This is a genomic window from Sutcliffiella halmapala (genome assembly GCF_050107295.1).
Classification (GTDB): Bacteria; Bacillota; Bacilli; order Bacillales; family Bacillaceae_I; genus Sutcliffiella_A; species Sutcliffiella_A halmapala_A.
The window spans coordinates 57,088-114,758 of sequence record NZ_JBNIKR010000006.1 but is presented as its reverse complement, the minus strand read 5'-3'; the positions used below and the strand labels follow the sequence as shown (position 1 = coordinate 114,758).

The 57,671-nt window shown below is 42.5% G+C and carries 48 protein-coding genes (2 of these 48 only partly in view); all 48 read right to left on the bottom strand.

Translation table 11 applies throughout. The features are described 5' to 3' along the window. Positions 1 to 1,508 carry the 5' portion of a DNA mismatch repair endonuclease MutL gene (gene mutL / locus ACQCT5_RS11610; protein WP_499642006.1) on the bottom strand. The gene continues 382 nt to the left of window position 1, outside the view, so 1,508 of the gene's 1,890 nt are visible here — the first part of the coding sequence; its start codon is at positions 1,506 to 1,508; its stop codon lies off the left edge, out of view. A 16-nt stretch (positions 1,509 to 1,524) separates the two neighbouring features. Beyond that, on the bottom strand, positions 1,525 to 4,134 hold the full coding sequence (gene mutS / locus ACQCT5_RS11605) for a DNA mismatch repair protein MutS (protein WP_499642366.1): 2,610 nt from the start codon (positions 4,132 to 4,134) through the stop codon (positions 1,525 to 1,527). Positions 4,135 to 4,310: 176 nt separating this feature from the next. Continuing rightward, positions 4,311 to 4,850, bottom strand: coding sequence for an outer spore coat protein CotE (locus ACQCT5_RS11600; protein ID WP_386637371.1), 540 nt, complete (start codon positions 4,848 to 4,850; stop codon positions 4,311 to 4,313). Between the two features lie 323 nt (positions 4,851 to 5,173). Next, the gene (locus ACQCT5_RS11595; RefSeq protein WP_499642004.1) at positions 5,174 to 5,605 is read right to left on the bottom strand and encodes a YlbF/YmcA family competence regulator; all 432 of its coding nucleotides are present in this window, start codon (positions 5,603 to 5,605) and stop codon (positions 5,174 to 5,176) included. A 5-nt stretch (positions 5,606 to 5,610) separates the two neighbouring features. Beyond that, on the bottom strand, positions 5,611 to 7,146 hold the full coding sequence (gene miaB / locus ACQCT5_RS11590; protein WP_499642002.1) for a tRNA (N6-isopentenyl adenosine(37)-C2)-methylthiotransferase MiaB: 1,536 nt from the start codon (positions 7,144 to 7,146) through the stop codon (positions 5,611 to 5,613). Positions 7,147 to 7,586: 440 nt separating this feature from the next. After that, positions 7,587 to 8,765 carry a glycine C-acetyltransferase gene (locus tag ACQCT5_RS11585; RefSeq protein ID WP_499641999.1) on the bottom strand — a complete coding sequence of 393 codons (1,179 nt, stop codon included), beginning with the start codon at positions 8,763 to 8,765 and terminating at the stop codon, positions 7,587 to 7,589. 44 nt (positions 8,766 to 8,809) lie between these two features. Next, the gene (gene tdh, locus ACQCT5_RS11580) at positions 8,810 to 9,850 is read right to left on the bottom strand and encodes an L-threonine 3-dehydrogenase (RefSeq protein WP_499641996.1); all 1,041 of its coding nucleotides are present in this window, start codon (positions 9,848 to 9,850) and stop codon (positions 8,810 to 8,812) included. Positions 9,851 to 10,320: 470 nt separating this feature from the next. Beyond that, positions 10,321 to 11,187: a 2-oxoacid:ferredoxin oxidoreductase subunit beta gene (locus ACQCT5_RS11575; RefSeq protein WP_499641994.1), complete on the bottom strand. Its 867-nt coding sequence runs from the start codon at positions 11,185 to 11,187 to the stop codon at positions 10,321 to 10,323. A 1-nt stretch (position 11,188) separates the two neighbouring features. Beyond that, positions 11,189 to 12,925 carry a 2-oxoacid:acceptor oxidoreductase subunit alpha gene (locus ACQCT5_RS11570; RefSeq protein WP_417900501.1) on the bottom strand — a complete coding sequence of 579 codons (1,737 nt, stop codon included), beginning with the start codon at positions 12,923 to 12,925 and terminating at the stop codon, positions 11,189 to 11,191. A gap of 446 nt (positions 12,926 to 13,371) precedes the next feature. After that, positions 13,372 to 14,358: a dipeptidase gene (locus ACQCT5_RS11565; protein WP_499641992.1), complete on the bottom strand. Its 987-nt coding sequence runs from the start codon at positions 14,356 to 14,358 to the stop codon at positions 13,372 to 13,374. Positions 14,359 to 14,402: 44 nt separating this feature from the next. After that, the gene (gene spoVS, locus ACQCT5_RS11560; protein WP_009330666.1) at positions 14,403 to 14,663 is read right to left on the bottom strand and encodes a stage V sporulation protein SpoVS; all 261 of its coding nucleotides are present in this window, start codon (positions 14,661 to 14,663) and stop codon (positions 14,403 to 14,405) included. Between the two features lie 150 nt (positions 14,664 to 14,813). After that, the gene (locus ACQCT5_RS11555) at positions 14,814 to 15,608 is read right to left on the bottom strand and encodes a TIGR00282 family metallophosphoesterase (RefSeq protein ID WP_499641988.1); all 795 of its coding nucleotides are present in this window, start codon (positions 15,606 to 15,608) and stop codon (positions 14,814 to 14,816) included. Between the two features lie 108 nt (positions 15,609 to 15,716). Beyond that, a complete protein-coding gene (gene rny / locus ACQCT5_RS11550; RefSeq protein WP_239582705.1) occupies positions 15,717 to 17,276 on the bottom strand; it encodes a ribonuclease Y in 1,560 nt (519 codons plus the stop codon). Positions 17,277 to 17,648: 372 nt separating this feature from the next. Beyond that, complete coding sequence (recA, locus tag ACQCT5_RS11545; protein WP_499641986.1) at positions 17,649 to 18,689, bottom strand: recombinase RecA; 1,041 nt, start codon at positions 18,687 to 18,689, stop codon at positions 17,649 to 17,651. Between the two features lie 241 nt (positions 18,690 to 18,930). After that, the gene (locus tag ACQCT5_RS11540; RefSeq protein ID WP_499641984.1) at positions 18,931 to 20,184 is read right to left on the bottom strand and encodes a competence/damage-inducible protein A; all 1,254 of its coding nucleotides are present in this window, start codon (positions 20,182 to 20,184) and stop codon (positions 18,931 to 18,933) included. Positions 20,185 to 20,216: 32 nt separating this feature from the next. Continuing rightward, positions 20,217 to 20,801, bottom strand: a complete 585-nt coding sequence (gene pgsA, locus ACQCT5_RS11535; RefSeq protein WP_499641982.1) for a CDP-diacylglycerol--glycerol-3-phosphate 3-phosphatidyltransferase — start codon at positions 20,799 to 20,801, stop codon at positions 20,217 to 20,219. A gap of 103 nt (positions 20,802 to 20,904) precedes the next feature. After that, positions 20,905 to 21,798 carry a helix-turn-helix domain-containing protein gene (locus tag ACQCT5_RS11530; protein ID WP_499641980.1) on the bottom strand — a complete coding sequence of 298 codons (894 nt, stop codon included), beginning with the start codon at positions 21,796 to 21,798 and terminating at the stop codon, positions 20,905 to 20,907. Positions 21,799 to 21,820: 22 nt separating this feature from the next. Further along, complete coding sequence (locus ACQCT5_RS11525; RefSeq protein ID WP_386637398.1) at positions 21,821 to 22,612, bottom strand: DUF3388 domain-containing protein; 792 nt, start codon at positions 22,610 to 22,612, stop codon at positions 21,821 to 21,823. A gap of 333 nt (positions 22,613 to 22,945) precedes the next feature. Continuing rightward, positions 22,946 to 23,203 carry a DUF3243 domain-containing protein gene (locus ACQCT5_RS11520; RefSeq protein WP_386637400.1) on the bottom strand — a complete coding sequence of 86 codons (258 nt, stop codon included), beginning with the start codon at positions 23,201 to 23,203 and terminating at the stop codon, positions 22,946 to 22,948. 68 nt (positions 23,204 to 23,271) lie between these two features. Beyond that, positions 23,272 to 23,988, bottom strand: a complete 717-nt coding sequence (gene ymfI / locus ACQCT5_RS11515) for an elongation factor P 5-aminopentanone reductase (protein ID WP_499641977.1) — start codon at positions 23,986 to 23,988, stop codon at positions 23,272 to 23,274. Positions 23,989 to 24,071: 83 nt separating this feature from the next. After that, complete coding sequence (gene yfmH / locus ACQCT5_RS11510; protein ID WP_499641975.1) at positions 24,072 to 25,355, bottom strand: EF-P 5-aminopentanol modification-associated protein YfmH; 1,284 nt, start codon at positions 25,353 to 25,355, stop codon at positions 24,072 to 24,074. Beyond that, on the bottom strand, positions 25,356 to 26,633 hold the full coding sequence (gene yfmF / locus ACQCT5_RS11505) for an EF-P 5-aminopentanol modification-associated protein YfmF (RefSeq protein ID WP_499642365.1): 1,278 nt from the start codon (positions 26,631 to 26,633) through the stop codon (positions 25,356 to 25,358). 476 nt (positions 26,634 to 27,109) lie between these two features. Beyond that, positions 27,110 to 27,835, bottom strand: a complete 726-nt coding sequence (locus ACQCT5_RS11500) for a GntR family transcriptional regulator (RefSeq protein ID WP_499641972.1) — start codon at positions 27,833 to 27,835, stop codon at positions 27,110 to 27,112. A 330-nt stretch (positions 27,836 to 28,165) separates the two neighbouring features. Continuing rightward, on the bottom strand, positions 28,166 to 30,517 hold the full coding sequence (locus ACQCT5_RS11495; RefSeq protein WP_499641970.1) for an FtsK/SpoIIIE family DNA translocase: 2,352 nt from the start codon (positions 30,515 to 30,517) through the stop codon (positions 28,166 to 28,168). A 139-nt stretch (positions 30,518 to 30,656) separates the two neighbouring features. Next, positions 30,657 to 30,881: a YlzJ-like family protein gene (locus ACQCT5_RS11490; RefSeq protein ID WP_499641968.1), complete on the bottom strand. Its 225-nt coding sequence runs from the start codon at positions 30,879 to 30,881 to the stop codon at positions 30,657 to 30,659. After that, positions 30,878 to 31,630, bottom strand: coding sequence for a ClpP family protease (locus ACQCT5_RS11485; RefSeq protein WP_499641966.1), 753 nt, complete (start codon positions 31,628 to 31,630; stop codon positions 30,878 to 30,880). The genes ACQCT5_RS11490 and ACQCT5_RS11485 overlap by 4 nt, the downstream gene beginning before the upstream one ends. Before the next feature lie 144 nt (positions 31,631 to 31,774). After that, a complete protein-coding gene (locus ACQCT5_RS11480) occupies positions 31,775 to 33,439 on the bottom strand; it encodes a ribonuclease J (RefSeq protein WP_499641964.1) in 1,665 nt (554 codons plus the stop codon). A 243-nt stretch (positions 33,440 to 33,682) separates the two neighbouring features. Continuing rightward, on the bottom strand, positions 33,683 to 34,555 hold the full coding sequence (dapA, locus tag ACQCT5_RS11475; protein ID WP_499641962.1) for a 4-hydroxy-tetrahydrodipicolinate synthase: 873 nt from the start codon (positions 34,553 to 34,555) through the stop codon (positions 33,683 to 33,685). Beyond that, positions 34,548 to 35,819, bottom strand: a complete 1,272-nt coding sequence (dapG, locus tag ACQCT5_RS11470) for an aspartate kinase (RefSeq protein ID WP_499641961.1) — start codon at positions 35,817 to 35,819, stop codon at positions 34,548 to 34,550. The genes dapA and dapG overlap by 8 nt, the downstream gene beginning before the upstream one ends. A gap of 160 nt (positions 35,820 to 35,979) precedes the next feature. Then, positions 35,980 to 37,020, bottom strand: a complete 1,041-nt coding sequence (gene asd, locus ACQCT5_RS11465; RefSeq protein ID WP_499641959.1) for an aspartate-semialdehyde dehydrogenase — start codon at positions 37,018 to 37,020, stop codon at positions 35,980 to 35,982. A gap of 130 nt (positions 37,021 to 37,150) precedes the next feature. Further along, entirely contained in the window at positions 37,151 to 37,750 is a 600-nt protein-coding gene (locus ACQCT5_RS11460) for a dipicolinate synthase subunit B (RefSeq protein WP_386637421.1), read from the bottom strand. 1 nt (position 37,751) lies between these two features. Further along, a complete protein-coding gene (dpaA, locus tag ACQCT5_RS11455) occupies positions 37,752 to 38,648 on the bottom strand; it encodes a dipicolinic acid synthetase subunit A (RefSeq protein ID WP_499641955.1) in 897 nt (298 codons plus the stop codon). A 243-nt stretch (positions 38,649 to 38,891) separates the two neighbouring features. Then, on the bottom strand, positions 38,892 to 39,134 hold the full coding sequence (locus ACQCT5_RS11450; protein ID WP_417900517.1) for a YlmC/YmxH family sporulation protein: 243 nt from the start codon (positions 39,132 to 39,134) through the stop codon (positions 38,892 to 38,894). A 78-nt stretch (positions 39,135 to 39,212) separates the two neighbouring features. Continuing rightward, positions 39,213 to 40,454 carry a M16 family metallopeptidase gene (locus tag ACQCT5_RS11445; RefSeq protein ID WP_499641953.1) on the bottom strand — a complete coding sequence of 414 codons (1,242 nt, stop codon included), beginning with the start codon at positions 40,452 to 40,454 and terminating at the stop codon, positions 39,213 to 39,215. A 30-nt stretch (positions 40,455 to 40,484) separates the two neighbouring features. Further along, complete coding sequence (locus tag ACQCT5_RS11440) at positions 40,485 to 41,450, bottom strand: polysaccharide deacetylase family protein (protein ID WP_499641951.1); 966 nt, start codon at positions 41,448 to 41,450, stop codon at positions 40,485 to 40,487. Between the two features lie 109 nt (positions 41,451 to 41,559). Further along, positions 41,560 to 43,677, bottom strand: coding sequence for a polyribonucleotide nucleotidyltransferase (pnp, locus tag ACQCT5_RS11435; RefSeq protein WP_499641949.1), 2,118 nt, complete (start codon positions 43,675 to 43,677; stop codon positions 41,560 to 41,562). Between the two features lie 362 nt (positions 43,678 to 44,039). After that, the gene (gene rpsO, locus ACQCT5_RS11430; RefSeq protein ID WP_417900521.1) at positions 44,040 to 44,309 is read right to left on the bottom strand and encodes a 30S ribosomal protein S15; all 270 of its coding nucleotides are present in this window, start codon (positions 44,307 to 44,309) and stop codon (positions 44,040 to 44,042) included. A gap of 84 nt (positions 44,310 to 44,393) precedes the next feature. Then, complete coding sequence (gene ribF, locus ACQCT5_RS11425) at positions 44,394 to 45,383, bottom strand: bifunctional riboflavin kinase/FAD synthetase (protein ID WP_499642364.1); 990 nt, start codon at positions 45,381 to 45,383, stop codon at positions 44,394 to 44,396. A gap of 57 nt (positions 45,384 to 45,440) precedes the next feature. Further along, positions 45,441 to 46,361, bottom strand: coding sequence for a tRNA pseudouridine(55) synthase TruB (truB, locus tag ACQCT5_RS11420; RefSeq protein ID WP_499641947.1), 921 nt, complete (start codon positions 46,359 to 46,361; stop codon positions 45,441 to 45,443). Positions 46,362 to 46,462: 101 nt separating this feature from the next. Beyond that, complete coding sequence (gene rbfA, locus ACQCT5_RS11415) at positions 46,463 to 46,822, bottom strand: 30S ribosome-binding factor RbfA (RefSeq protein WP_499641945.1); 360 nt, start codon at positions 46,820 to 46,822, stop codon at positions 46,463 to 46,465. A gap of 13 nt (positions 46,823 to 46,835) precedes the next feature. Then, positions 46,836 to 47,114, bottom strand: a complete 279-nt coding sequence (locus ACQCT5_RS11410) for a DUF503 domain-containing protein (protein ID WP_499641943.1) — start codon at positions 47,112 to 47,114, stop codon at positions 46,836 to 46,838. Next, positions 47,111 to 49,261, bottom strand: coding sequence for a translation initiation factor IF-2 (gene infB, locus ACQCT5_RS11405; protein ID WP_499641942.1), 2,151 nt, complete (start codon positions 49,259 to 49,261; stop codon positions 47,111 to 47,113). Before infB ends, ACQCT5_RS11410 begins: the two co-directional genes overlap by 4 nt. 17 nt (positions 49,262 to 49,278) lie before the next feature. Beyond that, the gene (locus tag ACQCT5_RS11400) at positions 49,279 to 49,578 is read right to left on the bottom strand and encodes a YlxQ family RNA-binding protein (RefSeq protein ID WP_499641940.1); all 300 of its coding nucleotides are present in this window, start codon (positions 49,576 to 49,578) and stop codon (positions 49,279 to 49,281) included. Then, complete coding sequence (rnpM, locus tag ACQCT5_RS11395) at positions 49,575 to 49,859, bottom strand: RNase P modulator RnpM (RefSeq protein ID WP_386637445.1); 285 nt, start codon at positions 49,857 to 49,859, stop codon at positions 49,575 to 49,577. The genes ACQCT5_RS11400 and rnpM overlap by 4 nt, the downstream gene beginning before the upstream one ends. A gap of 21 nt (positions 49,860 to 49,880) precedes the next feature. Next, entirely contained in the window at positions 49,881 to 51,002 is a 1,122-nt protein-coding gene (nusA, locus tag ACQCT5_RS11390; RefSeq protein WP_499641938.1) for a transcription termination factor NusA, read from the bottom strand. Positions 51,003 to 51,080: 78 nt separating this feature from the next. Then, positions 51,081 to 51,551 (bottom strand): ribosome maturation factor RimP, encoded by a 471-nt coding sequence (gene rimP / locus ACQCT5_RS11385; RefSeq protein WP_499641937.1) that lies wholly within the window; start codon positions 51,549 to 51,551, stop codon positions 51,081 to 51,083. Positions 51,552 to 51,859: 308 nt separating this feature from the next. Next, positions 51,860 to 56,170, bottom strand: a complete 4,311-nt coding sequence (locus ACQCT5_RS11380) for a PolC-type DNA polymerase III (RefSeq protein ID WP_499642363.1) — start codon at positions 56,168 to 56,170, stop codon at positions 51,860 to 51,862. A 96-nt stretch (positions 56,171 to 56,266) separates the two neighbouring features. Next, positions 56,267 to 57,671 carry the 3' portion of a proline--tRNA ligase gene (locus tag ACQCT5_RS11375; RefSeq protein WP_499641935.1) on the bottom strand. 299 nt of this gene lie beyond the right edge of the window, so only the last 1,405 of its 1,704 coding nucleotides appear in the window; its start codon lies off the right edge, out of view — the gene reads right to left on this strand; it ends in the stop codon at positions 56,267 to 56,269.

The following is a 57,671-nucleotide window of genomic DNA, read 5'->3' as shown; positions in this document are numbered from 1 at the left end:
TCATCTAGGGAGCATTCAATCGTAAGCGGGACAAGTAGTTCCTGAAGATTCCGCTCCTCCTGCCCAAGCTTCTTATAATAATACTCATAATTGATTCTTTCCTGGGCAGCATGCTGGTCAATCAGATAAAGTCCATTTTCATTCTGCGCCAGAATATAAGTTCCGTGCATTTGACCGATCGGATAAAGAGGAGGAATCCTGGAGGATGATTCCTCTGGACTTGAATCTTGAACAGGCTTTTCATATACTTTTTCCTCAACAATATTCTCTTCCGTATGCCATTCATCATCTGGTTGCACCTCTGGAACATTCCAAGCTGAATCGACACTTTCCTTTAAAAATGATTGATCATCATCTTCTTTTTGTGAGTATGGTGTTTTAGGTTCAGTGAATAATGATCTCTCCACTTTCGGTGCTTCTTCCATTCGCTCCAGTTTATGCTCCAAGGTAAATGCCTGCTGCAAAGGTTTTTCTTCCTTATGAAGGCTTGCCGTTTTCCGTGGTGCATTGGAAGGAATGAGCTGTCTATCCTGAAAAGAAGCTTTTATTCCGTCTGCAATAAGGCGATACAGTTCTTCTTCCTTGCTAAGGCGCACTTCCAATTTTGCAGGATGCACATTGACGTCGACAAGCAATGGGTCCATTTCCACTTTCAGAAAGCATATAGGAAAACGCCCAATCGGCAAAAGGGTATGATACCCCTCCTGAATTGCTCTGATAATGGTATAGTTTTTCACGTTTCTTCCATTAATGATGGTAGAGATATAGTTTTTCGATGCGCGGGTGATTTCCGGCAAACCTATAAAACCTCTCACTTCAAAATCGAGTGAGGAGAAGGATACCGGGATCATTTTCTTGGCGATATTCATTCCATAGATCGCAGCAAGTACCTGCAGACTATCTCCACTTCCTGTTGTGGAAAGCATTCGCTTCCCATTATGACTCAACCTAAAGGAAATGGATGGATGAGCAAGCGCCAACCGGTTCACAAGATCTGAAATATTACCAAGCTCCGTATGAATGGTTTTCATGTATTTCAGTCTCGCAGGCGTATTGAAGAAAAGATGTTGTACGACAATATCAGTCCCTTTGCGGCTGTTCGCCATCTCCTTTGCCTCAAGATGCCCACCTTTGAACTTCAGGCACGTGCCAGGGCTGTCCCCTGTACTTGTTGTAATATCAAATAGGGATACGGAGGCAATACTCGGGAGTGCTTCGCCGCGAAAACCTAGCGTTCTGATCCTAAACAAATCATTTTCATTCTTGATCTTACTTGTCGCATGCCGCTGGAAGGCTGTTATGCAATCCTCATGATCCATCCCATCTCCATTATCAAGGACACGAATCCTCGTCAATCCGGCTTCTTCCAATTCAATTTCGATAATGGTGGAATTTGCATCTATCGCATTCTCCACAAGCTCTTTAACAACGGATGCAGGCCGTTCGACCACTTCCCCTGCAGCAATTTTATTCGCCAGGCTTTCATCGAGCTGGATAATCTTCCCCATCTAGCTCCCTCCTTTCCTATTTTTTCGTTTTTAACAGCTTTTGAATTTCATAAAGTTTATTTAACGCATCAAGAGGTGTCGTATCTAGTAAATCCATCTTCCTTAATTTTTCAATTGCTTGGGTTTCCGCTTTACTCATTTTCTCTGCACCATGCCGCTTTTCGTTCACTTCAAAGAATGATAGCTGTGTAAGCGGATCTGCACTTTCCTTTGCTTTGAGGTATTCCGTTTCTGGAATAGACGATGAACCAGGTACCGCTTCAAGCTGCTCCAGTATTACTTGAGCACGCGCTATCAGCTCTTTTGGCAACTCCGCAAGTTCCGCTACATGAATACCATAGCTCTTATCGGCAGGACCTTCCTTCATCTTATGCAGAAAAACAACTTTTCCGTTTTGCTCCACCACACTGACATGGATATTCTTCAATTTATCCAAATTCTGATCCAGGGTGGTCAATTCATGATAATGCGTAGAGAATAACGTTTTAGCACCGATCTTATCATGGATATATTCAATCAAAGCCTGGGCAAGCGCCATTCCATCATAGGTGGAGGTTCCTCGGCCGATCTCATCAAATAAGATCAAGCTGTTTTGCGTTGCATAGACGATCGCATTTCTCGCTTCGAGCATTTCAACCATAAAGGTGCTCTGGCCCGAAATCAAATCATCCGCTGCACCGATTCTCGTAAAGATCTGGTCAAAGATCGGAAGGGATGCCTCACTTGCAGGCACAAAACAGCCGATTTGAGCAAGAATTGAAGTCAAGGCAACCTGTCGCATATACGTGCTTTTCCCTGACATGTTCGGTCCTGTTATGAGCAGCATCTCGTTTTCCTTATCCATCCAGCAATCGTTCGGCACATATTCATTGGAATCCATAACCTTCTCCACGACAGGATGACGACCATCCTTGATATGGACTCTCCGTTCGTCATTGAATGTCGGCCTCGTATAATGCCGCTCTTCGCTGATTGTCGCAAAGCACTGCAGTACATCCATTTCACTGACCGCTTTAGCCAGCTTTTGAAGTCTTGGAATATAAGCCTTCACTTCTTCTCTCAATTTAAGAAACAGCTCGTATTCCAATGCCACTATCTTTTCTTCCGCTTCAAGAATAAGTGTTTCCTTCTCCTTAAGCTCCTCGGTAATGTAGCGTTCCGCGTTTGCCAGTGTCTGTTTTCTTTCATATCTACCTTCAGGCAATGTTGCGAGATTCGCTTTTGTAATTTCTATATAGTATCCAAAAATCCGATTGTATCCTATTTTCAGTGAACGGATGCCCGTAAGCTCACGCTCCCTTTTCTCAAGCTCCGCAATCCAGGTCTTGCCGTTCTTTCGTGCATCCCGGTACTTGTCCAGTTCCTCATGAAAGCCTTCCTTCAACATATTGCCCTCTTTAACGGAAAGGGCAGGTTGTTCCACGAGACTGCCTTGCAAAAGTCCTGTTAGATCAGCGCACTCATCCATATGTTCCAACACACTTTCAGTGTCAATCGGGAGCGATTGAATCTGCTCTTTTAAGGAAGGAATTTGCAACAATGATTTTCGGAGCTGTACGAGGTCGCGTGCATTCACGTTCCCAAATGCCACACGTCCCGCTAGCCTCTCAAGATCATAAACCTCTTTAAGAAGCTCTCTTATTTCCTGTCTCGTAAAATACTCCTTCATTAACGTTTCAACAAGTTCATGACGGGTTTCTATTTCTTGTTTGTTTATTAAAGGTCTGTCCACCCATTGCTTTAATAGTCGTCCACCCATAGCCGTTACAGTCTGATCCAACAGCCACAGCAAGGAACCTTTTTTACCTTTGGATCGGATGGTTTCCGTCAACTCCAGGTTCCTTTTTGAAAACAGATCTATTTTCATCGTTTGATCCAGCTCATAGAACCCAGCTGGCTGCAAATGGTCAAGACTCCGTTTTTGAGTTCTTTTTAAGTAGTTTAAAAGTCGTCCTACAGTTATAAGCAGCTTTTCCTGCTCCAGCTTTTGTACAATATGGGAAAATTCCGTAGATATTACAGTTGATTGCTCATAGGAGAATGTGACTACCATTCTCTCTTTAAGCATCTGGACAATATGTGGTGGAAACCCCTCTTCTACCACAACTTCCCTCGCTCCAATTGAATAAACCTCATTCAGCAGCTGCTGTTCAGGGCCTGACATAATGGTCGTATGTATTTCCCCGGTCGATAGATCGGCAAATGCCAATCCATAAGTTTCGTCACCAAAGTCAGATAGGGTCGTAAGGAAGTTATTTTGCTTATCTGTTAGACCTTTACCTTCCATAACCGTACCAGGAGTGATAAGCTGGACCACTTCACGTTTCACTACACCCTTGGTAAGCTTCGGATCTTCAACTTGCTCGCAAATCGCCACTTTAAATCCTTTGTTTATTAATTGTTCTATATAGTTAGGAGCCGCATGATATGGAACCCCGCACATCGGAATACGGTCTTTGGAACCGCCATCGCGGCTCGTTAATGTAATCTCAAGTTCCTGAGATGCCTTCACCGCATCCTCAAAGAACATTTCATAAAAATCTCCAAGACGAAAAAATAAAAAGGCATCTTGGTAGTCTGCCTTCACTCTTAAATATTGCTGTATCATAGGCGTATAAGAAGCCACATTATCCCCAACCATTCTCCATTGTTTTTGCTGTTTTATTATATCATATTTCACATGGAGCTTATAGCTATGAGGAATTGGTTATGTTGGATATTGTTGAATGATGTGAGCTTGGGTCACTTTAACATAATGTCAAAACAAAAGAAAACTAGGAAGTGGCCTCCCTAGTAATCTTCTTATTCTTCGTATCCGTCAACAATAAAGTCAGGATTCAGATCTTCGAAATCCTCGTCTTCTACATCCCAGTCCGAATCATCAGTAGAAGTTTCAGGATGTACCTCCACAACCACTTTTGTTTCTCCGATTATTTCAGCAAGGAATTCTCTTTCCACCTGCACTTCCACTTTTCCACCATTCTCGGAAATGCTCGCCTCCAGGCAGTTAGGCTGCTGCAGTACGCGCGCTACTACTTCGTGCTCATCGCCTATACTGTTGTCATCCTTGTAGCGGAGCTTCACCACATCCGTATAGGAGACAGTTTCCGTGACAACCTGCGTTTTCGTGTTGTCACTATGGGAAAACCAACAGTTGATATCATAATGCCCTGCCACTTCTACTGTGTCGTCCACTTTCTTCGCATCATACTTATGGTTAATGACCCAGCATCCTAAAATACTAGTAGGACGATGCGAGGGACTAATCGTATGTTTAGACTGCGTAAACTTTCTACCTTTACCGGTAACTGCTCTTGTGATAATTTCTCTGTATTCAGACATTCGAGCATACACCCTCCTCATGACAATCTTCATTTCATCCTATGCGGGTTAAATGACTATTGTGCTTTAATGGCATTAAAAAACGTAACCTATAATTTCTAACACATTAACGTATAGTTCATTGTATGCAAGCTTTCCGAGATATGTGCCTATTTTTTATGATTTTTTCAAGAGGAGGAGTGCGCTCAAAAGTATGTATATTACGAATCCACTTTACTAGGGCAAAGGAACAGTTGGCTATAACGAATTAAAAACCAAAAAGAAGCAGCAAGGATTAGACTCTTATCCTTACTGCTTCTCTATACGGGTCTGGTGCTCTTCGATTAACTGCAAGAACCGCCGTGGCTGTTTTTTACATAGGAGCCAGTTTCCCCACGTAGAATATCGCCCCCGGTTGAAACGACGATTTCGTCTGTCACCTTATTGGAAATGGCAGATGAAACTAATTGCAATAGGTCGTTCACACTTTGCTGGGAGTTTTTGAATTCTTGAACAATCGGAATCTCATCCAATTCTTTTAACAGATTATCCAGCTTTTCTTCTGTTTTCTTAAGTGCTTCCTGCTTGCCGTAGTGTTGGAAATTCACCGCTTGTTTTTGCAGGCTCTTCACACTTGCAACCATTTCTTTGATTTTTTGGTTTTCATTGATCTGTGCTTCTGCACGTTTGAAGTAATCCACTTCTTCTGTCTCCGCGATCATTTGTGCCAATTCTTTTGCTCTTTCAACGATGTCCGTTTTTGTATACTTAGCCATATTCCTTATACCTCCAGTGCTTCTTCTACCAGTTCACCATCAAGTGTCCAGGTTTTTGCTTTTGTTATCTTCACTTTTATCAACTTTCCGATAACGGATTTTGGTCCTCTGAAGTTAACCAATTTGCTTTTTTCTGTATAGCCGGCCAATACATCAGGGTTCTTCTTGCTTTCCCCTTCTACAAGTACCTCCACCACTTGCCCTTCATACTCTTTCAGCTTTTTCGCCGAGGTTTCATTTACAAGGGCATTCAAGCGCTGAAGACGCTCTTTTTTCACTTCCAACGGAACATTGTCCACCATCTTGGCAGCAGGAGTTCCTTCACGTGGGGAATAAATGAATGTATACGCAGTATCAAATTCCACTTCACGATATAGGGAAAGTGTTTCTTCAAACTGCTCCTCCGTTTCATTTGGAAATCCTACGATAATATCAGTAGTCAGGGAAGCGTTGGGCATTGCTGTTTTGATTTTGGCAACAAGCTCCAGGTAGCGCTCTCTGTCATACTTTCGTGCCATCATCTTCAACACCTCGGAGCTGCCCGATTGTACTGGAAGATGAATATGATCAAGCAGGTTTCCGCCTTTTGCCAGAACCTCAATCAATCTATCGTCGAAATCCCTTGGATGACTGGTTGTAAAGCGGATTCTTGGTATATCTATCTTTCTTATTTCGTCCATTAGATCTCCAAGTCCATAAGTCATATCCTCAAAGTCTTTTCCATACGCATTAACATTTTGACCGAGAAGGGTGATTTCCTGATAGCCTTGTGCTGCAAGATGACGAACTTCCTGAATGATATCCTCAGGGCGGCGGCTGCGTTCTTTCCCGCGAGTGTAAGGCACAATGCAATACGTACAGAATTTATCACAGCCGTACATGATATTTACCCAGGCTTTGATCTCACCTTTACGGACCTTAGGAAGGTTCTCGATCACATCGCCCTCTTTGGACCATACCTCAAGAACCATCTCTTTTGACATGTAAGCCTCTTTAAGTATGTTAGGAAGACGGTGGATGTTATGTGTACCAAAAATCATATCCACCTGATTGTAGGTTTTCAGAATCTTATTAACTACTGATTCCTCTTGGGACATACAGCCGCAAACACCGATCAGGAGGTTTGGACGGTGTTTTTTCAAGGTTTTTAAATGTCCCAATTCACCGAACACCTTATTTTCGGCATTTTCCCTGATTGCACAGGTATTCAATAGGATGACATCCGCATCATTTACTGTATCTGTAGGTGCATAGCCCAAACCGAGAAAAATACCAGCCATTACTTCAGTGTCATGCTCGTTCATTTGACAGCCATATGTGCGAATATAGAATTTCTTACCATTACCCAATCCTTGAAATTCTTCTGAAATATGAAAGTCATTATGATAGTTCACTTCTTCTTTTCCGCGCTTTTTTGCATCCTTCAAGGATGGAGGAACATACACGCTTTCAAAGTACTTGCTGAAATCTTTAGCGGATTTTTTGTCCGATGGATTTCCAGCGACCACTTGCTGTGATTCTACTCTTTGCTTTTCATTCATTAAGATGACTCCTTCCCATAGAGTCTCTAAAACTCTACACATTAACATAGTATATAATTTTATCCAGTTCTAAACAATATAAATACCTAAGCTGTAGGAAAATGTTCATATTCATACATAAAGGAACTTTTCTTAAAGATTATTGTTTAAGAAAAGTTGTCCACATTAAACACCCTGTTGATTTCCGTTCCAGGGGTTCGCTTTCCGCGGGCGGCCTCGGGAGCCTCCTCGGCGCTTAAGCGCCTGCGGGGTCTCCCTTGACACGCTGCTCCCGCAGGAGTCTCACCCCTTGCACTCCAATCAACAGGGGAAACCTAAGGAATTATAAGTCTTACTAAAGTGTAAAATTCACCTTTAAATCTATCTTTTCACCTTTGGAACGTACAGGCTACATAAAAGAAGAGACACTCAGATAGTGGTGTCTCTTCTCTTGTTGTTTTTTATGAAATAATCCCAAGCTCTTTGCCGGCCTTTTCAAAAATATCCAAAGCCTCTTGTAGTTCTTCTTTTGTGTGCTGTGCAGTAACGATGGTACGGACACGCGCCAAACCTTTTGCAACTGTCGGGAATGCGATACCTTGAGCGAAAACGCCGTACTCCAATAGTTTATCGGAAAATTTGTGAGATAACGCTTCATCTCCAACAATCACCGGTGTTACTGGTGTTTGGCTGTTTCCAGTATTGAAGCCCAGCTTAGCTAATCCATCTTTGAAAAACTTCGCATTGTCCCATAGCTTTTCAATCAGTTCCGGTTCTTCCAAAAGAACCTGGATTGCCTCATCACATGCAGCCGTAACTGCAGGCGGATGGGATGTACTGAATAGGAATGGTCTGCCTTTATGGATTAGATAGTCGATCAAAGAACGCGTACTCGCTACATATCCTCCAAGTACACCAACAGCTTTACTCAATGTCCCTACTTGAATATGAACTCTTCCGTCCAAACCGAAATGATTCACTGTGCCGCGGCCATTTTCACCAAGTACTCCGGACGCATGGGCATCATCAACCATGACAAGTGCATCATACTTTTCTGCAAGCTCGACAATTTTATCCAGCGGAGCAATGTTGCCATCCATGGAGAATACGCCATCCGTTACGATGAGGCGTTTACGGAAGTCCGCTGATTCCTTCAGTGCACGCTCCAAGTCTTCCATATCAACATGCTTGTATACTTTACGAGCTGACTTTGTCAGACGGATACCGTCAATGATGGATGCATGGTTCAGTGCATCTGAGATAACAACATCCTCAGGTGACAGAATGGCGGACAAGACGCCCTGGTTGGTTGTAAAACCAGACTGGAATACGAGAGCTGCCTCTGTGTGTTTAAACTTTGCCAGCTTTTCCTCAAGTTCTTCATGCATGGTGAAAGTTCCCGCGATAGTACGGACGGAACCTGTTCCTGCCCCATACTTTTCAACTGCTTCAAGCGCAGCTTTTCTAAGGCGCGGATGAGAGGTAAGTCCCAAGTAGTTGTTGGAAGACAATTGAATAACTTCCTTCCCATTGATTACCACTTTGGATCCTTGATCGGATTCTAGAGGAACAAGTTTTCTAAATGTACCCTGTTCCTTCATTTGATCTAATTCTTCCTGCAGGTATTCAAACCCTTTCATTAAAACCCCTCCTGAAAATAGATGTTCACTTTTTTACATTAATATTAAGGTTGTAACACTACTTTACCACATTGACCTGAAATCATTAAATCAAAGCCTTTTTCAAAGTCCTCGAGTGGGAAATGATGTGTAATCATAGGTTTTACGTCTACTTGACCCGATTTAAGAAGTCTTGAAACCTGCTGCCATGTTGTATACATTTTCCGGCCGGTAATGCCTTGGACCGTCACACCTTTAAACACGATATCATTGGTAATATCAAGCTCCACAGGACGGACTGGTAAGCTAAGAATGGAAACTCGGCCACCGTTTGTGACCATTTTGAATCCTTGGTTCATAGCTATTGGATGACCGGACATTTCACAAATGACATCCACACCATTACCATCAGTCAGTTCCATTACAAGATCAACCGGATTATTCTCTTTTGCATTGATGACAGTTGTTGCTCCCATTTTAGTTGCAAGGTCCAAACGATATTCATTCAGGTCGATTGCGATGACCTGAGAAGCTCCGGCAGCTTTTGCTACTCCCACTGCCATGATTCCGATAGGGCCACATCCGATTACCGCTACCGTTTTCCCTGCGACATCACCGGCAAGGACGGTGTGAACAGCGTTCCCCATCGGCTCCTGAACAGAAGCAACATCGTATGGCATATCTTTCGGATTTTTCCACACATTAACCGCCGGAAGTGCTACATACTCAGCAAAACAGCCATGCGTATCCACCCCGATGATTTTCGTGTTCTTACAAATATGGTAATCCCCAGTTAAACATTGTGGACACTCATAACATACAATATGTGTTTCCGCGGAAACCTGGTCTCCCAATACAACATTTGTCACTTTGCTACCAACCTCTACGATTTCGCCAGCAAATTCATGACCAAATACATATGGAGGATTCACTCGGCTCTCGGACCATTCATCCCATGTATATATATGAACATCTGTCCCGCAGATAGATGTCGCTTTCACTTTTATCAGTACTTCATCTTCTTTGATTTGTGGTATATCAACCATCTGTAGTTCGGCACCATATCCACGATGATGCTTCACGATTGCTTTCATTTTTCCATTCACAGAGAACACTCCCTCAATAAATAAGACTATAATTCTTGATTTCTACTAACAGTGTATCATCTATGAAGTTTTGAGTAAACAGTAGTGTCCACTGGACGTGTACAAGTGATTATGTTGGGAAAAATCATGAGAAATTTTTTAAGTTTTTAGTTAAGCGCTTTCATTTTACTTAAAAAGACAAGACTTGGACAATAGCTCTGAACACCACTGTTGGTTTCCGCTCCAGGGGTTCGCTTTCCGCGGGCGGCCTCGGGAGCCTCCTCGGCGCTTTTGCGCCTGCGGGGTCTCCCTCAACACGCTGCTTCCGCAGGAGTCTCACCCCTTGCGCTCCAACCAACAGGGGGCGAGCAGAATATAAAATTTGCTTCAAATACTTCAATACATTAACAACGAAGAAACATTCATTCTATTTTGCTTTACTATAAAAACAAAAAAGAGCCCGGACGATTGTCCAGGGCCTTTTGATTGTATTACATGAATTCTTTTACTAGCTCATTGAACTGCGCTTCATCAAGTTGAAGATCGGCTTTTGCCAGTGGCTCTTCACTGTAGTTGTGCACCAATTCCTGATAGGATTTCTGCTCTTTGTTCTGATAGATAAGACCTGTAACCAGACCATTGTGCTCCATAAGTGTTTGCATAGCAGTTACTTTACTGTGTGCATCATAGCCTTCGATATCGCTCAGTTTAGTCAGATTCTCTTTGAACCAATCATACGTATTGACCTTGTTATAGGTAACACATGGACTGAATACGTTGATCAGGGAGAATCCTTTATGTTTGATACCCTGTTCGATCAAAGAAGTTAAATCCTTCAGGTCTGTAGAAAAACTTTGGGCAACAAATGTTGCACCGGCAGTCAATGCCATTTCCATTACAGATAAAGAGGACTCGATTGACCCTTGTGGAGTGGATTTCGTTTTGAAACCTACTTCACTTCGAGGGGAAGTTTGACCTTTAGTCAATCCGTAAATTTGGTTGTCCATTACAATGTAAGTAACATCAATATTACGGCGAATTGCATGGATGGTATGTCCAAGTCCGATGGCAAATCCATCTCCATCTCCACCTGATGCGATGACAGTCAAATCTTTGTTGGCCATTTTCACACCTTGTGCAATCGGAAGGGAACGACCATGGATCCCGTGGAAACCATATGAATTGATGTAGCCGGAAATACGACCGGAACAGCCGATACCTGATACTACAGCAAGGTTTTCTGGCTCAAGTCCAACGTTAGCAGCAGCACGTTGGATGGCAGCCTGCACAGAAAAATCTCCACAGCCTGGGCACCAGTTAGGTTTTACATTATTTCGAAAGTCTTTAAACGTTGCCATCTTATAACAGCTCCTTGCATTTTGTGTGGATTTCTTTCGGTAGGAATGGATCTCCATCGTACTTCAAGAGGCTACGGATTTTTTCAGCATGACCTACATTCATTTTCAGGATGCTGGCCAACTGACCTGTAGCGTTGTATTCCACAACAATGACTTTTTTCGCCGCTTTAACCAATGGCATAACTTCCTCTGTCGGGAATGGGTGAATCAGTCGGATTTGCGCATGGTTTGCTTTGATGCCTTCTAATTCAAGACGTTCCATTGCTTCTTCGATTGTCCCTCTGGTAGAGTTGAATCCTACAAGCAATACATCCGGATCTTCATGCTTCGCATTAACATGAACAGGGTTGTTGAACTTCAAGTTGTTCAATTTACGAAGACGCTTGTCCATTTGAGCTTGACGGTTAGCCGCAACCTCTGATGGTTTACCTGTTTCTTCGTGCTCAACACCTGTTACATGGTGAATGCCGTTTTTCATACCAGGGATCACACGTGGAGATACCCCGTCTTCTGTAACTTCATAGCGCTTAAAGTAGCTCTTGTCATCAGTATCCGGAATTTCTGCATTTATATCCAGTTTACCGCGGCGGATTTCTACCTTATCAAATGCAAGAGGCTCAACTGACTGCTTGCCCAATGATAATTGCAGGTCTGTCAATAGAATAACCGGCACTTGATATTCTTCCGCAATATTGAACGCTTCCACTGTGTCGTAGAATGCTTCCTGCACTGTACTTGGAGCCATAACAACCTTAGGGATTTCACCATGTGTGCCATAGATCATGGCCATAAGATCAGATTGCTCGATTTTAGTCGGAAGACCTGTACTTGGTCCACCACGCTGCGTGTCCACGACAACAAGCGGAGTTTCCGTCATACCGGAAAGACCGATCGCTTCCATCATCAAGGACAGACCAGGACCTGCAGAGGCTGTCAACGTACGTACCCCAGCGTAGTTAGCACCTATTGCCATTGTACATGCAGCAATTTCGTCTTCTGTCTGGATAACAGTTCCACCGAACTTAGGGAGCTTTTTAATCAGGTATTCCATAATCTCGGATGCCGGAGTGATAGGATAAGCAGGCATAAAACGTGAACCCGCTGCAACAGCACCCATTGCGATTGCATCATTTCCGATCATGAACAGGCGCTTTTTGCCATCGGCTTTTTCCAACTGCATGGTCTGGACATTTTCTGCTTGTTCCTTCACAAATGCAACACCCGCACGGATTGCTTCCATGTTCTTTTCCACAATGGATTCGCCTTTTCTTCCGAAAATCTCCTGTACCACTTCACGGAAGGACTCTGCATCCAAATCAAGAATGGCGCTTGATGCCCCGACTGCAACCATGTTCTTCATTAAAGAAGTACCAAGTTCTGTAGCGATTTCTGTGAATGGTACAGCATACAATGTTGCTTTTCCATCTTCAGGAATGCTTGGCTTGAATTTCGCATCGGCGATAACCACTCCGCCTTGGCGTAATTCATGGTAGTTCACATCAATTGTTTCTTGGTCAAATGCTACTAATATATCAAGATCATCAGAAATGGAACGAACCTGTGTTGTACTAACGCGGATTTTATTGTTAGTATGTCCACCTTTAATACGAGAAGAGAAATGGCGATAGCCATATAAATAATATCCTAAACGATTTAATGCGATGGAGAAAATTTCACCAGTACTTTCGATACCTTCTCCTTGTTGCCCTCCAACTTTCCATGAAAGTTGATTGATCATGTGCCTTACACCCCTTTAATTACCTTCATTGTCAGAATTTATCATACGTATTCAATTGTAACACTATTCCCATTGCATTACTTAATTAAAAGACTCCGTTAAACACCGCAGTTGATTTCCGCACTAGGCGCAGCGACCCAAGGGGCTTGCGAGAGCCTCCTCGGCTTCGCCTGTGGGGTCTCCACTAAACGGTTCCTCCCGGAGGAGTCTTCGCTTATTGCTCCAATCAACTGCTAGTATCCATAAAATCAACTCTCTAGTTAAACAAAGCCAAATAAGGAAATATGGAATAGAAACTACTATAAAATCAGGTAAAATATGTACTAAACGCTTTCATTGTAGACCTATTTTTTTAAAAATACAAGCGTTTGATTCAATTTCTTTCAAAAAATTTGAAAATTTTATTAGTAAAATATGAAAACGTATACATCGCTGATTATTACTAATCATTTAGGGAATCTTTTAAAGAAATTCCCATAAAGAAAACCTTCCACCTCTGTATTAGAATAGTATTTTAATAACGTATTCACCAGACTTGCGTAATCTTCGTATCTGGATAATCCACTGACTGTTTTGGTGATACCGTCAAAATCCGATCCGAAACCTATATGATCGATACCGCCAAGAGAACAAATATGATCTATATGACGGATTACATCGGAAATATTGCATTCGGGATTATTGGAGAGGAATTGTGGCACAAAGGTTACGCCTAAGGCAGCATCTTTTTCAATCAGCGCTTTTATTTGTTCATCTGTCAAATTCCTTGGATTTGGACAGATATTTTTACAGTTAGAGTGGGATGCAATCACATATCGACCTATATCCAGCACTTCCCAGAATCCTTTTTCGGATAAATGGGAAACGTCCGTCCAGATAAAGTGGTCGTTGTTCTCCAAAACTACCTGCTTACCGAACGATGACAGTCCTGCCCCTCTCTCCTCGAGAATTCCATCCGCAACTGCGTTGGCATAATTCCATGTCAGACCAACAGAAGAAACTCCTAATCGGAATAGAGTCCTTAATCGTTCCAAGCTGTTGCCAATCGCATCACAGCCCTCCAATGTCAGAATGGCCCCTACCTCATCTTCCTTTAAATGCAGCATATCCCTTTTTGAGGTAACAAGCTTCATTTTTGGAAATCGCTGCAGGATATCTCTATAAAAAATATCGATCATTTCCAATGCTACATCGAACTTGGACTCCGCTCTTACAATTTCCGGTATGTAAATAGCAAAACATTGTACGCTTGCATCCGCTTTCTTTAGACCATCCCATGTAACATGAAGGTCTGTACTATCTTTGAAGGATAGATGAGGTTCTTCCCACATTCTGAATACGGTATCACAATGAGCATCAAAAATCCGCATTCGATTCTCCCACCTTTTTACAGTTATTTTTGAGTTACTAATAAAAAACAAACCCGTCTGCATTTAATTGCAAACAGGCTTTCTTTTTAATATTCTTCTGATTTTTTCTATCTTGGTTCTACAATTAATTTTATTGCAGTTCGTTCCTCACCGTCAATTAATATATCGGTAAAAGCAGGAATACATATCAAGTCCACCCCACTAGGAGCGACAAAGCCTCTGGCAATCGCTACAGCTTTTACAGCTTGGTTCAGTGCCCCAGCCCCGATTGCCTGTATTTCTGCATTCCCTCGTTCCCTTAAAACTCCTGCTAAAGCCCCTGCTACCGAATTTGGGTTAGATTTGGCTGAAACCTTTAATATTTCCATTTCTAGCTCCTCCTTAACATTTACAGTATATGGTGAAAGATCCATAGATGAATGAATTGTTAATAATTTCATTCCTACTATATTCGGGAGAAGCCAGATGTATTCCAACTTGTATCACTATAGATGTCTTAATATTCAAAAAACAAGTAGTCAATCAAAAAACGGATGGTCCTCGTTAATGATCAGTGGTTTGATGGACTTCGCCTTACCTGTTTTCATATCTACATCAAGGATGACAGCATTAAGCTGCGTTCTTCCTTCCGTCACCTCAAAACGAACTGGAAGGGACGTCATAAACCTTTTCAGTACTGCATCCCGCTCCACGCCTAATATGCCGTCATAGGGTCCTGTCATTCCTACATCGGTAATATAAGCAGTTCCTTCAGGCAATACCCGATAGTCGTTTGTCTGCACATGCGTATGCGTCCCAACGACCCCTGTGACGCGCCCATCCAAATACCAGGCAATCGCCTGCTTTTCACTAGTCGCTTCTGCGTGAAAGTCGACAAATATAAATGGCGTCCGCTTTCTCGCTTCCTCTACTAGCTCATCAGCTTTTTTGAATGGACAGTCAATTGGAGGCAAGAAAGTTCTTCCTTGTAAATTGATTACGGCAAGCTCTTTCCCGTGAAAAGGGATATAAGCGATGCCCTTCCCTGGTGTCTCACTTGGAAAATTAGCAGGGCGTATCATAAACTTCGCACTCTCTATAAACTCAAAAATCTCACGGTTATCCCACGTATGATTTCCGAGCGTCACCAGATTGGCTCCGGCAGATAAAAATCCTTGATAGATTTTTTCTGTGATTCCTTTTCCTCCTGCTGCATTCTCGCCATTGACAATGGTGACCGCAGGTTGGAATTTACTTTTTAATTTTGGCAAATATTCTTTGACCATATCTCTACCGGGAGAACCTACAACGTCTCCGACAAATAAAATTCTCAAGATTAATCGATTCCCTTCTAAATATCTTGTTAGTAATAGTTTCCCATACCTTTCGTTGATAGGCAAACCACTTTAAAGACAAACAAAAAAAGTGGTGCAAGCACCACTTTATTTTGCATATTCTACGGCTCTTGTTTCACGAATCACCGTTACCTTGATATGTCCTGGATAATCCAGTTCTTCTTCAATGCGTTTTCTGATGTCTCTTGCAAGACGATGTGCTTCAAGATCATCGATCGTATCAGGTTTAACCATGATACGCACTTCACGACCTGCTTGGATAGCAAATGATTTCTCTACACCTTCGTAGGATTCTGAAATTTCTTCCAGTTTCTCTAAACGACGGATATAGTTTTCAAGCGTTTCACTGCGTGCTCCCGGTCTTGCAGCTGATAAAGCATCGGCTGCTGCCACTAGTACCGCAATGATGGAAGTCGGTTCCGTATCTCCGTGGTGGGAAGCGATACTGTTGATAACAACAGGATGCTCCTTATACTTCGTAGCTAATTCTACGCCGATTTCCACGTGACTACCTTCGACTTCATGGTCAACCGCTTTTCCGATATCATGTAGCAATCCTGCACGACGAGCCAATGTTTCATCCTCGCCAAGCTCAGCTGCCATCAGACCGGATAAAAAGGCCACTTCCATCGAATGTTTCAGAACGTTCTGTCCATAACTTGTACGGAATTTCAATCGACCCAGGATTTTAATCAAATCAGGGTGTAATCCATGGACGCCGACTTCAAATGTAGTCTGCTCACCCATTTCACGGATGTATTCATCCACTTCACGTCTTGATTTTTCAACCATTTCTTCAATACGCGCAGGGTGGATACGCCCATCCTGTACTAGCTTATCAAGAGCAATACGTGCTGTTTCACGACGGATCGGATCAAAACCAGATAATATTACAGCTTCTGGTGTGTCATCGATGATCAAGTCGATTCCAGTCAATGTTTCAAGAGTACGGATATTACGTCCTTCACGACCAATGATTCGACCTTTCATCTCATCATTAGGTAAGTTAACAACGGATACTGTCGTTTCTGCAACATGATCCGCTGCGCAACGTTGGACAGCTAAAGAAAGAATTTCTCTTGCTTTCTTATCCGCATCTTCTTTTGCTCTGTTTTCGCTTTCTTTCACCATCAGAGCAATATCATGGGATAATTCGTTTTCAACACGGTCAATGATGATGTTTTTAGCCTCATCTCGTGTCAAAGCCGAAATGCGTTCAAGCTCTTCCTGCTGTTTACGCACTAATTGATCCACTTTGCTTTCTAATTCTTCAATATGCTGTTGTCTATCGTTTAAAGAATCTTCACGCCTTTCCAAAGCTACTTCACGTTTATCAAGCGATTCATCTTTTCGATCTAGATTCTCTTCTTTTTGCATTAAACGATTTTCTTGTTTTTGCAGTTCGTTTCTACGGTCACGAATTTCACGTTCAGCTTCTGTGCGAAGTTTGTGAATTTCGTCCTTAGCTTCTAATAGTGCTTCTTTCTTAAGTGATTCAGCTTCACGTTTCGATTCTTCTACAATCTGTTCAGCTGCACTCTTAGCGCCTAAAATCTTTTGCTCAGCAATAGATTTACGAACATAAAAGCCAACAACTACACCGACGAATAAGGCAAGCAAAGCGGAGATGATTGTTACAGTTTCCATTATTACACCTCCTCTTGCTATGAACTTTTTTCTTGCTAGATTTCATTGTCGGCATGTACATTGTTACAATGTGTGTCAACATACAGCTCAAAGGCTTTTTTAGCTTTTTTATAGCTCTAAAATTCTAACAAAATGTAAATTATACATACTAATTGTAAATCTGTGAAAATTTATTGTCAAGCCTGTCCTATCAAGCATTTTACCTTTTTGGTAAACTAATCCTATTTCAATCATTCAAAATAGGTATAACAGCATGGTTTTCGGCCCACAAAAAAAGTGCCTGACCGACCCTTCTGAGGCACAGTACCACTGTGCAAACAGGTACTGTGCCAGAAAAATCGATACAAGCACTTGACTTAACTAAATCGTAAATTAAAAATCGAGAAGTTCCTCTTGGTCATTTTCCTCCGGAGGAGCTGTCAATTCTTTATCAAGACCATGGTGATCACGGATTAGTTGATAGATTTCTTGTCGCACTTCCTTGTTTTCCTTCAGGAACTGCTTGGCATTCTCACGACCTTGGCCTAATCTCTCCTCATTATAGGAATACCAAGATCCGCTTTTTTGTACGATATCCAGGTCAGAGCCCATGTCAATGACCTCTCCCTCTCTGGAGATCCCTTCTCCATACATGATATCCACTTCCGCTACCTTGAATGGAGGGGCAATTTTATTTTTCACTACTTTAATTTTCGTTTTATTTCCGACAATGTCATGACCTTGCTTCAACTGCTCGGCACGACGAACCTCTAGACGCACGGAAGAATAGAATTTAAGCGCACGCCCACCTGGTGTAGTCTCAGGGTTACCGAACATGACACCGACTTTTTCACGAATCTGGTTGATGAAGATCGCAATGGTCTTGGATTTATTGATTGCACCGGAAAGCTTACGAAGTGCTTGGGACATAAGACGGGCCTGAAGACCAACATGGGAGTCTCCCATTTCTCCTTCAATTTCCGCTTTTGGAACTAGCGCTGCAACAGAATCGACTACAATGATATCAACAGCACCACTTCTAACAAGTGCCTCTGCTATTTCAAGGGCCTGTTCGCCAGTATCCGGCTGTGATAAAAGCAATTCATCTATATTCACACCCAATTTTTGCGCATATACAGGATCAAGTGCATGCTCGGCATCGATAAATGCTGCTTGTCCGCCCTGTTGCTGAACCTCAGCGATGGCATGGAGTGCAACTGTTGTTTTACCTGAAGATTCCGGGCCATAGATTTCCACTACTCTTCCTCGCGGATATCCACCGGCACCCAATGCAACATCCAATGCCAGGGAACCACTAGGCATCGTGGAGATTTTACGCTCCGCCTGTTCCCCTAATTTCATGATGGAACCTTTACCGAACTGCTTTTCTATTTGTTTTAATGCCATATCTAAGGCCGCTTTACGATCACTCATTCAATTTCCTCCTTTATATCTATGAAACTTGATAATCTATATCTATTAACTAATCTAACTATACCTCTTTTCAGTGTGTTTGGCAACTAAAAAACGAACATCCATTCGGTTTTTTTATTATTGAAAATAGAACAAAAATGATATTTTCCTTATAGCTAATAGATCATTTTATAAGGGCGAGCCGATTCAAAAAACTTTTTTCAGTTTTCATTTTTCCATAAAACAAAAGCAGCTGAGGATATCAGCTGCTGCTTTTGAATAACTCCTTTAACAGGAAATGACAACCATATTTCACTGTTCTTTGCCTGATGGAGTCCCTTCCACCTGCCAGCCTGATATGATGAACCACAGTTCTGCCATCTGGAAGGGCCAAACCTATAAATACCGTTCCTACCGGTTTCCCGTCCATCATACCCGGTCCTGCAACTCCGGTGAAGCTAACACCGATATCCGTCTTAAATAGTCTTTTTACCTGTTCAGCCATTTCTGCCGCACACTCTTCACTTACAGCACCATACTGTTCCAGTGTCTGTCCGGATACACCTAATACTTTATGTTTAATATCGTTGGTATAGCAAACGATACCTCCCTCTATCACCTCGGAGGCCCCGGTAAAGGCAGTCATCTTTTCAGAGAACAGTCCTCCTGTCAAACTCTCAGCACTGCTCAGGGTATAGTGGGAATGCTGTATTTTCCCGAAAAGGACAGAAAAAATGGTATCTTCGTCGTAACCATAAAAGTGCTCGCCCACTCTGGCTTGAATAAGTTTTTCCGTAACGCTGATCAACCTATTCGCTTCTTCTTCCGACTGGTGCTTCGCCGTCAATCGCAAGGTAACTTCGTGGTCGCCTGCCAAAGGCGCAATAGTAGGATTTGTCTGTTGCTCAATCAAATCGTCGATGTCTGTTTCAAGCTGTGATTCCCCAATTCCAAAAAAGCGCAGAACCTTTGAAACTATCTGTTCCTTCACACCAAGCTTGGAAAGGATAAATTCCCTTCCGTAGTTGAGGAACATCGGCTGTAGCTCTTTTGGAGGACCAGGCAGCAGCATGTAACTGTGATTCTGACCGGTAAGAGCCATGCCTGGTGCCATTCCATAATCGTTCGGTAACACTGTAGAACCCTCTAGAACAATAGCCTGCTTTTTATTGTTCTCACTCATCGATCTTTTTGTCTTTTGATAATAGGCTTCAATATTCGTTAATGCCTCATCGTCCATTACAAGATTCTTTTGTAAAACCTTCGAAATCGTTTCCTTGGTCAGGTCGTCCTTTGTTGGTCCAAGTCCTCCAGTGAATATGAGAAGATCGGCCCGCTTTTTTGCGGTATGTATAGCTGTGGTCAGTCTATCAGGATTGTCCCCGACTACAGTATGAAAATAAACATTGATTCCAAGTTCTGCCAATTGCTTGGAAAGAAATTGAGCGTTCGTGTTGCATATCTGCCCGAGAAGCAGCTCAGAACCTACAGCAATTATTTCTGCACTCCTAAACATTTACTTTTCTCCCCTTTATCAAACTGAAGCTTTTATTTTGACCGAAGAATAGCATCTTTATTTTTATAGAAATAGTCCCACCCTGAAACAAGGGTAAAAATGAGCGCAACCCAAAGCGCGATTGTATCAAAAGGTATGGAAATCAATTCAAAAGGTATATTATGTAATAATAAAGCTGAAACTGCAATAATCTGTGCCCATGTTTTGATTTTCCCGAGCATGTTTGCTGCGACAACTTCCCCTTCACCTGCTAACACAAGACGGAGACCTGTTACTGCAAACTCCCTGCTGATGATCAGGATGACGATCCAGGCCGGAGCCATCTGAAGTTCCACAAGAGCTATTAATGCTGCAGAAACCAGGAGCTTATCTGCTAAAGGATCCAGGAATTTCCCTAGATTGGTCACAAGGTTAAGCTTTCTTGCATAATAACCATCCACCCAATCAGTAACGGAGGCGATGATAAATATGAGGGCTCCGAATAGATGTGCATAGGGAATGGTTTCTTGTCCGATTGCCAATTCTCCTAAATCTAAAGGCGCAAGCATCAATACCATGAATACTGGAATTAATACAATTCTTGAAACGGTAATTTTATTAGGTAAGTTCACTTTCATTCCTCCAACATTCAATATTGCTTTTCCAATATACATAAATATGGGTTGTTTGTCTAATCATATGAGATTAGTGTGTACAAAAAAAGCCATCATGCCGATGACTTTATTGTTCTCCATTTGGTACAAATTTAATAGTGAATGTCTGAGTTGTTTTCTGATCAGTCGGAAATGGAAATACGAATGGCTCTCCATTAATCTTTATATCTGTCTCAAAAGTTCTACCTACTTTAAAACTAACTTCTGTTTCTTTTGACAAATCAATTTCTTTGACGTTGTCAGCTTTTTTCACCAGACCATAATAAAAATTTTTACCTTTTTCATTATCGATTTCGATCCATGTTTCACCTGGAGATGTTAGTTCCACAAGAAATTGATCTGTACCACTCAATTCCAAGGTAGCATTTGAACCACTTTTTTCTATCTCCTTTAATGTTCCATTAGCCGGAGCTTCCTCTTCAGCCGGTTTCTCTTCTTCAGCAGGCTCCTTCTCTTCCTCAACCGGAGCCGTTTCCTCTTCTTCAGGCTGGGCATCTTGATTCGGAGCATCTATTTCTGCAGGCTGCGTATCCTGTGCAGCTTGATCTGCATCGTTTCCTTCTCCACCTGCCAGGCTGATGACGACCGTATAAACGATGGCACATATTGCTACAATAGCTAAAATTGTAAATAGAATAGGCAGGAACTTCCAGGACTTGGTACTTTTTGCAGGCACTTGTTTTCTCGTTTTCACACGGGAAAGCTGTGGTAAATCCTCTTTCTCATTTACAGGTATATCATTTTTGAATTCTTCAAATATTTCTTCTGGATCGAGTCCAACCGCCTCTGCATACTGTTTGATGAATGCGCGGGCGTAAAATTGGCCAGGCATAATGGAATAGTTTCCTTCTTCCACACCTATCAAGTATCTCTTTTGAATCTTTGTTGTCGTTTGTAGATCCTCAAGGGACATCCTTTTTGCTTCACGTTCCTGCTTCAGTCTGTTTCCGAGTTCTGTCACTACCTAACACCTTCCAACATTATTAAAAATCAAAGCCTCCAAAAGGATTATCTTCGAACATATTATTAGATTGCACAACTTCATAAGTTATTTCTTCATCCTCAGAATTTCTCAATTCAATAATATAGTCAAAATCATCAAGTTTATATTCTGTATTTTGCACGAAAACATCAGGATGTTCAACCACTTTCACAGCAGATAATCTCATAATTTCCCGTATCAGCTGCCAATGCTTTTCATTTGCTCTTTTCGTAGAAACAATTCCATCAATAATAAAGAGGTTGTCCTCACTATATTCATCTTCAATCAACTGACTGCGAATCGTTTGTTTTAGCAGGGTGCTTGAAACAAATAACCACCGTTTATTCGCACAAACACTTGAGGCAACGATGGATTCTGTTTTCCCTACCCTTGGCATCCCCCTGATTCCAATCAGTTTATGCCCTTCCTGCTTGAACAGCTCTGCTAAAAAGTCAACTAGTAAGCCCAAGTCTTCCCTTACAAAACGGAAAGTTTTTTTGTCGTCTGCATCTCGTTGTATGTATCTTCCATGTCTAACAGCCAGACGATCACGAAGTTTTGGCTCTCGAAGCTTTGTTACTGTTATATTATCCATTGTATTCAGGATAGATTCAAGACGGACTATTTGCTCATTTGTATCACTTAACAAAAGCATTCCTCGTCTCGAGTCATCCACTCCATTAATCGTTACGATATTTATGGAGAGCATTCCGAGTAAAGACGCTATATCTCCAAGAAGGCCCGGCCTGTTAATATGTATCTGATATTCTAAATACCACTCTTTTTTCTCCATCAAACCACTCCCGTCCATCAAAACGTTTCGTTCACCATTGTAACTTCTATAATAGCTAATAATAAGTAAATTAGAAAGCAATTCCTTAATAATGAATAAAAATTTGAAATATATCTTTCAAAATGCATTCGGGCGTAAAAATTGTTTTTCGGGCGATAGCAGCTCCTTTTCGGGCGCAAAATTTGATTTTCGGGCGCAAATTCTTGGATATCGTGCGTAAATTCAATTTTTCGGGCGAAACCAGCTTTGCAGTGCCAAAACGGATTTCATTAATTCTTTATTTTCAACAAAGTACGCTAAAAGTGCAAAAAAAAAGAGAGGATTTAGCCTCTCTTAGTGTGAACCGTCATTTTGAACAAGCTTTACCATCATGTTAGCAATAGCATGCTGCTCTTCCGGGCTTGCCACTTTCCATAAGTCTGCCAATACGCGTTCCTGTGGATTTTTTGCTTCCACTTCTTGGGCAAGGTAGTCTCCGATTTCATATGCAAGCTGTGAAATAGCACCGTGATCCATTCCTTCGTGCTCTGCATGATTCAGACGATCACCTAAAAACCCTTTCCATTGATCCCAATTATCCAACACTGACATAATTAACTCCTCCTTCCACATATGTTCAAGAGTTAGTATGTCTTGCAGGGAAAAAAATATGCATACTCTTAATTCCATCCTCCATTAACGCCTAAAATTTGTCCCGTTATGTAGGAAGCTTTATCTGAAAGCAGGAAAGAAACAGAGTCGGCGATTTCAGAAGGATGGGCCAGTCTGCCAATCGGGATATCTTCTGCTAAAGCATCCTTATCCTCCTTAGTAAAATGGTGTAGCATCTTTGTATTTACTGCACCGGGAGCAATGGCATTAACTCGGATTCCGCTCAACCCAACTTCCTTGGCCAATGCCATGACAAAGGAATTTTGCGCGCCTTTGGTCATGGAATACAGAACTTCACATGATGCTCCAATTTCTCCCCAGATGGAAGAGATGACGACTATGTTACCTGCCTTTTTGCTGATCATATCAGGAAGGAACAACTGGATAGTTGAATATAACGATGTTATGTTAAGTTGAATCATATTCATTTTTGTCGCTTCATCTATATCTGTCATAAGTCCGTAAAAGGCCGTCCCGGCATTGTAAATGATGCAATCGGGCTTGTCGGCTATTTCACGTTTTAAAATACCCGCTCCATCCGTACTTGCCAGATCGGCTTGTATGGCCATAAGTCGATCCCTCCCGAATTTCCTTCCCAATTCGTCCACCGCGTGCCGATCCCGATTATAATGAAGATAGGTAAAATACCCTTCGTCCAAAAGATTTACAGCAATCGCTTTACCAATATCCCCGCTTGCCCCAATAATCAATGCTTTTTTTTGCAATAGATTCACCTTCATAACTTAAATTTCGATAAAAGGAAAGAAGTCGACTCAACTATACTTTTGCACAGTTGAGTCGACCGGTTTTATTTCGGTACTACCTGACAAACGGTGAAAGCCTCCTCTTTAATAAGGGCTTTCGCCACGTCAGAGAGATCCTGTAATGTGATTTTTTCCAACTGAGGGATTACTTCGAATAGATCCATTTCATTGAATGCATACCTTGTGAACTGGTTGGCAATGAACTCTGGTGAATTTAATGCCCGCAGGAAGGATCCAATTTTCTTTTTCTTTATCCGTTCCAATTCATCCTCTTTAATAGTGGAAGGATCGAGGGACAGCAGAATCTCTTTCAGCTTTTCAGCAAGTTTATCGGGATGGGCTGTATCTCCGCCAAGCATGGCAAAACCAAATCCATTTTCACCTGTGTAGTCATAGGCAAACGTTTCGTCGATAAGTCCGTCGTCGTATAGCTTTTGATAGTGATCTGAACTTTTGCCAAACAGAAGATCCAATAGCACATTGACAGTAAGTTCGTGCTTCAGAAGCTCCTCACCTTGCTTATCTGGAGTTGACTCTTTAATTCCAAGTAAGCTTTTGGAGGTATGAACATTCATCTTCAGGACTTTCTTTGCCTCGTGAACGGTGGTCGGCTCCTCTTCGAAGTGCCTTTTTATTTCCTTTGGTTCCTTGAATGTTTTCTTAGTTTGGTTATCTTTAATAAATTGCATCATTTTTTCTGTATCCATTGGTCCGACAACAAATAGCAGCATATTGCTTGGATGGTAGAACGTTTCATAGCAGGTATACAGCAGATCCTTCGTGATTTTTGCGATGGATTCCTTTGTACCGGCAATATCAATCTTCACTGGATGATGATGGAACATGCTTTCGATTAAGCCGAAGTAGGCACGCCAGTCTGCGTTATCTTCGTACATGGTGATTTCCTGGCCGATGATCCCCTTTTCCTTCTCCACTGTTTTTTCTGTGAAATATGGATTTTGCACAAAGTCCATCAATGTCTCCAGATTTTTTTCGACATTTGATGTACTGGAGAATAGATAGGCTGTTCTTGTAAAGGATGTGAAGGCATTTGCCGATGCACCTTGCTTACTGAAATCCTGGAACACATCTCCGTCCTCTTTTTCAAACAACTTGTGCTCGAGAAAGTGTGCGATTCCATCAGGTACATGCAAGTACTCGTCTACATCAATAGGAATGAACTGATTGTCGATCGAACCATACTTGGTTGTAAAGGTGGCATAGGTTTTGTGGAAGCCATCTTTAGGCAATAGGTAAACCTGGAGTCCATTATCCAAGGTTTCATGATATAGGGTTTCTGCCAGTTGGCTGAATTCTATTTTCTCCATTTATTCTGCCTCCTTTCCAGTTAAAAAGTAGATGGTATCCAGTTCGACCATCTTGGCAACCTGCTGGATCTCTTCCTTGGTGACCTTTTCGATCCCTTCGAGGAAAAGGTCTACCGGTTTATCAGCTTCTGCGACTTCATTATTATAGAGGACCTCGATTAATCCACGTGCAGTATCGATTGTTTCGAGCACCTGATTTTTAATGACAGCTTTTGTCTGTGCGATTTCTGCATCGGTATATTCCCCTTGTCTCATCGCTTCCACTTGCTTATGAATAATGTTAACCGCTTTATCATAATTGGAGAAATCAATACCGGACATTACAAGCAGCAAACCTTTATGGCTTTCTACCCTTGACGCAGCATAGTATGCCAGGCTTTCTTTTTCCCTCACATTAATGAATAGCTTGGAGTGGGAAAATCCTCCGAATATTCCATTGAAGACTTGCAGGGCATAATATAGGTCATCATTGAACGTTACATTTGTCCGATAGCCCATATTAAGCTTCCCTTGTTTCACATCTTGGCGTTCCATCACCTCATTCGGCTCTTTGGAAAGCTTTGGATGCTCGGATATTGCAGAAGATTTTTTTTCTCCTTGTTCCTCCATTGTGAAGTATTTCTCAACAAATGCCTTTACTTCCGATTCTTCAATATCCCCGACTACATAAAGATGGATGTCATCGTTTTTTAGCATCTGCTGGTAATATTCATAAAGGGATTGAGCTGTTATACCCTCTACCTGTTCGCTTTGGCCATTTGCTTGCAGGCGGTATGGCTCATCACCGCACATTTCTTCTATCAACCTTTGGCTTGCGTATCTCATCTTATCGTCATAAACAGATTGTATTCTTTGCTTCAATGCCCTTTTTTCTTTTTCTACAGTGGCTTGAACGAAGGAATCTCCTTCAACAACCGGCTGGAGGAGAACCTCACTAAGAAGCTGAATGCCTTTTTCCAAGAGAGGAGTTGTATCCTTAAGGAACTTTTCATTCGCAATTTCCAAACGAAAAGTGATGATGTGTGACTCCCCTTTTTTGCTTAGATCCACCGCCAGGCTTGCACCGTAAAGCTCATCGAGATATCCACGGAAATGCGAAGACTTGGGATGGGATTTTGTGCCGTTTTGAAGCACATAAGGTAGCAGCGCTCGAAGGGTGACATCCTCCTCGGAAAGTGGTGCCATCAATTTAAGGACTAGCGTATTTGTTTTAAATTTATCTGTTGATACATTATGAACTTTTACCCCATTGAGGGAAAATGTTCGTTCATCGATCAGCTTCAAGATATCTCCTCCTTAGATTGTATAATATTTTTTCATCTTTACTTTACACTTTAAAGGCAGGCTTTCAATTTTTCGCATAGTATTCATTACTATTTAAAACAAGTCAGTACTATTCTTTCATTATTTCATGAAAATTAGTCTTAGTTCCAATATAAAGGTTTATTAGAAAGTATTACAAGTTTTAGCAACGGGTTTTTATGTATTTTGTTTACATAATAATATTATTGTTACTTTATGCGAGGTGGTGTTAACACCGCTGTTGATTTCCGCAATAGGCGCAGCGACCCAAGGGGCGATGCTGGATCCTCCTCGGGCTTTGCCCTGTTGGGTCTCCAGCCTACCGCAATACCCGTAGGAGTCTCCGCCTTTTGCTCCAATCATCAGCTAGAGTCATTATTATCAACACTTTTCCTTTTCTAAGCCTTACAAAAAAAGTGACCCCCATAATGGAAGTCACTTTTTTGTGGTGATTATGGACGTTTTCTTAGGACGTGGAAACTGAATTTATCCGCTCTGAAATAGTTCAGGGAATAGAGAATCGGTTCATCGTTTTGATCGTAGTGCATCTGTTTTAGCACTAATAATGCTGTCTCCGGTTCGCACTCGAGAATAGGAGAAATTTTATCATGATAGCCTAATGGTTCAATGTGTGCCACTGCATAGGATACGGTTCTGCCCGCTTCTTTTTCCAATAGCTCAAGCAATGACTCATTTTTGTAAGATTGGTAGTCTTCTACAATCGTTGTCGGAATTTTATCGATGCAGTAAACCACTGGCAGGTCGTTTGCTGTTCTTACCCGCTCAAAATGCAAAAGCTCCTCCATGGAAGGATCATCGAATTTCTTGATGTCCTCTTCCGTTGGGCTTTCAATGGTGGACGTCAGGAAAATCGTGCCCGCTTTCATGCCGGCTTGTGAGATCATTTCTGTCACACTGTTCAATTGCTCAATGCCTGAAGAGAAAACCGGCTTGGAATTGACAAAAGTCCCCACTCCATGACGTCGGATAACGATATTCTCTTCTTCTAGAACTCGAAGCGCTTCCCTGAGAGTCGCGCGGCTGACACCTAATCTGCGTGACAGCTCAAATTCGGAAGGCAGCTTTTCTTTTTCCTTATATATTTTATCATCGATATCCTGTTTTAATTTATCTACCACTAGTAAGTATAAATGCCTACTGTCTGACCGAATTGACATAATTCTTCCCCCATTAACCGTTTACAAAACAATTTATATATGCCCTTTTATCCAAAATAATATAACACTATTCTCCCGTAAAATAAATAGAAAATATAGTATTTGATAATAAAATTAGCGCTCTTTTAAACACCGCTGTTGATTTCCGCAATAGGCGCAGCGACCCAAGGGGTAGATTTGAGACCCCGCAGGCATGCCGAGGAGGCTCAAGCACCTCCCCGCGGAAAGCGAACCCCTGGAAGGGAAATCAACAGGGAGTGCAGAATACACACTTATTTTTTGGGTAGCCATAAAATTAAGAGGATAACAGAAATCTGTTATCCTCCAATCTTATGATCCTACGTCTTCACTGTGGGAATTGGACATTAAGACGGTCCTTGGCTTACTGCCTTCATAAGGGCCAACAACCCCTCTGACTTCCATCGCGTCAATAAGGCGTGCCGCTCTTGTATACCCTATCCTGAAGCGTCTCTGAAGCATCGATACCGAAGCAGTTTGCATCTCGAGGACAAGCTGAACGGCATCATCATACAAATCATCTTCCACTTCTTCCACTTCTTCATTGATATCCTGAGGAATCATCTCCTCTTGGTACTGTGCCTTTTGCTGGTCAATGACAAAGTCTACTATACGTTCCACTTCCTCATCCGAAAGGAAGGCACCTTGCACCCTGACAGGCTTGGATGCACCTACAGGAAGGAATAGCATATCACCACGCCCCAACAGCTTTTCTGCTCCACCCATATCAAGAATGGTCCTGGAGTCTGTCTGGGAGGATACACTGAAGGCGATTCTCGAAGGAATGTTGGCCTTGATGACCCCTGTAATGACATCAACGGATGGTCGCTGGGTCGCAATGATCAAATGAATCCCTGCAGCACGAGCCATCTGTGCAAGCCTTGTGATGCAATCCTCCACATCGGAGGAGGCAACCATCATCAGGTCGGCCAACTCATCCACAATTACGACGATATATGGAAGGGAAGGCTGCTTCGCCTCTTCATCCTGGTTATGTCTCTTGATATAATCGTTGTAACCTTCGATATTTCTCGTACCCGTATGGGAAAACAATTCATATCTTCGTTCCATTTCATTTACGACCTTTTTCAGGGCCTGTGATGCTTTTTTTGGATCTGTCACTACTGGCGCAAGCAGATGCGGGACACCATTATACATGTTCAGTTCCACCATTTTAGGGTCGATCATCATCATTTTCACTTCATGCGGCTTCGCCCGTACGAGAATACTAGTAATGATGCCATTAATGCAGACACTTTTTCCGCTCCCGGTCGCACCTGCAACAAGTAGATGCGGCATTTTATTCAATTCCGCTACTACAGCATCTCCGGAGATGTCTCTCCCAAGCCCGATAAGCAGCTTTGCATCCGGTTTTTCGGCCTGCTTTGTATCCAATACCTCTCGAAGTGAGACCATGGCCACCTCATTATTAGGCACTTCAATTCCAATAGCCGACTTTCCAGGGATTGGGGCTTCTATACGAATATCCTTTGCGGCCAACGCCAGTGCCAGATCGTCACTTAGATTCACAATCTTGCTGACTTTCACTCCCACATCAGGATACACTTCGTATTTGGTGACGGCAGGTCCCAAATGGACTTTTGTGACCTTCGCCTTTACCCCGAAGCTAGCAAATGTTTTTTCAAGCTTACGGGCATTCTGATAGATATTTTCATGCTCCGTTGTCTGATGATTGGTAATGGGTTCGTTCAATAAATCCAAGGAAGGTAGCTGATATTCTTTGTTCTCCACTTCCGTGAAGGCCATTGGAGCTGCTATAGTAACATCCAGTTCCTCCTCTGGTTCCACTTCAGACTTACTTTCAGCAGGGGACTTCGCTTTCTTTGTACCTTCCCCTTTTTGCATATGTTCAGATCGGTCATTGAAGGAGGAAATGATCGGTGGGGCAATGACTTCGTCTCCCTGCTCCTCGATTACTACCACTTCTTCTTTTACGGTATTTTTCACTTCCGGATCTTTTTGAGCTTTTACCGATTGTTTTTCTTTTTTTCGCTTCTTGCTATCCGTTCTCCACACCTTCATATCTTCTGTAAAGGCCAACCACTGTTCTTTTATAAAAGTAAAAAGTCCCACTGCCACTCTGATGACTGTATCGTTCAATGATTTGCCTGTAACCAGGATAATCCCGATCACAATAAAGATTGTCGCTATCCATTGTGCACCTTTTGCGTCAAATAGAAGGTGAAATAGTGCAAAGAGAACTGCTCCAATCATGCCTCCGCCCAAATCGGTTGTACTGGTTTCCCCATTTACTTCAAACCAGAATAGTTCCCAAGTATTTGCAATAACAGAAGGATCTGCAAATGTCCCGCCTCTGGATAACATTTTGAATAAAGAGACGTGACTCAATAGGAGTACCGACATGATGATGACATAAATACCTACCAACTGCCTTGTGAAAAAGGAAGGCATATCTCGCTTCCAGATTATATAGCCTGATAGAATCAACAAGCCAAGCAGCATGAGCATATACCATTCCCCGCTAAAGAAGCGGAATACCAAAACAAAGGCATGCCCTACCATACCCAGCTTTGCTATGGCAATACATGTTACTGCAAGCATCAACAGACCCATCACCTCAAAGGTGACCGTTCTTTTCCATTCATTTCGATTTTTACTCGGTCTTTTTTTCCGCTTTGACATTTTATTCACCTATCTAATACCATAATGAGAAGAAGAAAGCAGCCAACAAAAATGGCTGCTTTTTCCTCTGATGCTTGTATTATATCATAAGCCATTCTTCTTGAAAGGTAGTTTACTGAAAATATCATCCTTTACCCGGTTAATTGTATGATGGACCTAGGTAAATGGTTTGACCGGGTGCATAATCACTATTCAGGTAATGAGCAGGATCTGTACTGAGATTTCGTACAATCTGATAAGAATTCATTTCCGTCTGTTGAACAACCATCGAGATTCCATTATAGGCAATAACACGCTGCTTTTCATATTCGCTGTTGTCGGCAGGGAAAATGATCTCCTGAGGCATGGTCGTATACAAAATCATTGAAGCAACTTCCCTTCCGAATGTTCCAGGCGTGCTTCGACAAGCTCATTAAGTTTCTTTATTGCCTTTCCGACACCACCCACCTGATCAATCAGCCCGTATTCCACGGCATCAGACCCAACAACATTGGTCCCTATATCCCTGGTCAGGTTCCCTTTTGAAAGCATCAACTCCTTGAATTTCTCTTCAGTGACATTGGAGTTTTTTGTCACAAAGTTGATGACCCGGTCCTGCATCTTATCCAAATACTCAAATGTCTGAGGAACTCCTATTACAAGACCTGTCAGTCGTACCGGATGAATGGTCATTGTTGCCGTTTCAGCAATAAAGGAATAGTCGCAGGACACTGCAATTGGTACCCCGATGGAATGGCCACCCCCCAAAACGAGCGACACAGTCGGTTTAGACAGGGATGCCAGCATTTCCGATATTGCAAGACCAGCTTCCACATCCCCCCCTACAGTATTCAGAATGACCAATAGGCCTTCTATATTAGGGTTTTGTTCAATGGCCACGATCTGTGGAATGACATGCTCATATTTCGTAGTCTTATTCTGAGGCGGCAATTGGACATGCCCCTCGATCTGTCCCACGATTGTCAAACAATGAATTTTTGAATCTGCTGGCATCTGTGGCACATTTGTTTGGCCAAGCTGTTGAATTTTATTTACTAAAGAATCCTTCCCGGCATCCTGTTTATTGGGTTCCTGGGGCGGCTCCCCTGAAGACTGGTATGTATATTCCGTCATGCTAATTGCTCCTTTCGTCTATCTGTTAGGAAAAACTAATCTATTCTAGTATTAACCCAAAGAGCAATTTCATTCTTTGCATTATCCATAAAATAAGAAAAAAGCCGCCAGGGAAGCAGTTCCCTGACGGCTTGATTTATTTATTTAAACTTCCATGATGATTGGTAATATCATTGGTCTTCTTCTTGTTTTCTCATAAAGGTGCTGGTTCAGGGATTCTCTGATTTTCAGCTTCAGACTCGACCATTCCATCACATGCTCTTTTACTGCCTGATCAAGGATTCCGGTAACGATCTCGTTCGCTTTTTCCAGCAACTGCTCAGACTCCCGTACATAGACAAAGCCTCGTGAGATGATTTCAGGTCCTGCAACAATCGTTTTCTGCCCTCTATTTATAGAAACCACCACAATCATGATGCCATCCTGTGATAGAAGACGGCGGTCGCGAAGGACGATATTACCTATATCCCCAACACCTAAACCATCAATCAGGACATTGCCTGCAAACACTTTTCCTCCATATTTCGCTTCTTCGCGATTGAACTCCATTACCTCCCCCTTTTCAAGAAGGAAGATTGAATTATCCTTTATGCCGACACTTTTTGCCACTTTGGAAAGTGCCATCTGCCTTTTATATTCACCTTGTATAGGTATGACGAACTTAGGCTTTAGTAGATTTAGCATTAGCTTTAATTCTTCCTGGCAGCCATGCCCGGAAACGTGAATCTTCTTTTGCCCATAAATCACCATTGCCCCAGCGCGGTAGATTTTATCAATAGCCTTGGACACTGTAAGTTCTGTGCCCGGGGATGGAGAAGCGGCAATCATGACCACATCATGTTCCTGAATCTGTACATGCTTATGAGTACCTTTCGCCATTTTCAGCAAGGACGTCATCAGCTGGGAATGGGTCCCGATGGTAAGGACGACCATTCTCTCATCATCCGTATTGCCCATCTCGTTAACTGGAATGATTATATCCTCTGGTATTTCCAAATACCCAAGCTTCATAGCAATATCCAAAATTTTATTGGTTGGGTGGGATACGATTACCAGCTTTCGTTTGCTTTCGAGAGTTGCCTGGACGATTTGCTGTATTCTGGCAAGATTCGTTGCCAGACAGGCCGCAAACACTCTGCCCTTTGCATTGTAAATCACATCGGCAATTTCCTGTTTTACAATCCCTTCTGAAATGGTATATCCAGGCTTTTCTGCATTCATACAATCGGAGAGTACACATAAGACTCCATCGTTCCCGATTTTCGCCATTTTTCCAATATCAGCGGTTTCAGCCAATTGGGATTGATCAAATTTAAAATCACCTGTATGTACAATTGCCCCCTGGGATGTACGGAAACAGATTCCCACTGATTCTGGGATGCTATGATTGGTGCGGAAAAAGATGATTTCCGTTTTTGGAAGATCCAGAACGGTGTCCCCGTTAATTTCATGGAAGGTAACTTGTCCTGAAAGCCCCTCGCCTTTGACAAGCTCTTCTGCAAGTGCCAAGGTCAACTTCGTCCCATATACCGGTACTTTTAATTTTCTGAGGATATATGCTAAAGCCCCAATATGCTCTTCATGTCCATGTGTCAAGAATATGCCTTGTATTCTATCTTTATTTTCAACAAGATAAGATACATCGGGAATCACCATATCAATCCCAAGCATCCCATCCTCCGGAATCATCACACCTGCGTCTATCACATATATGTACTCATCGATTTCAAGCACGTACATGTTTTTCCCGATTTCTCCAACGCCTCCAAGGGAAAATACTCTTAGCTTCTCTGTCTTTGCTGTACTCACAGTCTTCCCTCCTATATGTATGTAAAAATTGGATGACAAATATGCTTTCTTCTTTTTATGCTGTTTAGAATTGAAACTTTACTTAGCCTACTTAGCTAAAAGAATATCCGCTCAGTCATTTGACAATATTATAACGTATGCAAGAATTGGAATACAAGAAATATTATGAATATAACACAATCCAGAATAATCAAAAAAGACCAAAGTCTCTTTTAAAGAGAGCCCTGGTCTTTCGTTTTGTAGTTATACCGTTTTTAGAAGTGCAGTAAGCGTTTCCCTTTCTTCTTGGGAAAGTGGCACCATTGGAAGTCTTACCCCTCCGACATCCATGCCTTTAAGCTGCAAGGCTGTTTTGACAGGTGTAGGACTTGGTGCACTGAACAGACCTTTCATGACAGGAAGCAAGGTTTGATGGATTTTTGCAGCAACCGCATGCTCCCCAGATTCAAAAGCTTGAATCATTTCCTGCATCTCGTTACCCATTACGTGGGACGCAACCGACACGACTCCATTGCCACCGATTGATAGTACTGGCAATGAAAGCCCATCATCCCCGCTGTAAAGCATAAACTCATCTGGTGTATTCGCAATTATTTCAGTCATGGCATCCAAATTGCCGCTTGCTTCTTTTACCGCCACGATATTTTCTATTTCAGCTAATCGGACAATGGTGTCTACACTCATATTGACTACAGATCTGCCTGGAATATTATAAAGCATCACTGGGAGGGAAGTTTCTGCAGCGATAGCTTTAAAATGCTGATACAATCCCTCTTGACTCGGTTTATTATAGTATGGTGCCACAAGCATAATCGCATCCACACCGATTTCTTCCGCCTTCTTGGAAAGATCGATCGAAGCCCTGGTGTTGTTGCTTCCTGTCCCGGCTATTACGGGAATACGTCCAGCTGCGACTTCTACAACATGACTGAATAATGCCAGCTTCTCTTCTGTTGATAGAGTCGGTGATTCACCGGTAGTACCTGCAACAACCAATGAATCCGTTCCATTTTTGATCAAATAGTCCACTAGAAGGGTCGTCTTCTCAAAATCTATATTTCCATTGTTATCAAAAGGTGTCACCATTGCTGTTGAAACTTTTCCAAAGTTAATCATGTACTTGAATCTCTCCTTCATCTACTATTGCTTGTAGAATGGTTAGTTGTTTATTTGCCAGATTAAAAGCTTTGTGCAAGGCGTTCACTGCCTGAATCATATCATCCTGTCTGACAAGGACCCAAATGGTCGTATGGCTATCCGCCGATTGAAGAATCTGAATACCAAGTTCCGATAAGGCCGTAACAATCTTCGCGGTCACACCAGGCACTCCTGACATACCTGCTCCGACAGTGGCGACCTTCGCGCAATGACGGGTCACTTTTGGCTCATAACCTAATTTCTTCAGCACGGATATTGCCTTATCACTCATTTCGTCTGTTACTGTATATACAACACTAGTAGGTGAAATATTGAAAAAATCTACGCTGATCTGCTCATTTGCCATTGCACGGAATACTTCTGTTTGTATCCCGTAATTTCCTTCTTTTGCATACACTTTAATTTGTGTCACATTCGGAACATGGGCAATTCCTGTGATCAACCGATCTTTCACATCTGACCCCTTACTTACCTTATCCAAAGTAGTCACAAGGGTTCCTGGTGACTCCGAATATGTGGAACGGATACGAATCGGGATCTTTGCTTGCATAGCTATCTCCACTGCACGCGGATGGATGACCTTTGCCCCTTGATAGGCCATATTGCAAATTTCATTATACGTAACTACAGTTAAAGGGCGGGCATCCTTTACAATTCTCGGATCGGCCGTCATGACACCTTCCACATCTGTGAAAATATCGATCCACTCAGCTTGTAATGCGGAGCCCAGAGCAGCGGCGGAGGTATCGCTTCCTCCTCGCCCTATCGTGCAGATGTCCCCATTTTTTGCTTCTCCCTGGAACCCTGCAACGACCACGACATCATGTTTATCAAATGCTTCCAAAAGCCGGTCACATTTCATATCAACGATACGGGCATTCATATGGTCATTATTCGTGCGAAATCCAGCCTGCGGGCCATTGAATGATGTTGCTGACAACCCATTTTGGATGAGCATATTACTGAAAACGACAGCGGAAATAATCTCCCCGCATGACAATAAACTATCTATTTCACGTCTTGAAACAGAGTGACTTCCATTGCCAATCAAGCTAAGGAGGGTATCTGTAGCATAGGGCTCCCCTTTTCGTCCCATAGCAGAAACAACCACCACTACCTTAAAGCCCTCACCTACTGCCTTTTTGATATGCCGGAAAGCGCATTCCCTGCTTTTTTTATCTCTAACAGACGTTCCACCAAATTTTTGAACAATTATCTTCATGTCATGGCACCTCTTTGTTTTAAAACATCCATAATACATACGAAACATGCTGTCAAAATAGTACCTGATGCATAGGAATGTCATTGTTCAAGATAAGAGGTGGAGTCTACAGCAGAAAAGAAAAGGCCGGTATAGATCTGGACCTTGCCTGATGGGAATTTTATTTTACAATCCCTAGTTCAACTAAGCTTTCTGCAATTTGCACGGAGTTCCAGGCTGCGCCTTTTAGAAGATTATCGGAAACAACCCATAAATGGAAACCTTTTTTGTTATCAAGGTCTTGTCTGATTCGTCCGACAAACACATCATTCAAGCCCACACAATTTGCAGGCATCGGGTACAGCTGTTCTTCCGGTTTGTCTTGCAGTACCACACCAGGTGCGTTTTGAAGAAGCGCTTTAATATCTTGAACATTCACATTTTCGTCCTCAATTTCAATATATACACTCTCGGAATGTCCTGTGACAACTGGCAAGCGTACACAAGTTGCGGCAACCTGCAGGTCAGGTGCATGCATGATTTTCTTTGTTTCATTAATCATTTTGAGTTCTTCAAATGTATAGCCATTGTCTTCAAATTTATCAATCTGCGGAATGGCGTTGAATGCGATTTGATAATGCTTTTTGTCACCCTTGACAGGAAGTATTCCAGGAGTGAATTCCTCTTTGTTCAGGATAGCCTGGGATTGGGACTCAAGCTCCTCAATGGCAGCCGCTCCTGCACCGGAAACTGCCTGATAAGTGGAAACGATGATCTTAGATAATCCGAATTTTTGACGGATTGGTTCAAGCGCGACTACCATCTGGATGGTGGAGCAGTTCGGGTTGGCAATGATCCCATTGTGGTCGTTCAGATCTGATTTATTCACTTCAGGTACAACAAGCGGTACATTTGGATCCATACGGAATGCACTCGTATTGTCCACGACGATGGCGCCTCTTTTGGCTGCTTCTGGAGCCAACTCCTTGGAAACGCTGCCTCCTGCACTGAACAATGCTATTTGAACACCGTCGAATTTCGCTGGTTCTGCTTTTTCAATTGTATATTCCTGTCCTTTATACATGATCTTTTTACCTGCTGAGCGCTCTGATGACAATAGTGTCAGCTTCTCAATCGGAAAGTTTCTTTCTTCTAATGTATGAAGCATTTGCTGTCCAACTGCCCCTGTTGCTCCTACTACTGCTACATGATAACCCTTCATCTATTCAAGCACCTCTCCATAACAAATAAAATAGTATAAACATTCATACTTAATTTTTAATTTTATCATATTACTCAAATAAAGAAGAGAAGAAAATTTAACTTTTTCTTCTCTTCCCGCACACTATATTCTATAGGTCATCTTTGTAACGTTCAACTATGACCGGTTGTACTTGTTTGTTTTCAAGTGCATGCAGTACTGTCGGCACCAGCATTTCCATTCTGGCAACCATTGAATTTGGTTTCTTTTCCGGAGCATCCTGACCAAATGGAATGAAATAGATATTCTTTGTGGACATCAGCCTCATAAGATTCATCCCATTCAACCCTAACGCGTCATTAGTGGAAATACCAAGTACAACCGGCTTATGATTGCGGAGTGTGGCTTTTGCAGCCATCAGTACTGGTGATTCAGTCAGTGCATTTGCCAACTTGCTCATGGAATTTCCGGTCAACGGCGCGATGACCATACAGTCCAACGGAATTTTCGGTCCTAGTGGCTCTGCTTTTACAATGGAGTCAATTACTTTGTTTCCTGTTATTTCCTCTATTCTTTTGATCCACGCTTCCCCTTCACCGAATCGGGTATTGGTATTCTGTACGGTGAATGAAACAACTGGAAGGACATCTGCACCTGCATCCACTAACTTTTTCAATTCAGGCACCACTGCGTCGTATGTGCAGTGTGAACCGGTTAATCCAAACCCTAATCGTTTACCTTTTAAATCCATATTAATTCTCCCCTCTCCCATCCATACCTTCCTTAAGTAACTGTGCCAGCACATTGGCCACTATCTGACCCGCTGTTTTCGGAGCAACAATGCCTGGAAGTCCTGGTGCCAGTAATGCTTTTATTCCTCTTTTTTCTGCATAGCGGAAATCCGTTCCACCCGGTTTGGATGCCAGGTCTATAATCAATGTGTGTGCAGGCATCTTTGAAATAACATTAGAAGTCACAATCATCTGCGGGATGGTGTTGATGACCACATCCACATCCGATACATGGGAGGACAGATCTTTCAATGAAAATGGAGCCAATCCCATTTCAAAAATCCGTGCAATATGCTCTGATTTTCTTGCTCCAACTCTTACATTTGCGCCAAGAGCTGCAAATGTCCGTGCAACACTCATCCCTACTCTACCTAGCCCAAGTACCGCTACCTTTGAATTATGGATGGTAATATCCGTGTGCTGGATAACCATCATGATTGTTCCTTCCACGGTAGGTATCGCATTATAAATAGCGACGTCATCCCGCTCAAACAACTGCACCAGCTTCCGTCCGGTACTTGTTACGAGATGATCAAGATAGCTATTGGTAATTCCTGAGTAGATGGTGCAATGGCCCGGAGTCTGTTTGACAAGTTCTTCCGTCAAACTAATCTTCTCGTTCGAAAATATGGTATCCACTTGCCCTTCTAAATTCGTCCCAGGAACAGGTAGGATAATGGCACTAACCGTGGAAAAATCCACTTCATCTATTTGCTCTTTTGAAGCACCAGTAAAGCCGTGATCCAATTGATCAAATCCAACTAGCGAAAGCTTTGCGTCCAGCTCAATAAGCTTACGAATCACTTCCAGCTGCCTTGCATCACCGCCAATGACAGCTATGTGCATTCCGGTCAGCATATAAGTTCACCTTCTTCTATTTCGTGAAAGTATTGAAACCATAACATCAACTTTTCTTACTTCCACATCTTATGTCATCTTAAGAAATTCTGTGATTGAATAGGCGTATAAAGGTGCAGGGAAGTTGAATAGTGGTGCGAGGATTTTGGTAAGGTGGGTGTAAATGAGGCTCTATGGAAGCAGGGCGGACTCGATTTTTAAGTAAATCACAAAAAAAGACCCGGCTACAAGCCGGGCCTCTCCCTATTCCTCATCCGGAATATCAATGATGATCATATCCGTTCCAATTTTCTTGATATGCTGCCAGGGCACGCGGATATCGCTTCCCTCTTTCTTCAGTCCGAACCATTTTACCGAGGGGATGATCAGTGATCTGATTTCCCCCGTGTTTTCGTTGATTTCCAAATCAGTATGTCCCAAGATTCCTAATCTTTCAGCGCGTTTTACATCCACTATCTCTTTTCCGCTCATTTCACTCAGTCTCATACGCATCGCCTCCTTATACCTAATATATTAAGGAGTTAACGAAAAAAAACCTGCTAGTTTTCCCAGCAGGCGAAATATTTATTCTTTTAGGGAATTTGGCAATTCCCCATCAGGGCTGATCAACGCGACAGAATATTCATCCGTGAAGATTTTCTTTGCTAGGCTGTTGACAGACTCCTCTGTAATGCTATTGATACGTTCCAATATATCATCAAGTGAACGATGTCTGCCCAGTAGCAGCTCGTTTTTACCGTTTCTGCTCATGCGGCTATTGGTACTCTCGAGGCTCAGCATCAGGCTGCCCTTTATCTGTTCTTTACTGTTCACGAGCTCTTTTTGAGTTATTCCATCTGTTTTCAGCTTTTCCAGTGTTTGCTGGATCGTTTCAAATAGAAGGTCTAGTTGGCTACTGCCTGTACCACCGTAGATGGTCAGCATCCCGTTGTCCTGATAGGTGGAATGGTAGGAATAGACCGAATAGGCAAGTCCCCGTTCTTCACGTACATCCTGGAATAGACGGCTGCTCATGCTCCCGCCCAATACATTATTCAGTACAATCAGATTGTAAATGTCCTTATCACCTATCGGTAAGCCATTGTATCCAAGGCATAGATGGGCCTGTTCTGTTGTTTTCTTTTTAGCGATGCGTCCCGTTTCAAAAGCGGGCTTTACAAAGTCGCGTTTGGAGAATCCAGTTTCATAGCTTCCAAAATGCGCTTCGATTTCTTTTATGAAAGAATCTTCAATATTCCCTGCCACCGAAATGACTACATTATCTGGAGTATAGGTTTCCTTCATATAATTTCGCAATGTATCTCCATTAAAAGTGGATAACGTACCTTCTGTACCCAGTATTGGATAGCCTAGTGGATGATTTCCATAGGAGGCTCTGCTTAAAACGTCATGGACTATGTCGTCTGGTGCATCCTCATACATTTTGATTTCTTCGTACACGACATTTTTCTCTTTTTTCAGTTCTTCCTCATCAAAGATGGAATGAAAGAACATATCTGCAAGAACTCCTAGAGCGTAATCGGAATGTTCATCCATTACCTTTGCGTAATAGCATGTATATTCTTTTGAAGTAAAAGCATTCACCTGTCCGCCAATGGAATCGAATGCCTCTGCTATTTCTCTTGCATTCTTCGTTTTGGTCCCTTTAAAGAACATATGCTCCAGGAAATGGGATACCCCATTATTTTCATGGTCTTCATTTCTAGAACCGGTACCAATCCAGACGCCGATTGCAACAGAGCGGACATGTGGTATATTTTCTACTACGATTCTTACTCCATTTGAACATGTATGTGTAGTAAGCAACGATAATCCTCCTATTCAAGTCTGCCAATTCTAGTGGTGATGTGTGATTCTCTCTTCACTTAGCAAAGAGGAAACAGATCCTAGTTCCAGCCCTTTTTCTTTAATTGAAATGATAAGCGTTTCCAATGCCTGCGCCGTCGATGGTGTGGGATGCATGAGAATCATGGCACCTGGGTGAATTTTCCCCATCACCCGATTGACCAGCACATTCGGCTCTGGCCGCTGCCAATCGATGGTATCCACACTCCACATTATAGTGCCAAGCCTCAAGTCATGAGCAATGGCGACAACTTCATCCCGGTAGCTTCCACTCGGCGGTGCAAACCAAACAACATCGTTGCCTGTAATCGCTTCTATTACTTCGTTTGTTTTCACTAATTGTTCCCGAACTGCATCAGCGCCGAGTGTCTTCATATTAGGATGGGTATAGGAGTGGTTGCCCACTTCATGCCCAGCTTCGACAATCATTTTCGCCATGGATGGATTCTCCTTGACCCACCGCCCTTCAAGGAAAAACGTTGCTTGTACCCCATGTTTCTTTAATGTTTCTAGCATCCCCGGAATATGCTCATTTCCCCATGCTACATTTATCAAAAAAGATGCCATTTGTTTATCGGGATGTCCGCGGTAAATGGGGGAAGCTGGGAGATCACTCAGGTGAACCTTCGGAGCTACCTGATCCATTACGAGTTTTTTCTCATCGAATACACCATTTTTCTTCATATTTTCATATGATTTTTCCACGTTGACCTTCAGCCCGTTCAGGCCAGGTTGCGCTTTCCATACCTTATCTATCTTGGCATCCTGGGCTGCAACCTCGTAGTCTTGTGCTTTCTCTTCAATCTCTCCATATAAAGCATCCTTCTGCTTGGAAACTTCCGAAAGATTTAGTGACAGCGATTTGGTAAGATCCTCCGGATTTGGATGACTCACCGTTTTATATGTAAAAAAAGCTACAATCGTAAAAGCTGCCATTTGTAATATTGATCTTTTCATTCTAGCCTTCCCCCTTTCTACTAGAATTTATGTAGAAAGGGGACAAGGTAGAACATAAAGCAATGTTAGCCTATTGCAAAAAAAGCCCGGTCTTCACCAGGCTCAATTTTTAAGACATTTGTTCATTCTTTTCTTTTTGCTCTTTAAGGAGTACTTTTCTGGAAAGATTTACTCTTCCTTGCTTGTCGATCTCCATTACTTTCACCAACACTTCTTCGCCAAGCTTCACAACGTCCTCCACTTGTTTCACACGTTCTTCTGCAAGCTCTGAAATATGAACAAGACCGTCTTTGCCGCTGAACAATTCGACGAATGCACCAAACTTCTCGATGCGCTTAACTTTTCCAAGATAGATTTCTCCTACTTGTACTTCACGCACGATATCTTCGATGATCTTTTTGGCCTTTTCGTTCATTGAACTGTCTACAGAGGAGATAAAGACCGTTCCGTCCTGTTCAATATCTATTTTAACGCCAGTTTCCTCAATAATCTTATTGATTTGTTTTCCGCTCGGTCCGATTACATCGCGGATCTTATCCGGATTGATTGCCATCATCAGGATTTTAGGAGCATACTGGGATAGCTCTTTACGAGACTCATTCAGAGTCGCAAGCATGGACTCCAGAATATGCATACGGCCAACTTTCGCTTGCTGTAATGCTTCTTCCAGAATTTCACGGGAAAGCCCTTCAATTTTAATATCCATTTGAAGTGCCGTAACACCTTTTAAAGTTCCTGCAACCTTGAAATCCATGTCTCCCAGGTGATCTTCCATACCTTGGATATCGGATAGTACTGTATAATGTTCGCCTTTTTTGATTAAGCCCATTGCAATTCCTGCTACAGGTGACTTGATTGGAACACCTGCATCCATCATTGCTAAAGTGCTGGCACAAATACTTGCTTGGGAAGTGGAACCGTTTGACTCCAATACTTCGGAAACAAGACGAACCGTATATGGGAAGTCCTTTTCAGAAGGCAGGACAGGTTCAAGTGCACGTTCACCAAGGGCACCGTGACCGATTTCACGACGGCCTGGACCTCTCATCGGACCTGTTTCACCAACACTGAATAATGGGAAGTTATAGTGATGCATAAAGCGCTTCTCTTCTTCCACTCCAAGACCATCCAAAATCTGAACATCGCCAAGTGCTCCTAATGTACAGATGCTCAATGCTTGAGTTTGTCCACGAGTAAATAACCCTGAACCATGTGTACGAGGAAGTAATCCAACCTCAGAGGATAATGGGCGGATTTCATCGCTCTTACGGCCATCCGGACGTACCTTATCTTCTGTGATAAGTCTTCTTACTTCTTCCTTTACAAGCATGCTCAAAATTTCATTTACTTGTTTAAGTGTATCTGCTTCCGCTTCCTGCTCTTCGTATCTTGCAAGGACCGCCGCTTTTACTTCTTTGATGGCAGCTTCACGTGCATGCTTTTCAAATACTTGTACAGCTGTTGTCATATCTTCCTCGGCAAGAGCACGGATTTCGTTTTCCAGGTTTTTGTCCACTTCATACAAAGCGATTTCAGTCTTTTCTTTACCGACTGCTTTTACAATCTCTTCCTGGAATGAGATCAGGCGCTTGATTTCTTCGTGACCGAACATGATTGCTTCAAGCATCACTTCTTCCGGCACTTCATCTGCCCCTGCTTCTACCATGTTGATGGCATCTTTTGTACCGGCAACAACCAGATTGATATCACTCTTTTCCAATTGCTCCACGTTTGGATTGATGATAAACTCGTTATCAATTCTTCCAACCGTAACACCTGCAATTGGTCCTTCAAAAGGTATATCAGAAATGGATAATGCCAAAGATGAACCAAACATCGCAGCCATTTCAGAGGAACAGTTCTGATCCACACTCATCACGATGCTGATGACCTGTACTTCGTTTCTGAATCCGTCTGCAAACAACGGACGGATCGGGCGGTCAATCAGACGGCTGGCAAGGATCGCTTTTTCACTTGGACGACCTTCACGCTTGATGAATCCACCAGGAATTTTCCCGACTGCATACAATCTCTCTTCGTAGTTTACAGTCAAAGGGAAGAAATCTAATTTTTTCGGTTCTTTTGAAGCAGTTGCAGTGCTCAATACCGCAGTGTCACCGTAACGAACCATTACAGCTCCATTTGCTTGTTTCGCCAATTGGCCAATTTCTACCGAAAGGCTTCTTCCAGCCCAATCAATAGTATAGACTTGTTTGTCTTGTCCCATGAGTTCGTTTAACCCCTCTCTAGCATTTCATATGTATAGGCTTACTTACTTGCTACTTTCCTTCCATCCTATTGGGGCATCTATACTAAAAAGCAAGAAGCCAAGAGATGCAATTTCCAGATAAGGTAAAAGCAACGATCTGAGTAGTGCCTATTTAAATTATTCAATAATAAAAATAATGCATTTAGTATTATGTATAGTATGAACGAAATAACTACAACATATCAATAGAATTCCGTAATGTATAGGTAAAAAGTTGCCTTTTATGATATATAAGGAAAGCCAAAGGTACAACCTTGCGAATAGTCGCTTCTAAAAATACTAACAAAAAAGCGGGAATTCTCCCGCTTTTTCAAAAAACATTATCGACGTAGACCTAATTTTGTGATTAGTTCACGGTAACGAGTTACATCTTTGTTACGTAGGTAAGTTAGTAAGTTACGACGTTTACCAACCATTTTCAATAGACCACGACGTGAGTGGTGATCTTTCTTGTGCGTACGTAAATGCCCGTTTAGGTTGTTGATTTGCTCTGTTAGGACAGCGATCTGAACCTCTGGTGATCCAGTGTCAGACTCATGAGTTTTGTACTCATTGATTAGCTCTTGCTTACGCTCTTGTGTGATAGCCATCCTATTCACCTCCTTATTAGTAAAAACCCCTATTACCGAGCAAGCGTTGGTGATTCGACTTGCCAAGCAATGGTTTTAGTACGTTTAATAGCATACATCTTTTTTCGATAAAAAGCAAGTATCGGGTGTGCTTTTTTGAAAATAGTCCTGTGCCGTCTGCTTGTCCTTTTGGATTTGTGCAATCAGGGCATCAACACCATCGAATTTCCGCTCTTCCCGGATGCTTTGGTGCCATTCCACAATGACTTCTTCATCATAAATAGATTCATTGTATTCAAAGAGATGGACCTCAATGGAAGGCAAGGCATCTTCGTTACGTTCTTTAAAGGTTGGTTTATATCCAATATTGCAGACTCCATGATGCCATTGGCCTTTTACATGCATCCTCACTGCATAGACACCTGTCCTCGGAACCACATAATCGTCTGAAAGCTTAATATTTGCTGTAGGGAAACCAATAGTACGGCCACGTTTATCACCATGCCCTACTGTTCCCCTGATTACATAGTTGCGACCCAGCGTATGGGGGAGCTTATCCATATCCCCCTCTTTGATCTGTTCCCGAATCAGTGTAGAGCTTACTTTGAGGTTATTGGTTGTATACTTTTCAATGATGGTCTGATTAAATTGCCCTCGTGAATGGAAAGGCAGTGTTTCCATTGTACCCTTGCCTAAGCGGCCATAAGAATAATCAAATCCAGCCACTACATGCTTGATATTTAGCCCAATGATATATTGGTCAACAAAGTCCTGAGGCACAAGACCTGCAAATTCCAGATCAAATTTCACCACATACAGAATATCCACACCCAAGTTGTTAAGAATATTTATCTTCTCCATCAATGGCGTAATATAGCGTACATGTTGAACAGTCTTCCTCAGAACGACGGATGGATGCGGATCCAATGTCATGACGGAAGCTTTCAGATTATGCTCCCTTGCTTTTTCAATGGCAGCCTTTATGACACTTTGGTGACCTAAATGGATACCGTCAAAAAAACCTAGTGCCACGACCGAAGGGTCACACTCTTTTTGCTGTATAGAATGAGGATGTTCTAAATAAACAACTTTCATCATAATCACCTAAATCTATCTTTTCATACAGTATGTATGTCAAATTTCTGATTCTCTTTAAAGCCCACTGTCCTGACCGTGAAAAACCTTCTTCGGCTTCATTAATCCCGGTTTTGTCGGATGCTTCATGTAGATGGCCAGGCAGGCATTATTATGGAAAACACTGAAGTACTCCGATTCTCCATCAAACTCTTCAGGGTACGGCAGAACTGCTCCATTTTGGACTTTCTCTGCTACTGTATCACTTATCTCAAGCTTAGGCAACGAGTTTAACGCTTTTTCCATTGGAACAAGGACACTGTCCACTTTATCATTCGCCATCAGATCTTCGAGTTGCTCCAAAGAAATCGCCTGGTCTATTTTAAAATTCCCCGAAGCGACTCTGGTCAATAGACTCATATGTGCTGGATAGCCAAGCAGTTCCCCTATTTGGACCGCCAATGTCCTTACATACGTCCCCTTGCTGCATGAAACCTCAAATGAAAACTTCAAAGTTTCGTTCTCATGCGTGATATCGCTAGTGAGAAAAAGGTCGTAAATAGTAATTTTCCTGGAAGGTCGGTCTATTACTTTTCCTTCTCTAGCATATTCATATAGTTTTTTTCCATTTATTTTCACCGCAGAGAACATGGGAGGGGTCTGTTCTATTTCACCTGTCAGTTCTTTTAGAACCTGCTCTATTTTATCTTGCGAAATAGATTCAGTTACTTCCTTTTTCTCCACCACTTCACCAGTTTGATCTTCGGTTGTGGTGGAAAAGCCTAATGTTACTCCCCCAATGTATGTTTTTTGTTCAGCTGTCAGGAACTCAACAAGTTTAGTCGCCTTTCCAATGCAGATCGGCAGAACACCTGTAACTTCAGGATCGAGTGTGCCTGTGTGGCCGACTTTTTTTGTTTTTAGGATTTTCCTCACTTTGAAGACACAGTCATGAGAAGTAAATCCCTTTGGTTTGTTTAAGACCAGAATGCCATCCAAGGGATGCACCCCTTCCTATTTTATCAATTCAGTAGTTGTTCAACTTTGAATAACGCAATAATTACACTTAAAGGATAGACACTTCTGTCTATCCTTCAAGGTTACTCTTCATCATCAGAGTCATTTCTATTCAATTCATGGATTAAGGTATTGATGCGATTACCGTATTCCATGGATTCGTCAAATTCAAAGAAAAGCTCAGGAGTTTTTCTCAAACGAATTCTTCGTCCGATTTCACTGCGGATGAAGCCTTTTGCTTTTGCCAGGCCGATAAGTGTATCCTGCCTTTTTTCATCGTCTCCAAGGACAGAGATATACACCTTGGCTTGTTGAAGATCGCCGGTAACCTGCACATCTGTAACAGTGACAAAACCTACACGGGGATCTTTGATTTTACGACCAATGATATCGGAAAGCTCCTTTTTCATCTGCTCTCCAACACGGTTTGATCTGAGTGTCATACTTTTCACCCCTTTAAAGCCAATCAAGCGAAGTTTCTGCTCGTTCTATTTCCGGAAAGGAATCCAAATAATCCAAGACTTTCTGCAATTCCTTTTCAGTGACGGATTTAGATGAAGATATGGATACAATCCCTATCTTCGTCCGCTGCCATACGTCCTGATGGTCAATCTCCGAAATGGAAATGTTGAACCGCTGCTTCAGTCTTGTGATGATACGCTGAAGCACGGCTCTCTTTTCCTTCAAAGATTGAGCATCATAAATCATACAGTCACATTCTAAATATCCGATCATTTTCTTTCGATTTCTTGCATGACGTACGCTTCGATGATGTCGCCTTCTTTTATATCATTAAAGTTTTTGATCGTTACTCCACACTCATAGTTTGTCGCAACTTCTTTCACATCATCCTTGAAACGTTTTAGAGTATCTAATTCCCCTTCAAAAATGACAATGCCGTCACGGATAAGGCGAATGCTGGAATCACGAGTGATTTTACCTTCCGTTACATACGCTCCTGCAATTGTTCCAACTTTGGAAACTTTGAAAGTTTGACGAACTTCCACTTGACCGATAACTTTTTCTTCAAATTCCGGATCAAGCATCCCTTTCATAGCTGCTTCAATTTCTTCAATCGCTTTGTAGATGATACGGTGTAGACGAATGTCAACCTTCTCCACATCAGCTGTACGCTTTGCTCCTGCATCAGGACGCACGTTGAATCCAATTACAATGGCATTTGAAGCAGATGCTAAAATGATATCGGATTCTGTGATTGCTCCAACACCTGTGTGGATGATTTTCACTTTCGCGCCTTCGACTTCAATTTTCTGCAGGGATGCAGCCATCGCTTCTACAGAACCTTGTACGTCAGCTTTGACAATGATATTGATTTCTTTCATTTCACCTTGTTTGATTTGTTCAAAAAGGTCATCCAATGTTACACGGGTTTTCTCGCTTCTTTGTTCTTGAAGTTGTTTTTGGGCACGTGCCTCTCCGACATTACGTGCTTTTTTCTCATCAGCGAATACCATAAAGTTGTCCCCGGCTTGCGGCACATCATTAAGACCCGTGATTTCAACTGGTGTAGATGGACCGGCCTCTTTCACACGGCGTCCTAAATCATTTACCATCGCACGGACACGACCGAATGTGTTTCCTACAACGATAGGATCTCCAATTTTAAGTGTACCTTTTTGCACAAGAAGTGTCGCTACAGACCCTCTTCCTTTATCAAGCTGTGCTTCAATAACCGTACCTGATGCGGCACGCTTAGGGTTTGCTTTGTATTCTTCCACTTCTGATACAAGCAGGATCATCTCAAGTAGCGTATCAATTCCCTCTCCGCTTAGAGCAGATAGTGGAACAAATATAGTATCCCCGCCCCATGCTTCGGAAACAAGTCCATGCTCTGTCAACTCCTGCATAACACGTTCAGGATTGGCACCTTCTTTATCCATCTTGTTTACAGCAACAATAATTGGAACCTCTGCAGCTTTTGCATGGTTGATTGCTTCCACAGTTTGAGGCATAACTCCATCATCGGCAGCTACAACAAGAATGGTAATATCCGTTACTTGCGCTCCACGCGCACGCATCGTTGTAAAGGCAGCATGCCCAGGAGTGTCAAGGAAAGTGATTTTCTTGCCTTCCACCACTACTTGGTATGCACCGATATGCTGAGTGATACCACCTGCTTCTCCAGCTGTAACCTTTGTGTTGCGGATGGAGTCCAGAAGTGTCGTTTTACCGTGGTCAACGTGACCCATGATCGTAACAACTGGTGGGCGTTCTTCAAGAACTTCTTCTTTATCTTCTGTTTCGTAGCCTTCGAAATCAGTTACTTCAAAAATGATTTCTTCTTCTACTTCCACATTGAACTCGCCAGCCACCAATTCGATTGCATCTTTATCAAGATCCTGGTTAATGGTAGCCATTACACCCAGCATTAAAAGCTTCTTGATGATTTCAGAAGGCTCTTTGTTCAGCTTGTTTGCTAATTCTCCAACTGTAAGGGAACCTGTGAAAGTGATCTTAGAAGGTGTTTCTTTTTTCTTCACTGGTGGTGTTGGCGCTGATTGTGGACCGCGGTTTTGTTTATTGTTCTGTTGTTTCTTCTTGCCTTTTGAAAAATTGTTATTATTGTTGTTGTTGAATGGCTTCTTTGCTGGCTTTTGTGCAGAATTGCTGCTCTTAGTGCCACCTTGTGCGGACCCCTGGTTATTGGCAGGCTTTTTTGGAGCACTGTTTGTTCCTTGTGGAGCCGCCGGCTTTTTAGCAGTTTCTTGTTTGTTTGTTCCATTCAATTTTTGGATAGTGTCTTCATCTAATGTTGCCATATGGTTTGATACCTCAATATTCATTTCTTTTAGTTTTGTAATGACATCTTTACTTGATACGTTCTTTTGTTTAGCGTATTCGTACACGCGTAATTTCGTCATACATTCACCCCCAAAGATTAATCGAGCATAGTGAGGAGTTTTCTTGCAAATCCTTCATCAAGAACCGCGATGGAAACTCTCGCGTCTTTTCCTATAGCCCGACCTAACTCGTACCGATCCTCGACCGTTCTGATCGGCACTTCGTAATAACTGCACTTATCATGCAGCTTTTTCATTGTATTGGGAGATGCATCCCCTGCAACGAGTACAAGCTTGGCATTCCCCGATCTGACTTCTTTCACCACCAGCTCTTCCCCGGTGATGGTTTTTCTCGCTCTTGTGGCGAGGCCTAATATGGATAACCATTGATTATTCATGATGTTGAATCTTTCTCCGTTTCTACCAGTTGAAGCAATTCATCATACAATGAATCATCAATCGCTACTTCTAGATGTCGGGATAATATATTTTTCTTTTGTGCAAGAAGGATACTCTCTTTGCTTCTTGCCAAATACGCCCCTCTACCAGACTTCTTCCCTGTCAGGTCAATCGAGACTTCGCCCTCTTTGGAGCGGACAATGCGAATCAGATCTTTCTTCGGTCTCAATTCCTGACTAGCAACGCATTTTCGCATAGGAATTTTTTTGCGACTGTTCACTGGTCTCACCCTCTTTTACGATCATTCTTCCGTGTTCTCATCCTCATAGTAATCATCCATATTTTCCTCATCATTTTTTGATAGGGAAAGGCTTGGATAGATTCCTAATTGTTCTGCTTCAGACTCGCTTTTTATATCAATTTTCCAGCCTGTAAGTTTTGCTGCAAGACGCGCATTTTGGCCTCTTTTCCCGATTGCAAGGGAAAGTTGATAGTCAGGGACGATGACGGTTGTCGCTTTGTCCTCTTCATTTACCTGTACCTCCAGAACCTTTGACGGACTAAGGGCATTTGCCACGAATTCCACAGGATCCTTGGACCATTTTACGATGTCGATCTTTTCGCCCTTCAGTTCGTTTACAATAGCCTGAACCCTTTGCCCTTTGGGACCTACACAGGCTCCAACCGGATCAACTTCCGGGTTATCGCAATGCACAGAGATCTTGGAGCGATCACCTGCTTCGCGGGCAACGGATTTGATTTCGACAGTTCCATCATAGATTTCCGGAACTTCCAATTCAAATAGGCGCTTGAGCAACCCCGGGTGCGAGCGTGAAACAAAGATCTGAGGACCCTTTGTTGTCTTCTCGACTTTTGTTAGGAATACTTTTATTCTATCATGAGGTTTGTAATGTTCATTAGGCATTTGCTCATTTACTGGCAAAAGTGCTTCGATTTTACCTAGGCTGACATAAATGAACTTAGCGTCCAATCGTTGGACAATACCTGTCATGATATCTTCTTCACGTTCGATATACTCGGAGTAGATGACTCCTCGCTCCGCTTCTCTAACACGTTGCGTTACGACCTGCTTTGCAGTTTGTGCCGCAATGCGGCCAAAGTCCTTTGGTGTAACTTCGATTTCCACAACATCGTTTTCCTGATAGTTCGGATCCAGTCGGCGAGCTTCCTGAACGGAAATCTCAAGACGGGGATCAAATACTTCATCTACGACATCTTTTCTTGCGAATACTCGCATGGTGCCTGATTCCAAATTCAGATCCACTCGAACATTTTGTGCTTGATTAAAGTTTCTTTTGTAAGCAGATATAAGTGCAGCCTCAATCGCTTCAATAATTACGTCTTTGCTAATGCCTTTTTCTTTTTCCATCAGAGTCAGGGCATCAAATAACTCGCTGCTCATACAACCATGTCCCCCTTAACATACCTATTCATTCTTTTTAACCTCGACGGCTAGTGTGGAAATAGGTATTGAACCTTATTAGAATTTCACTGCCAAACGTGCTTTGGCCACTTTCGGATACGGAATTGCCACTTCTTTTTTACGTGTCTTGATTGTCATGGAAATTGTAAGCGTTTCGCCATCAAAACTTAAAAGGTCACCTTCAAAAGTTTTGAGTCCATCCAATGCTTCGTATGTTTTCACATGCACATACTTGCCGATTGATTTTTCCAGGTCTTCTTTTTTCTTCAAGGGGCGCTCTGCACCAGGAGAAGAGACCTCGAGGAAGTAGTTATGCGGGATAGGGTCCAGTTCATCAAGCTTTTCGCTCAACATTGTACTCACTGTTCCACAGTCTTCAATGTCGATGCCGCCATCTTTGTCTACAAACACACGTAAAAACCAAGAAGAACCTTCTTTTACGTATTCAATATCCACTAATTCAACATTCATTTCTTCTGTGATAGGCAGCATTAATTCCTCTACCGTATCTATTACATTTTTGCTCATCTTTTTCCTCCTTCGCTGTAGCGAGAAACGATGTTTTTAAAATCTGAACAAAAGACCCTGCCAAAATTAGCAGGGAATCATAAACAAGCAAGCTTATGTACACCTAAAGGCGATCCCGAAAGAATGGTAAATCCCTGGTCGCCGGAAAATGGGGATACAATACGAAAGAGTGGGTTTCCCCACTCTTTGCTAATTACCTGTATATAGCATTTCCAATGTAAATATATCATATCCCTGATAAATATGCAAATCTTTCTAGTGTTTGCAAAGCTTGTACAGCATTGATTTACAAGGTTAGTGTCAGCGTTTTAGAACAGGGAGAGCTGGTTTTGATCAGGCAGGGAACCAAGACATCCTTGCTTGTCCAGAAATTCCATGATAGTTTTTGAAACCCGGCCGCGCTGCTGAAGATCCTCTTTGGAAAGGAACTCGCCGTCCTCCCTTGATTTTACAATATTGATGGCCGCATTGGTCCCAAGTCCAGGAATGGCATTGAATGGAGGGATGAGTGAATTTCCTTCAATTATAAAATCGGATGCATGTGATTTATATAAATCCACTTTTTGAAAGGAGAATCCTCTTTCACTCATTTCCAGTGACAATTCCAATACGGTCAGTAAGGATTTTTCCTTCGGAGAAGCATCCAGACCTTTGGCATTGATCTCTTCAATCTTTTGACGGATGGCTGCTGATCCTTTTACCATACTATCAAGATCAAAATCATCCGCACGAACGGTAAAATACGCCGCATAATACATCAGTGGGAAATGCACTTTAAAGTAGGCGATACGCACTGCCATAAGAACATAGGCTGCAGCATGCGCCTTCGGGAACATATATTTTATTTTCAGGCACGAATCGATATACCAAGGAGGTACATCGTTCTTGATCATTTCCTCTTTGAATTCATCGGATAGACCTTTCCCTTTACGTACAGATTCCATGATTTTAAATGCCATGGAAGGGTCCAGTCCTTTATAGATGAGATAAACCATTATATCATCACGACACCCGATAACTTCGCTCAAAGTACACGTCTTATTATGAATAAGCTCCTGGGCATTTCCAAGCCAAACGTCCGTCCCATGAGAAAGCCCTGAAATCTGGACAAGTTCAGAGAAAGTCGATGGCTTTGTATCTTCAAGCATCTGCCTTACAAATCTTGTTCCAAACTCTGGAATACCAAGTGTACCTGTTTTACACATGATCTGTTCTTCCGTAACCCCAAGCGATTCGGTTCCGCTGAAGATTTTCATCACATAAGGATCGTCTGTCGGAATCGTTTTCGGATCAATACCACTTAGATCCTGCAGCATCCTGATAACGGTCGGATCATCATGTCCAAGAATATCAAGCTTCAGCAGATTGTCATGAATGGAATGGAAGTCAAAATGAGTGGTCTTCCATTCCGAGCTTGTATCATCAGCCGGGAACTGTATGGGAGAAAAATCGAAAATATCCATATAATCCGGTACAACGATAATACCGCCGGGATGCTGACCTGTTGATCTTCTCACACCTGTACATCCTGATGATAGACGGTCAATTTCAGCTCCTCGAAGAATGAGGTTACGGTCATTTGCATAGCCTTTCACATACCCGTAAGCGGTTTTATCAGCTACAGTACCGATCGTACCTGCACGGAATACATAATCCTCTCCAAACAATACTTTCGTGTAATTATGGGCACGAGGCTGATATTCTCCAGAAAAGTTCAAATCGATATCGGGAACCTTATCCCCTTTAAATCCAAGGAACGTTTCAAACGGGATATCATGACCATCCTTTTTGAAAGCCTCTCCGCAATTCGGACAGTTTTTATCCGGCAGATCAAACCCTGAACCTACCGAACCGTCGTCAAAGAATTCGGATGCTTTACAGGATGGGCACACATAATGCGGTGGAAGTGGATTCACCTCGGTTATCTCCGTCATGGTTGCCACAAAAGAAGATCCGACAGAGCCACGTGAACCTACTAGATATCCATCATCCAAAGACTTTTTAACAAGCTTATGAGATATCAGATAGATAACTGCAAAACCGTGCCCGATGATACTTTTCAGTTCTTTTTCAATTCGCTTCTCCACCAGATCCGGAAGATTTTCCCCGTAGATGCTTCGCGCCATTGAATAGCTCATCTCACGAATCTCTTCATCTGCACCCTCAATCTTAGGAGTATACAGATCATCCTTGATCGGTTTAATCTCCTCGGTCATACCCGCGATTTTCTGCGTATTTGTGACGACAATTTCCTTTGCCTTTTCTTCACCAAGGAAAGAAAAGGAGGAAAGCATATCGTCGGTTGTCTTGAAATGGACATCCGGAAGCTTGTGACGGTTCAGGGGATTCGCTCCTGATTGGGACCTTACAAGAATCTCACGGTGAATCTTATCCTCTTTTTTCAGATAGTGGACATTCCCAGTCGCTACTACCGGCTTTTCGAGTTTTTCCCCAAGCTTGACGATATTTGTGATGATTTCCTTTAACGCCTTATCGTCCTTGATCAATTCCAATTCAATCAGGTGATCATAATTGCTTGGAGGCTGAACTTCGATGTAATCATAGAACTCGGCAATACTTTCTACTTCATCAGGTGCTTTTTGCATCATCCCTTCGAAAACTTCCCCTTTATCGCAGGCCGTCCCGACGAGAAGGCCTTCACGATATTTTTGCAGCAATGAACGTGGGATTCGAGGAACCCTGAAAAAGTAGTTCATATGGGAAATCGATACAAGCTTAAAAATGTTTTTTAATCCAACCTCATTTACTGCAAGCAGAGTGATATGGGAAGGTCTCGCCCGTTTATAGGCATCGGACTTACCGGAGTTGTCATTCAGTTCATCATGATAGGTGATACCGCGCTCCAGAGAGTCCTTCAGCATCTTCATGAGCAGGTAACCGGTGGCCTCTGCGTCATAGATTGCTCTATGATGCTGTGTTAGTTCAATATCAAACTTTTTACAAAGGGTATTCAACCGGTGATTCTTCAAATCCGGGAAAAGCAGTCGACCCAGCTCAAGTGTATCGATGACTGGATTCTTAGCTTTTCCAAGCCCTATCCGCTGGAATCCGATATTCAGGAATCCCATATCAAAGCTCGCATTGTGCGCCACTAAAATATCATCTTCAATCCATTTATAGAAATCCTGCAATACATCACCGACTTCCGGTGCATTCCGGACCATATCATCTGTAATCCCTGTCAGATTGATGGTAGTTGCAGATAAAGGATGATGTGGATTGGAGAATGATTCAAATCGGTCAATGATCTCTCCATCCCTGATCTTGACTGCTGCAAGCTCGATAATTGTGTCGTACATGGCAGATAAACCTGTGGTCTCCACATCGAAAACGACATACGTATCCTCGGCAAGATTTCGATGGGCTGGGTTATAGGCAATGGGAACACCATCGTCTACGAGGTTCGCTTCTAATCCGTACAATATTTTGACGCCATTCTTCTTTCCGGCGGAATATGCTTCGGGATAGGCTTGAGCAACCGCATGGTCTGTTATGGCGATGGCTTCATGACCCCATTTTTTAGCCTGTGCGACCAAGGAAGAAATGGAGCTGACGGCATCCATCGTACTCATTGGGGAATGAAGATGCAGCTCGACCCTTTTTTCACCCTCTGGTGCTGTATCCCTGATTTCTTTGCCTTGGAATTCATTGATATCGTTGGCCATCATAACGAGGTCGCGTACAAAGGTGTCGTTTTGAATGCTTCCTCGGACTTTAAGCCACATTCCCTTTTTCACCGCTTGCAATAACGGTACATCCTCTTTATCTCTTGAGAACATTTTTACAAGGATGGAATTGGTATAGTCTGTTATCTTGAAGGTCAACAAAGTTCTGCCACTGCGAAGCTCTTTCGTTTCGGCATCAAATACATAGCCTTGAACGGCCACACGTCTTTCTTCTTCCACAATCTCCGCCAATGTTTTGATTTCGGCGTCATCCTTGATGGTGTAGCCGATCATTACCGGACCGCTGATCGAACTGCCATCCTCTTTGGCACTATCTTTTTTCTGCATCTCCGTGACAGCGGCCAACGCTTTTTGTTGATCTTCCATCTGCTTTTGTTCCACAAACTGCTGATACTCCTCCTCAGAATGGGAAAGTGTCGTATCAAGAACGAACGTTGGAAAACCAAAGCCTTCATATGTTGTACAAATGGTAGTGTTCAGTTTTCGTTTGACCGCTATAGCCTCCGCTTCATTCCTGGCCGTCAGCATAAGCTTATTGCCCTGTAGCGTAGGAGCTTGTCCCTTTAATAACATTAATAGCGGCGGGGAACAGCCTTCAAGTTCTTTCAGGCAGATCGGCCAATAGTCTTGTATATATGAATCTTCAAATGAACGGTCCAAGACACTGATTTGAAAGGAAACATTGGCTATATGTGAAAAGCTTTTTGTAAGCTTCATGTAAAATAATTCATAGATGGAAACAGGCAGAACTTTCTGTAGGACAAAATGAAAATGCCATCTTTTGCTTGTCTTCTCTACAGTCAATTTATCTATTCCAGCTTCTGCAAAGTAAGGAAAAATATCATCACTTGTCAAATCAAGCTGCTGAAGGAGAAGACGAAATCGATCTTTTTTTTCTTGAACTAGCTCCATTGCAATGTTCAGACCCCTTTCTCCGTCCCTAATCATTTTTCTAAACATACTAGAAGGTACCTCCAAATGGGGGTACCTTTTTTAGTGTATTCACATCTATTGTACTACAGATTGGCGCAGTGTTTGAATTAAATGTTCAACAGATACTTCTTCCATTTCACCTGTTCTTCTCCATTTTACTTCCACTACTTTTTCCTCTGCTTTTTTCCCGACCGTCACACGTACAGGCAAGCCGATCAGCTCTGCATCTGCAAACTTGACTCCAGGACGTTCCTGACGATCATCGAATAGCGCTGCAAATCCTGCTTTTTTCAAGTCGGAATAAATTTCTTCCGCCAGTTGTGCCTGTTCGGCATTCTTCACATTTACCGGTATGACATGAACATCATAAGGTGTAACTGCATCAGGCCAAACAATTCCACTTTCATCATGGAACTGCTCTACTACCGCAGCCATAACTCGGGATACACCTATGCCGTAGCAGCCCATAATCATCGGCTGAGATCTTCCGTTTTCGTCCAGATAGGTAGCCCCCATGGCTTCGCTATAACGGGTACCAAGCTTAAATACATGTCCAACTTCAATACCTTTTGCAAACTGGATAACCCCTTGGCCATCAGGTGAAAGGTCCCCTTCCTGAATAAAACGCAGGTCTGTATATCGACTTACGGTGAAATCCCTTACTGGATTAACATTCTTATAATGATAGCCTTCTTCATTGGCACCTGTCACCGCGTTTACCAAATACTCTACTGCGTGGTCAGCTACAACTTCCACAGATTGAGGTAAATCAATTGGTCCAAGGGAACCGATGGAGCAGCCCATCTTTTCTTTCACCTCTTCAGGAGTTGCCAATTCGACTACAGATGCCTGATAGAGGTTCTTTAATTTTACATCATTGATTTCATGGTCGCCGCGGACCAGTACAACCACAAATTTATCATCCACTTTGAAGCAGAGTGTCTTAATCATTTCAGAACTTGGAATATTCAAGAAATCGGAAACTTCTTCAATAGTTCTTTGATCTGGTGTAGATACTTTTTCCAAAGCATTTTCCGCTTCGCCGCTTTTCTCATAATGGGCGACGACTGGAGCCATTTCAATATTGGCAGCATAGGAAGAGTCCGCAGAATAGGCTATCGTATCCTCACCAATTTCGGATAGTACCATGAATTCATGCGTATCCTTACCACCCATTGCCCCTGAATCTGCGATGACAGCACGGAAATTCAATCCCAGTCTTGTAAAGATATTGGAATAGGCAGTGAACATCTTTTCGTAAACATCATCCAAGCTATCCTGGGAAGCATGGAAGGAATAGGCATCCTTCATCAAAAACTCTCTTCCTCGTAAAAGACCGAAGCGGGGACGTTTTTCATCACGGAATTTAGTTTGAATCTGATAGAGAGTCAGAGGAAGCTTCTTATAGGATTTCACTTCATCACGAACAATTGTTGTAATTACCTCTTCATGGGTTGCACCGAGTGCAAACTCACGGTTA

Excerpts from the sequence above, each read along its gene's own strand:
- ACQCT5_RS11400 (WP_499641940.1), bottom strand. The coding sequence starts at position 49,578 with ATGAATAATCAATGGTTATCCATATTAGGCCTCGCCACAAGAGCGAGA.
- spoVS (WP_009330666.1), bottom strand. The coding sequence starts at position 14,663 with ATGGAAATATTAAAGGTTTCAGCCAAATCTAACCCAAATTCGGTAGCA.
- rbfA (WP_499641945.1), bottom strand. The coding sequence starts at position 46,822 with ATGACACTCAGATCAAACCGTGTTGGAGAGCAGATGAAAAAGGAGCTT.
- ribF (WP_499642364.1), bottom strand. The coding sequence starts at position 45,383 with ATGAAAGTTGTTTATTTAGAACATCCTCATTCTATACAGCAAAAAGAG.
- nusA (WP_499641938.1), bottom strand. The coding sequence starts at position 51,002 with ATGAGCAGCGAGTTATTTGATGCCCTGACTCTGATGGAAAAAGAAAAA.
- ACQCT5_RS11495 (WP_499641970.1), bottom strand. The coding sequence starts at position 30,517 with ATGTCAAAGCGGAAAAAAAGACCGAGTAAAAATCGAAATGAATGGAAA.
- ACQCT5_RS11520 (WP_386637400.1), bottom strand. The coding sequence starts at position 23,203 with ATGTCAGTGTTGGATAATTGGGATCAATGGAAAGGGTTTTTAGGTGAT.
- rpsO (WP_417900521.1), bottom strand. The coding sequence starts at position 44,309 with ATGGCTATCACACAAGAGCGTAAGCAAGAGCTAATCAATGAGTACAAA.
- rimP (WP_499641937.1), bottom strand. The coding sequence starts at position 51,551 with ATGAGCAAAAATGTAATAGATACGGTAGAGGAATTAATGCTGCCTATC.
- asd (WP_499641959.1), bottom strand. The coding sequence starts at position 37,020 with ATGAAGGGTTATCATGTAGCAGTAGTAGGAGCAACAGGGGCAGTTGGA.
- ACQCT5_RS11540 (WP_499641984.1), bottom strand. The coding sequence starts at position 20,184 with ATGTTTAGGAGTGCAGAAATAATTGCTGTAGGTTCTGAGCTGCTTCTC.
- ACQCT5_RS11485 (WP_499641966.1), bottom strand. The coding sequence starts at position 31,630 with ATGACGGAATATACATACCAGTCTTCAGGGGAGCCGCCCCAGGAACCC.
- ACQCT5_RS11585 (WP_499641999.1), bottom strand. The coding sequence starts at position 8,765 with ATGAAAGGGTTTGAATACCTGCAGGAAGAATTAGATCAAATGAAGGAA.
- dpaA (WP_499641955.1), bottom strand. The coding sequence starts at position 38,648 with ATGCTGACCGGAATGCACATAGCTGTCATTGGCGGTGATGCAAGGCAG.
- ACQCT5_RS11380 (WP_499642363.1), bottom strand. The coding sequence starts at position 56,170 with ATGGAGCTAGTTCAAGAAAAAAAAGATCGATTTCGTCTTCTCCTTCAG.
- ACQCT5_RS11565 (WP_499641992.1), bottom strand. The coding sequence starts at position 14,358 with ATGCAGACGGGTTTGTTTTTTATTAGTAACTCAAAAATAACTGTAAAA.
- ACQCT5_RS11595 (WP_499642004.1), bottom strand. The coding sequence starts at position 5,605 with ATGGCTAAGTATACAAAAACGGACATCGTTGAAAGAGCAAAAGAATTG.
- ACQCT5_RS11490 (WP_499641968.1), bottom strand. The coding sequence starts at position 30,881 with ATGATTTTGTATACGACCATGCCTCAGGAGATCATTTTCCCTGCCGAC.
- ACQCT5_RS11410 (WP_499641943.1), bottom strand. The coding sequence starts at position 47,114 with ATGATCGGATATTTAGAATGTGACTGTATGATTTATGATGCTCAATCT.
- dapA (WP_499641962.1), bottom strand. The coding sequence starts at position 34,555 with ATGATTAACTTTGGAAAAGTTTCAACAGCAATGGTGACACCTTTTGAT.
- ACQCT5_RS11600 (WP_386637371.1), bottom strand. The coding sequence starts at position 4,850 with ATGTCTGAATACAGAGAAATTATCACAAGAGCAGTTACCGGTAAAGGT.
- miaB (WP_499642002.1), bottom strand. The coding sequence starts at position 7,146 with ATGAATGAAAAGCAAAGAGTAGAATCACAGCAAGTGGTCGCTGGAAAT.
- recA (WP_499641986.1), bottom strand. The coding sequence starts at position 18,689 with ATGAGTGATCGTAAAGCGGCCTTAGATATGGCATTAAAACAAATAGAA.
- ACQCT5_RS11440 (WP_499641951.1), bottom strand. The coding sequence starts at position 41,450 with ATGAAAAGATCAATATTACAAATGGCAGCTTTTACGATTGTAGCTTTT.
- pgsA (WP_499641982.1), bottom strand. The coding sequence starts at position 20,801 with ATGAAAGTGAACTTACCTAATAAAATTACCGTTTCAAGAATTGTATTA.
- ACQCT5_RS11575 (WP_499641994.1), bottom strand. The coding sequence starts at position 11,187 with ATGGCAACGTTTAAAGACTTTCGAAATAATGTAAAACCTAACTGGTGC.
- rny (WP_239582705.1), bottom strand. The coding sequence starts at position 17,276 with ATGGAAACTGTAACAATCATCTCCGCTTTGCTTGCCTTATTCGTCGGT.
- yfmH (WP_499641975.1), bottom strand. The coding sequence starts at position 25,355 with ATGGAGAAAATAGAATTCAGCCAACTGGCAGAAACCCTATATCATGAA.
- pnp (WP_499641949.1), bottom strand. The coding sequence starts at position 43,677 with ATGGGACAAGACAAACAAGTCTATACTATTGATTGGGCTGGAAGAAGC.
- ACQCT5_RS11500 (WP_499641972.1), bottom strand. The coding sequence starts at position 27,835 with ATGTCAATTCGGTCAGACAGTAGGCATTTATACTTACTAGTGGTAGAT.
- ACQCT5_RS11525 (WP_386637398.1), bottom strand. The coding sequence starts at position 22,612 with ATGGAGAAAAAAGAGTGGTATTTAGAATATCAGATACATATTAACAGG.
- dapG (WP_499641961.1), bottom strand. The coding sequence starts at position 35,819 with ATGAAGATAATTGTTCAAAAATTTGGTGGAACGTCTGTTAGAGATAAA.
- ACQCT5_RS11460 (WP_386637421.1), bottom strand. The coding sequence starts at position 37,750 with ATGGATTTAAAAGGTAAACGATTAGGGTTTGGATTAACCGGTTCACAC.
- ACQCT5_RS11450 (WP_417900517.1), bottom strand. The coding sequence starts at position 39,134 with ATGAGACTGAGTGAAATGAGCGGAAAAGAGATAGTGGATGTAAAACGC.
- ACQCT5_RS11570 (WP_417900501.1), bottom strand. The coding sequence starts at position 12,925 with ATGATCAATCAACTTTCATGGAAAGTTGGAGGGCAACAAGGAGAAGGT.
- infB (WP_499641942.1), bottom strand. The coding sequence starts at position 49,261 with ATGACGAAATTACGCGTGTACGAATACGCTAAACAAAAGAACGTATCA.